This is a genomic window from Rhizobium sp. Root708 (assembly GCF_001429725.1).
Classification (GTDB): Bacteria; Pseudomonadota; Alphaproteobacteria; order Rhizobiales; family Rhizobiaceae; genus Rhizobium.
Genome location: NZ_LMHV01000042.1, coordinates 1 through 57671, shown reverse-complemented (window position 1 = coordinate 57671; position 57671 = coordinate 1). Strand labels below are relative to the sequence as shown.

53 protein-coding genes, 1 tRNA gene and 4 pseudogenes (1 of these 58 running past the window's edge) are annotated in these 57671 nt (G+C 59.9%); 34 read left to right on the top strand and 24 right to left on the bottom strand.

Annotation, left to right across the window (positions count from 1 at the left end; genetic code table 11):
• The 3 genes from ASE04_RS22960 to ASE04_RS22950 all read left to right on the top strand — a co-directional run.
• Nucleotides 1-390, top strand: the 3' end of a protein-coding gene (locus tag ASE04_RS22960; protein ID WP_056822916.1) for an alpha-E domain-containing protein. Its footprint begins 552 nt before the window's first position; only the last 390 of its 942 coding nucleotides appear in the window; its start codon lies off the left edge, out of view; it ends in the stop codon at nt 388-390.
• Between the two features lie 11 nt (nt 391-401).
• Nucleotides 402-1226, top strand: coding sequence for a transglutaminase family protein (locus ASE04_RS22955; protein WP_056822913.1), 825 nt, complete (start codon nt 402-404; stop codon nt 1224-1226).
• A gap of 259 nt (nt 1227-1485) precedes the next feature.
• A complete protein-coding gene (locus ASE04_RS22950; protein ID WP_056822910.1) occupies nt 1486-2553 on the top strand; it encodes an HD domain-containing phosphohydrolase in 1068 nt (355 codons plus the stop codon).
• Nucleotides 2554-2836: 283 nt separating this feature from the next.
• Here the strand turns inward: ASE04_RS22950 and ASE04_RS22945 are convergent, their stop codons facing one another.
• The 5 genes from ASE04_RS22945 to chvE all read right to left on the bottom strand — a co-directional run bounded on the left by ASE04_RS22945 (nt 2837) and on the right by chvE (nt 9348).
• The gene (locus ASE04_RS22945; RefSeq protein ID WP_056822908.1) at nt 2837-4270 is read right to left on the bottom strand and encodes an aldehyde dehydrogenase family protein; all 1434 of its coding nucleotides are present in this window, start codon (nt 4268-4270) and stop codon (nt 2837-2839) included.
• 67 nt (nt 4271-4337) lie between these two features.
• On the bottom strand, nt 4338-5333 hold the full coding sequence (gene araD1, locus ASE04_RS22940; RefSeq protein WP_056824031.1) for an AraD1 family protein: 996 nt from the start codon (nt 5331-5333) through the stop codon (nt 4338-4340).
• A gap of 111 nt (nt 5334-5444) precedes the next feature.
• Nucleotides 5445-6650 (bottom strand): multiple monosaccharide ABC transporter permease, encoded by a 1206-nt coding sequence (gene mmsB, locus ASE04_RS22935; RefSeq protein ID WP_056822905.1) that lies wholly within the window; start codon nt 6648-6650, stop codon nt 5445-5447.
• Nucleotides 6650-8185 (bottom strand): multiple monosaccharide ABC transporter ATP-binding protein, encoded by a 1536-nt coding sequence (gene mmsA, locus ASE04_RS22930; RefSeq protein ID WP_056822902.1) that lies wholly within the window; start codon nt 8183-8185, stop codon nt 6650-6652. Before mmsA ends, mmsB begins: the two co-directional genes overlap by 1 nt.
• 98 nt (nt 8186-8283) lie before the next feature.
• Nucleotides 8284-9348, bottom strand: a complete 1065-nt coding sequence (gene chvE, locus ASE04_RS22925; RefSeq protein WP_056822898.1) for a multiple monosaccharide ABC transporter substrate-binding protein — start codon at nt 9346-9348, stop codon at nt 8284-8286.
• 270 nt (nt 9349-9618) lie between these two features.
• Here chvE and ASE04_RS22920 point away from each other — a divergent pair, with 270 nt between their 5' ends.
• Nucleotides 9619-10626, top strand: a complete 1008-nt coding sequence (locus tag ASE04_RS22920; protein WP_056822896.1) for a LysR family transcriptional regulator — start codon at nt 9619-9621, stop codon at nt 10624-10626.
• Between the two features lie 56 nt (nt 10627-10682).
• Entirely contained in the window at nt 10683-11195 is a 513-nt protein-coding gene (locus ASE04_RS22915; protein WP_056822893.1) for a hypothetical protein, read from the top strand.
• On the opposite strand, the gene ASE04_RS22910 is transcribed toward ASE04_RS22915, so the two are convergent.
• A complete protein-coding gene (locus ASE04_RS22910; RefSeq protein ID WP_056822890.1) occupies nt 11192-11434 on the bottom strand; it encodes a hypothetical protein in 243 nt (80 codons plus the stop codon). The two genes, ASE04_RS22915 and ASE04_RS22910, sit on opposite strands and share 4 nt — an antisense overlap.
• 152 nt (nt 11435-11586) lie before the next feature.
• Between ASE04_RS22910 and iolG the strand changes: the two genes are divergently transcribed.
• Both iolG and ASE04_RS22900 read left to right on the top strand, forming a co-directional pair.
• Entirely contained in the window at nt 11587-12579 is a 993-nt protein-coding gene (iolG, locus tag ASE04_RS22905) for an inositol 2-dehydrogenase (protein WP_056822888.1), read from the top strand.
• Nucleotides 12580-12831: 252 nt separating this feature from the next.
• On the top strand, nt 12832-13977 hold the full coding sequence (locus ASE04_RS22900) for an acyltransferase family protein (RefSeq protein WP_056822885.1): 1146 nt from the start codon (nt 12832-12834) through the stop codon (nt 13975-13977).
• Here the strand turns inward: ASE04_RS22900 and ASE04_RS22895 are convergent.
• Complete coding sequence (locus tag ASE04_RS22895; protein WP_056822882.1) at nt 13974-15188, bottom strand: ROK family transcriptional regulator; 1215 nt, start codon at nt 15186-15188, stop codon at nt 13974-13976. The two genes, ASE04_RS22900 and ASE04_RS22895, sit on opposite strands and share 4 nt — an antisense overlap.
• Before the next feature lie 227 nt (nt 15189-15415).
• Between ASE04_RS22895 and xylF the strand changes: the two genes are divergently transcribed.
• From xylF to ASE04_RS22870, 5 genes and pseudogenes are all read left to right on the top strand, one after another.
• Nucleotides 15416-16456, top strand: coding sequence for a D-xylose ABC transporter substrate-binding protein (gene xylF, locus ASE04_RS22890; RefSeq protein WP_056822879.1), 1041 nt, complete (start codon nt 15416-15418; stop codon nt 16454-16456).
• A gap of 252 nt (nt 16457-16708) precedes the next feature.
• Nucleotides 16709-18018 (top strand): annotated as a pseudogene (locus ASE04_RS22885) (sugar ABC transporter permease).
• Between the two features lie 14 nt (nt 18019-18032).
• The gene (locus tag ASE04_RS22880) at nt 18033-18815 is read left to right on the top strand and encodes an ATP-binding cassette domain-containing protein (protein WP_056822876.1); all 783 of its coding nucleotides are present in this window, start codon (nt 18033-18035) and stop codon (nt 18813-18815) included.
• A 119-nt stretch (nt 18816-18934) separates the two neighbouring features.
• Nucleotides 18935-19011, top strand: a tRNA-Arg gene (locus tag ASE04_RS22875).
• 1586 nt (nt 19012-20597) lie between these two features.
• Nucleotides 20598-21188: a hypothetical protein gene (locus ASE04_RS22870; protein WP_156408872.1), complete on the top strand. Its 591-nt coding sequence runs from the start codon at nt 20598-20600 to the stop codon at nt 21186-21188.
• 202 nt (nt 21189-21390) lie between these two features.
• On the opposite strand, the gene ASE04_RS30825 is transcribed toward ASE04_RS22870, so the two are convergent.
• The 3 genes from ASE04_RS30825 to ASE04_RS22855 form a co-directional block, all read right to left on the bottom strand.
• Complete coding sequence (locus ASE04_RS30825; protein ID WP_156408871.1) at nt 21391-21693, bottom strand: hypothetical protein; 303 nt, start codon at nt 21691-21693, stop codon at nt 21391-21393.
• Nucleotides 21694-21977: 284 nt separating this feature from the next.
• Nucleotides 21978-22892, bottom strand: a complete 915-nt coding sequence (locus ASE04_RS22860; RefSeq protein ID WP_056822868.1) for a helix-turn-helix domain-containing protein — start codon at nt 22890-22892, stop codon at nt 21978-21980.
• 92 nt (nt 22893-22984) lie between these two features.
• The gene (locus ASE04_RS22855) at nt 22985-24205 is read right to left on the bottom strand and encodes an MFS transporter (RefSeq protein ID WP_082597452.1); all 1221 of its coding nucleotides are present in this window, start codon (nt 24203-24205) and stop codon (nt 22985-22987) included.
• A 538-nt stretch (nt 24206-24743) separates the two neighbouring features.
• On the opposite strand from ASE04_RS22855, the gene ASE04_RS22845 reads away from it, so the two are divergent.
• From ASE04_RS22845 to ASE04_RS22820, 6 genes are all read left to right on the top strand, one after another.
• Nucleotides 24744-25703, top strand: coding sequence for an NADP-dependent oxidoreductase (locus ASE04_RS22845; RefSeq protein ID WP_244490479.1), 960 nt, complete (start codon nt 24744-24746; stop codon nt 25701-25703).
• A 115-nt stretch (nt 25704-25818) separates the two neighbouring features.
• A complete protein-coding gene (locus tag ASE04_RS22840; RefSeq protein WP_056822859.1) occupies nt 25819-26235 on the top strand; it encodes a cupin domain-containing protein in 417 nt (138 codons plus the stop codon).
• A gap of 25 nt (nt 26236-26260) precedes the next feature.
• Complete coding sequence (locus tag ASE04_RS22835; RefSeq protein WP_156408870.1) at nt 26261-26731, top strand: nuclear transport factor 2 family protein; 471 nt, start codon at nt 26261-26263, stop codon at nt 26729-26731.
• 24 nt (nt 26732-26755) lie between these two features.
• Nucleotides 26756-27706, top strand: coding sequence for a helix-turn-helix domain-containing protein (locus tag ASE04_RS22830; protein ID WP_056822852.1), 951 nt, complete (start codon nt 26756-26758; stop codon nt 27704-27706).
• Nucleotides 27707-27907: 201 nt separating this feature from the next.
• Entirely contained in the window at nt 27908-29119 is a 1212-nt protein-coding gene (locus tag ASE04_RS22825; RefSeq protein ID WP_056822848.1) for an NAD(P)/FAD-dependent oxidoreductase, read from the top strand.
• A 335-nt stretch (nt 29120-29454) separates the two neighbouring features.
• Nucleotides 29455-30366 (top strand): helix-turn-helix domain-containing protein, encoded by a 912-nt coding sequence (locus ASE04_RS22820; protein WP_056822845.1) that lies wholly within the window; start codon nt 29455-29457, stop codon nt 30364-30366.
• Nucleotides 30367-30373: 7 nt separating this feature from the next.
• On the opposite strand, the gene ASE04_RS22815 is transcribed toward ASE04_RS22820, so the two are convergent.
• The 3 genes from ASE04_RS22815 to ASE04_RS22805 all read right to left on the bottom strand — a co-directional run bounded on the left by ASE04_RS22815 (nt 30374) and on the right by ASE04_RS22805 (nt 32493).
• Nucleotides 30374-30847 (bottom strand): hypothetical protein, encoded by a 474-nt coding sequence (locus tag ASE04_RS22815; protein ID WP_056822839.1) that lies wholly within the window; start codon nt 30845-30847, stop codon nt 30374-30376.
• Nucleotides 30848-30995: 148 nt separating this feature from the next.
• Nucleotides 30996-31670 carry a TetR/AcrR family transcriptional regulator gene (locus tag ASE04_RS22810; RefSeq protein WP_056822836.1) on the bottom strand — a complete coding sequence of 225 codons (675 nt, stop codon included), beginning with the start codon at nt 31668-31670 and terminating at the stop codon, nt 30996-30998.
• Nucleotides 31671-31728: 58 nt separating this feature from the next.
• Nucleotides 31729-32493, bottom strand: coding sequence for an SDR family oxidoreductase (locus tag ASE04_RS22805; RefSeq protein WP_056822831.1), 765 nt, complete (start codon nt 32491-32493; stop codon nt 31729-31731).
• 333 nt (nt 32494-32826) lie between these two features.
• Here ASE04_RS22805 and ASE04_RS22800 point away from each other — a divergent pair, with 333 nt between their 5' ends.
• From ASE04_RS22800 to ASE04_RS22785, 4 genes and pseudogenes are all read left to right on the top strand, one after another.
• Nucleotides 32827-33009, top strand: coding sequence for a hypothetical protein (locus ASE04_RS22800; RefSeq protein WP_056822826.1), 183 nt, complete (start codon nt 32827-32829; stop codon nt 33007-33009).
• Nucleotides 33010-33139: 130 nt separating this feature from the next.
• Nucleotides 33140-34352: pseudogene (hmpA, locus tag ASE04_RS22795) on the top strand (NO-inducible flavohemoprotein).
• A 97-nt stretch (nt 34353-34449) separates the two neighbouring features.
• Nucleotides 34450-34908 (top strand): RrF2 family transcriptional regulator, encoded by a 459-nt coding sequence (locus ASE04_RS22790; RefSeq protein WP_056822823.1) that lies wholly within the window; start codon nt 34450-34452, stop codon nt 34906-34908.
• Between the two features lie 30 nt (nt 34909-34938).
• Nucleotides 34939-36084: an HPP family protein gene (locus ASE04_RS22785; RefSeq protein WP_056822821.1), complete on the top strand. Its 1146-nt coding sequence runs from the start codon at nt 34939-34941 to the stop codon at nt 36082-36084.
• Nucleotides 36085-36367: 283 nt separating this feature from the next.
• Here the strand turns inward: ASE04_RS22785 and ASE04_RS22775 are convergent, their stop codons facing one another.
• From ASE04_RS22775 to ASE04_RS22750, 6 genes are read right to left on the bottom strand one after another with little or no spacing between them, the layout of a single operon-like run.
• Nucleotides 36368-37159 (bottom strand): c-type cytochrome, encoded by a 792-nt coding sequence (locus ASE04_RS22775; RefSeq protein WP_056822815.1) that lies wholly within the window; start codon nt 37157-37159, stop codon nt 36368-36370.
• Nucleotides 37156-38781, bottom strand: a complete 1626-nt coding sequence (locus ASE04_RS22770) for a b(o/a)3-type cytochrome-c oxidase subunit 1 (RefSeq protein WP_056822811.1) — start codon at nt 38779-38781, stop codon at nt 37156-37158. Before ASE04_RS22770 ends, ASE04_RS22775 begins: the two co-directional genes overlap by 4 nt.
• Nucleotides 38771-39334: a cytochrome c oxidase subunit II gene (locus ASE04_RS22765; RefSeq protein WP_056824024.1), complete on the bottom strand. Its 564-nt coding sequence runs from the start codon at nt 39332-39334 to the stop codon at nt 38771-38773. Before ASE04_RS22765 ends, ASE04_RS22770 begins: the two co-directional genes overlap by 11 nt.
• On the bottom strand, nt 39331-39510 hold the full coding sequence (locus ASE04_RS22760) for a hypothetical protein (protein WP_056822808.1): 180 nt from the start codon (nt 39508-39510) through the stop codon (nt 39331-39333). Before ASE04_RS22760 ends, ASE04_RS22765 begins: the two co-directional genes overlap by 4 nt.
• Nucleotides 39511-39517: 7 nt before the next feature.
• A complete protein-coding gene (locus tag ASE04_RS22755; RefSeq protein ID WP_056824021.1) occupies nt 39518-40732 on the bottom strand; it encodes a c-type cytochrome in 1215 nt (404 codons plus the stop codon).
• Nucleotides 40733-40785: 53 nt separating this feature from the next.
• Complete coding sequence (locus ASE04_RS22750) at nt 40786-41421, bottom strand: c-type cytochrome (RefSeq protein WP_443216908.1); 636 nt, start codon at nt 41419-41421, stop codon at nt 40786-40788.
• A 313-nt stretch (nt 41422-41734) separates the two neighbouring features.
• Here ASE04_RS22750 and ASE04_RS22745 point away from each other — a divergent pair, with 313 nt between their 5' ends.
• Nucleotides 41735-42193 (top strand): hypothetical protein, encoded by a 459-nt coding sequence (locus ASE04_RS22745; RefSeq protein WP_244490478.1) that lies wholly within the window; start codon nt 41735-41737, stop codon nt 42191-42193.
• 80 nt (nt 42194-42273) lie between these two features.
• Here ASE04_RS22745 and ASE04_RS22740 read toward each other — a convergent pair whose 3' ends face one another.
• From ASE04_RS22740 to ASE04_RS22725, 4 genes are all read right to left on the bottom strand, one after another.
• Entirely contained in the window at nt 42274-42735 is a 462-nt protein-coding gene (locus ASE04_RS22740) for a carboxymuconolactone decarboxylase family protein (RefSeq protein WP_056822799.1), read from the bottom strand.
• Nucleotides 42736-42808: 73 nt separating this feature from the next.
• Nucleotides 42809-44026, bottom strand: coding sequence for an adenylate/guanylate cyclase domain-containing protein (locus ASE04_RS22735; RefSeq protein WP_056822796.1), 1218 nt, complete (start codon nt 44024-44026; stop codon nt 42809-42811).
• Between the two features lie 22 nt (nt 44027-44048).
• On the bottom strand, nt 44049-45665 hold the full coding sequence (locus ASE04_RS22730) for an MDR family MFS transporter (RefSeq protein WP_056822793.1): 1617 nt from the start codon (nt 45663-45665) through the stop codon (nt 44049-44051).
• 99 nt (nt 45666-45764) lie between these two features.
• Nucleotides 45765-46943 carry an HlyD family secretion protein gene (locus tag ASE04_RS22725; RefSeq protein WP_056822791.1) on the bottom strand — a complete coding sequence of 393 codons (1179 nt, stop codon included), beginning with the start codon at nt 46941-46943 and terminating at the stop codon, nt 45765-45767.
• Nucleotides 46944-47081: 138 nt separating this feature from the next.
• On the opposite strand from ASE04_RS22725, the gene ASE04_RS22720 reads away from it, so the two are divergent.
• The 10 genes and pseudogenes from ASE04_RS22720 (at nt 47082) to ASE04_RS22680 (ending at nt 54847) form a co-directional block, all read left to right on the top strand.
• Nucleotides 47082-47984 carry a LysR family transcriptional regulator gene (locus ASE04_RS22720; protein WP_056822788.1) on the top strand — a complete coding sequence of 301 codons (903 nt, stop codon included), beginning with the start codon at nt 47082-47084 and terminating at the stop codon, nt 47982-47984.
• 141 nt (nt 47985-48125) lie between these two features.
• On the top strand, nt 48126-48251 hold the full coding sequence (locus ASE04_RS31955) for a hypothetical protein (protein WP_274533892.1): 126 nt from the start codon (nt 48126-48128) through the stop codon (nt 48249-48251).
• A pseudogene (locus ASE04_RS30820) lies at nt 48245-48358 on the top strand (short-chain dehydrogenase); the annotation flags it as partial. The gene ASE04_RS31955 and the pseudogene ASE04_RS30820, both read left to right, overlap by 7 nt.
• A gap of 58 nt (nt 48359-48416) precedes the next feature.
• Nucleotides 48417-48875, top strand: coding sequence for a hypothetical protein (locus ASE04_RS22715; protein WP_056822785.1), 459 nt, complete (start codon nt 48417-48419; stop codon nt 48873-48875).
• 716 nt (nt 48876-49591) lie between these two features.
• Complete coding sequence (locus tag ASE04_RS22705; protein ID WP_082597467.1) at nt 49592-50536, top strand: alpha/beta fold hydrolase; 945 nt, start codon at nt 49592-49594, stop codon at nt 50534-50536.
• Between the two features lie 57 nt (nt 50537-50593).
• Nucleotides 50594-51067 (top strand): hypothetical protein, encoded by a 474-nt coding sequence (locus ASE04_RS22700; protein ID WP_056822779.1) that lies wholly within the window; start codon nt 50594-50596, stop codon nt 51065-51067.
• 242 nt (nt 51068-51309) lie between these two features.
• Complete coding sequence (locus ASE04_RS22695; RefSeq protein ID WP_156408869.1) at nt 51310-52701, top strand: mechanosensitive ion channel family protein; 1392 nt, start codon at nt 51310-51312, stop codon at nt 52699-52701.
• Nucleotides 52702-52800: 99 nt separating this feature from the next.
• Nucleotides 52801-53052 (top strand): hypothetical protein, encoded by a 252-nt coding sequence (locus ASE04_RS22690; protein ID WP_056822777.1) that lies wholly within the window; start codon nt 52801-52803, stop codon nt 53050-53052.
• Nucleotides 53053-53081: 29 nt separating this feature from the next.
• The gene (locus ASE04_RS31950) at nt 53082-53993 is read left to right on the top strand and encodes a helix-turn-helix domain-containing protein (protein ID WP_056822774.1); all 912 of its coding nucleotides are present in this window, start codon (nt 53082-53084) and stop codon (nt 53991-53993) included.
• Nucleotides 53990-54847 (top strand): helix-turn-helix domain-containing protein, encoded by an 858-nt coding sequence (locus ASE04_RS22680; protein WP_056822772.1) that lies wholly within the window; start codon nt 53990-53992, stop codon nt 54845-54847. The genes ASE04_RS31950 and ASE04_RS22680 overlap by 4 nt, the downstream gene beginning before the upstream one ends.
• 1358 nt (nt 54848-56205) lie before the next feature.
• Here ASE04_RS22680 and ASE04_RS22675 read toward each other — a convergent pair.
• A complete protein-coding gene (locus ASE04_RS22675) occupies nt 56206-57105 on the bottom strand; it encodes an alpha/beta hydrolase (RefSeq protein ID WP_056822769.1) in 900 nt (299 codons plus the stop codon).
• A gap of 264 nt (nt 57106-57369) precedes the next feature.
• On the opposite strand from ASE04_RS22675, the pseudogene ASE04_RS22670 reads away from it, so the two are divergent.
• Nucleotides 57370-57671, top strand: a pseudogene (locus ASE04_RS22670) (transposase); the annotation flags it as partial.

The following is a 57671-nucleotide window of genomic DNA, read 5'->3' as shown; positions in this document are numbered from 1 at the left end:
CCCTCGGTTTCGGCCGTGGGCACGTCGATCGACAACATCCAGTGGGAATCGATCCTGCGCTCCGTCTCCGCCCACCGCTCCTACAGCTGGGCCTATGACGGTGAATATCGGGCGATGAACATCGCAGACTTCCTGATCCTCAACGGCCAGATGCCGCGCTCGCTTGCCTACTGCTACGAAAAAATCGTCAGCGAACTCGGCTATCTTGCCAAGGACTATGGCGAACGGTTGCCGGCGCACGACACGGCCGATGCGATCCGCAGGACGCTCCAGACGCGCGCCATCAAGGAGATCATGGACCAGGGTCTCCACGAGTTTCTCGAGGACTTCGTCACGCGCAACAACCAGCTCGGCATGGAAATTTCCGACGGTTACCGGTTCTATGCATAGGCGGGCACGACATGAAACTTAAGATCAGCCACGTCACCGAATATCATTACGAGGAACCCTCCGTTTTCTCGTTGCAGCGGTTGCGCCTGACACCGCCGACCGTCGGCGGGCAGACGATCCTGAATTGGTCGCTGCATGTGGAGGGCGCCAAGCCCGAGGTCGAGTATGACGACCAGTTCGGCAACCACATCAATCTCGTCTCGCTGGAAGGCGAGCAACGCACCACCCGTATCGTCGCCGAGGGCGAAGTCGAGACCGAAGATCGCAACGGCGTCCTCGGCGCCCACAGCGGGTTTTGCCCGCTATGGCTTTTCCTGCGCGAGACGCCACGGACGAAGGCCGGAAAACTCGTCAGGGAACTAATCCGGGATGTCAGCGGCGAAAACGAACTCTCACGCATGCATGCGCTGATGGCCGCCATTCACGCGACGGTGGCCTACCAGCCTGGAACCAGCGATACAGAGACGACGGCTGAGCAAGCGCTAGAGAAGAAGAGCGGCGTCTGCCAGGATCACGCCCATATCTTCGTCGCGGCCGCACGCACCCTTGGCATCCCGGCCCGCTATGTTTCCGGTTATCTGATGATGGACGAGAAGGTCGAGCAGGCAGCGACTCATGCGTGGGGCGAAGCCCACGTGCTCGGCTTGGGCTGGGTCGGTTTCGATCCGGCAAACAACCTCTGCCCCGATGCCCGCTATGTGCGCGTTGCTTCCGGTCTCTGCTACCGCGATGCCGCGCCCGTTTCAGGCATGCGTATCGGCACACCCGGAGAAAAACTCTCGGTCGTGGTCAAGGTCGAGGATCAGGGGCAGATGCAGGGCCAAAGCCAGAGCTGAGAGCTGAGAGCTGCGGTTACCGCTCCTTAATCCTGATTGCAGCGGGCGCTCGATGCGCCCGTTTCTTTTGCGCGCTAGAGAAAATCCTGTCCTTTGAAATAACCCGATGTTAAGCGCCCTGCCCTGATCCTAGGGACGGTGAACGCGGCATCCTCAGTCGCGACGGTTTCGATCGAAATGAATTCAACCCTGACGCAGCAGGGTTTCGAGACTTGGCGCCACGCCAGCCGCCTGCAGCAGAATTTCATCGGGTCTTTTCATGCATCTTCTTATCGTCGACGACAGCAAATCGAGCCTGCTGGCGCTGGAGACGGCCGTCCGCAGCTTCAGCAACCACGACATTGAAAGCTTTTCCGATCCGCGTGCCGCTCTGGAACGCAGCCGTACCGCCGAGTTCGACCTCGTGATGGTCGACTACATGATGCCCGGATTGAACGGCGTGGAACTCATCCGCCATCTCCGCGCGCAGCACGGCTACAAGAACGTCCCTGTTGTCATGGTCACCTCGCAGACCGAGCGAGCCATTCGCCTGGAAGCGCTCGACGCCGGCGCGACCGACTTCCTGAACAAGCCTTTCGACCCGCTGGAACTGCAGGCACGCATCGGCAATCTTCTGGCTTTGCGCACGGCACAGGTCGCACTTGCCGATCGCGCCAAGGCGTTGCATCTCGCCTTCCGCCATGCGAGCCGGCAGGCCGACATGCGCGAGCAGGAAATTATATGGTGCTTGGCGCAGGCGATGGCGTCGCGGGACGGCAATACCGGCGATCATATCGAGCGCGTTGCCACCATCGCTGAACTCGTCGCGGAAGGCGTCGGTCTCGACCGGATCCAGCGCCGCAACATCTTCCTGGCCGCGCCGCTACACGACATCGGCAAGATCGGCATTCCCGACGCTATCCTGCAGAAGCCCGGCAAGCTCGATCCGCATGAAATCGAACTGATGCGCCAGCACGTGCCGATCGGCGTCGGCATCCTGCAGAACAGCACCGCCGAACTCTCGCGCGTCGCCGTCGCCATCATCGGCGGACATCACGAGAAGTGGGACGGCACGGGCTACCCGAACGGCCTCGCCGGCGAAGACATTCCGATTGAGGCCCGCATCGTTGCCGTTGCAGATGTCTTCGACGCACTCTGCTCCGACAGACCCTACAAGTCTGCCTGGGAGCCGGAGCGAGCCTACGAAGAGATCATCGACTGCAGCGGAACGCATTTCGATCCCGCCTGCGTCGCGGCCTTCCGACGCAAGTGGCCGGAAATCCGCAGCCTCTTCGACGGTAATGGCATGGAGCGCCGAGCGACCGCTCTGGTCGCCGAAGCCATCTAGCGACAAAAGGCGGGACTTGGGCCCGCCTTAGCTTGTTGACAACGTCTTTGGCATATTACGGATCGATGCCATCTCCTTCGTCACCCCGGCCAAAAGCCGGGGTCCAGCGCGCGCAAGTCCTTGCGCGCAAAAGTCCTTCGCACCGCGGACGCGGTGCCGCTGGATGCCGGCTCAAGGCCGGCATGACGGAGAAACCGATCATTTGTACAGAGAAGCACTTCGTCGGCAGTCCGAGCCGGAACTTGGTCTTACCCTTTTTTGCTCCAGTGCGCCCGAGAGGCCGTTACGCCAGCGTATAGGCCGTCTTGACGCTCGTGTAGAACTCCGCCGCATACTTGCCCTGCTCGCGCGGCCCATAAGACGATCCCTTTCGACCGCCGAACGGCACGTGGAAGTCGACGCCCGCCGTCGGGAGATTGACCATCACCATGCCGGCTTCCGAGTTGCGCTTGAAATGCGTCGCGTGCTTGAGGCTCGTCGTCGCGATCCCGGCAGACAGACCGAAAGGCGTGTCGTTGGCGGTTGCCAGCGCTTCCTCGTAATCCCTGACGCGGATGACCGAAACGACGGGACCGAAGATTTCCTCGCGGCTGATGCGCATCTGGTTGGTGGCTTCGGTAAACAGCGTCGGCTGCAGGTAGAAGCCGGGCGTTTCACGCTTGATGAGCTCGCCGCCGAAGGCGAGCTTTGCGCCTTCCTTGCGACCGATCTCGATATAGTCGGTATCGGTCTTCAGCTGCTTTTCATCGACAACCGGGCCGATATGCGTGCCTGATTTCATGGCGTTGTCGACCACAAGCGTCTCGAGCTTGGCCGTCAGCGCCGCGACGAATTTGTCGTGGATGCCTTCGGTGACAATCAGGCGTGAGGACGCGGTGCAGCGCTGGCCCGTGGAGAAGAAGCCTGAATTGGCGGCCGCTTCGACGGCAACGTCCAGATCCGCATCGTCGAGGACGACCATCGGGTTCTTGCCGCCCATTTCCAGCTGGAACCTGCGGTTATGCTCGATCGAGGCAGCTGCGACGCGACGGCCCGTGCCGGTGGAACCGGTGAAGGTGATGCCGCTGACGTCGGGGCTGTCGAGCATGGTTTGACCGACCACCGAGCCCCTGCCCATGACGAGGTTCAGCACGCCTTTCGGCAAACCCGCACGATTGAGAATATCGACGATTGCCCAGGAGCAGGCCGGAACGAGTTCCGCCGGCTTGAACACGACGGTGTTGCCGTAGCAGAGCGCCGGCGCGAGTTTCCAGGCCGGGATGGCAATCGGAAAGTTCCACGGCGTGATGATGCCGATGACGCCGAGCGGATCGCGGGTGATCTCGACGCCGATATCAGGGCGAACGGACGGAACGATCTCGCCCGCGAGGCGCAGCGCTTCACCGGCAAAGAATTCGAAAATCTGGCTGGCACGAATGGTCTCGCCGATCGCCTCGGGAAGCGTCTTGCCCTCTTCGCGGGCGAGCAGCGCGCCGAGTTCGTCCTTGCGGGCCATGATCTCGTCGCCGGCCTTCTTCAGGATTACGTGGCGTTCCCAGATACCGGAGCGGGACCATGCGGGGAAAGCAGCCTTGGCGGCGGCAATCGCATTCTTGGTGTCTTCGACCGTACCATCCGCATAAAGACCGACCACCTCGTTGGTGTCGGACGGATTGATATTCTTGGTCGCATCGGAACCGACCCATTCGCCGGCGATGAGGTTCTGATAGATAGTCACGGGCTGGTTGGCCTCCGATACCGTTCATGAAACGGTCCGGCCGCCGAAGCGGCCGGGCCATGCCAACTCAGAGCTGCTTGACGACGATCTCTTCTTCGGCGTCGATCTTCAGCGGATTGCGCAACGGCAGGCCGAAATCGGCGACTTCGATTTCGAAAACGTCGCCCTCTTCCGTCTTGATGCCTTCGGCAAACGACAGCGTCGCCGTGCCGAACATGTGGACGTGAACGTCGCCGGGCACGCGGAACAGGCCGTACTTGAAGTGGTGGTATTCGAGGTTTGCGAAGGTATGCGACATGTTCGCTTCACCCGACAGGAACGGCTTCTCGAAAATCACCTCGGTCCCGCGCTTGATGCGCGACGTGCCGCGGATGTCGTCAGGCGCAGCACCGATGCGGATCTCAGGACCGAAGCTTGCCGGACGCAGCTTGGAGTGCGCGAGGTAGAGATAGTTCTGGCGCTCGGTAACGTGGTCGGAGAACTCGTTCGACAGCGCAAAGCCGATGCGGAACGGCGTGCCGTCCTGAGCGATAATGTAGATGCCGGCCATCTCGGGCTCTTCGCCGCCATCGAGCGCGAAGGACGGAGAAACGAGCGGCGCACCCGGAGCAGCCGAACCGTAGCCGTTGCCCTTGTAGAACCACTCGGGCTGAACGCCTTTTTCGCCAGCCTTCGGCTTGCCGTTCTCGAGACCCATCTTGAACATCTTCATCGAGTCCGTGAGGGTTTCCTCGGCGGCCTCGGAGGTCTTCTTGTGCATGGAATCGCGCGTTGCCGCCGACCCCAGATGCGTCAGACCAGTGCCCGTCAGATGCAGATGCGCAGCGTCCGGATGCGTCATCGGCGGCAGGAACTTGCCTTCGGCATAAGCCTTCTCGAGATCGACGGCATCACCGAGACCATGCGCCTCGATCACCGCTGCGAGCGACTTGCCACCGTTTGCGGCTTCCATGGCGAGCGCATAGACGCTGCCGGCGTTGTTGACGGCTTTCGCGGTACCGCCCGGCTCGCGCACGGCGACGACGATCTCTCCGTTCGAACCCTTGATCTGCGAAATGAGCACGGTCTTCATCCTTTTTTCGATAACGCGGAAAATGCTCCGCCAATCCGGCTCTCAGACGAGCCGGATTGGTAAGTTCACATGACTGCGAATGCGTGGGCAGCGCCGAAGCGCTTAGCCCTTGTTCTTGTTGTAGACGTCGAAGAAGACGGCTGCGAGAAGCACGAGGCCCTTGACCATCTGCTGGAAGTCGATGCCGAGACCGACGATCGACATGCCGTTGTTCATGACGCCCATGATGAACGCGCCGATGACAGCACCGGTGATCTTGCCAACGCCGCCGGATGCCGAAGCACCGCCGATGAAGCAGGCCGCGATGACGTCGAGCTCGAAGCCGACGCCGGCCTTCGGGGTTGCCGAGTTAAGCCGCAGCGCGATGATCATGCCGGCGAGACCGGCGAGCACGCCCATGTTGACGAATGTCAGGAAGCTCAGGCGCTCGGTGTTGATACCGGAGAGCTTGGTGGCCTTTTCATTGCCGCCTAGGGCGTAAATGCGACGACCGATCGTCGTCTTGCGGGTAACGAAGGCGTAGATCGCAATCAGCACCAGCATGACGACGAGCACGTTCGGCAGGCCGCGATAGCTCGACAGCAGGTAGCCGATCCACAGGATAGCCGCGGAAACGATCAGGTTCTGGACGATGAAGAAGCTTGTCGGTTCGACATCGATGCCGTGGCTCTCGTTCACCTTGCGGCGGCGCCAGGCGAGGTAGAACAGGATAACCGGCAGGATGACGGTGAGGATGATCGAGGTCGACTGTACCGGGGTTCCGAACAGGTCGATCATGTCGCCGGGCAGGAAGCCGGTGCTGATAACCTGGAATTCCTTCGGGAACGGTCCGATGTTCTTGCCGTTCAGCACTGTCAGCGTCAGACCGCGGAAGACCAGCATGCCGGCGAGCGTAACGATGAACGACGGAATGCGGTGATAGGCGATGAAATAGCCCTGCGCCGCGCCGATCATGCCGCCGACCGCGAGGCAGATCAGTGCCGCGAGCCAGAAGTTCATGCCCCAGGTCACGGTGAAGATGGCCGCAAGCGCGCCGACGAAGGCAACGATCGAGCCGACCGAAAGGTCGATATGCCCTGCGACGATAACCAGCAGCATGCCCAGCGCCATAATGACGATGAAGGAGTTCTGCAGGACAAGGTTCGTCAGATTGACCGGCTTGAACAGGATGCCGCCGGTATAGAACTGGAAGAACACCATGATCGCGACCAGCGCGATCAACATGCCGTATTCGCGAATGTTACCGCGGATGTAGTCGGTAACGGAAACGACGTTGCTTTCCTCGGTTGTTTGGTTGACCGGCGTCATTACTTCTTCTCCCCTGAGCGCATGATAGCGCGCATGATAGTTTCCTGGCTTGCTTCTCCCTTCGGCAGTTCGGCGACAATACGTCCTTCATTCATGACGTAAATGCGGTCGCACGTGCCGAGCAGTTCGGGCATTTCCGATGAGATCATCAGAACGCCCTTTCCATCGGCGGCAAGCTGGTTGATGATAGTGTAGATTTCATATTTCGCACCAACGTCGATGCCGCGCGTTGGTTCGTCGAGGATCAGCACCTCAGGATCGGAGAACAGCCACTTCGACAGCACGACCTTTTGCTGGTTGCCGCCGGAGAGATTGACCGTTTCCTGGAACACGCCGGAAGAGCGGATGCGAAGCTTCGTCCGGTAGTCGGTCGCGACCCGCAGCTCCTTGATATCGTCGATGATATCGTTTTTGGAAACGCCAGGCAGATTGGCGAGCGACGTGTTGTGCATGATGTTGTCGTTAAGCACCAGACCGAGATGCTTGCGGTCTTCCGTGACATAGGCGAGACCTGAATCGATCGCCTTGCGGACGGTGCTCGTATCGACGGCCTTGCCGTTGACGAGGACTTCACCTGATATCTTGTGACCATAGGCCTTGCCGAACACGCTCATCGCGAACTCGGTGCGGCCGGCACCCATCAGGCCGGCGATGCCGACCACTTCGCCCTTGCGGACGGTGACATTGATGTCGTGCAGCACCTGTCGGTCGCGATGCTGCTGGTGGAAGGCATTCCAGTTCTTGACCTCAAGGATCGTCTCGCCGATCGGCACGGAGCGCGGCGGATAACGGTCAGCCAGATCGCGGCCCACCATGTTCTTGATGATCACGTCTTCGCTGATCTCGTCAGTACGACAGTCGAGCGTCTTCACGGTCATGCCATCTCGCAGAACGGTGATCTGGTCGGCGACCTTGCGGATTTCGTTCAGCTTGTGGGAGATGATGATCGAAGTGATGCCCTGGTTGCGGAACTCTATAAGGAGGTTCAGCAATGCATCGGAATCTTTTTCGTTAAGCGAAGCGGTCGGCTCATCAAGGATCAGTAGCTTGACGCTCTTCGACAATGCCTTCGCGATCTCGACGAGCTGCTGCTTGCCGACACCGATATCCGTCACCAGCGTATTGGGCGATTCACGCAGACCGACCTTGGCGAGAAGCTGCTTCGTCTTGTTGAACGTCGCTTCCCAGCTGATGACACCGTTGCTGGAATTCTCGTTCCCGAGGAAGATGTTTTCGCCGATCGATAGCTGCGGCACGAGTGCCAGCTCCTGATGGATGATGACGATGCCGATTTCTTCGCTGTCCTTCAGGACCTTGAAGTTGCGCACGTCACCTTCGTAAACAATCTCGCCTTCGTAGGATCCGGCCGGGTAAACACCGGAAAGAACTTTCATCAGGGTCGATTTGCCGGCCCCATTTTCACCAACCAACGCATGGATTTCACCCTGCCGAACCTTGAGGTTCACATTCTCAAGCGCTTTCACGCCCGGGAACGTCTTGGTGATGTTCCGCATTTCGAGGATTGTATTGTCCATAGTCAAAATCCAGCGCCAGCAGCCGGTAATACGGCGCGGCGATCATAAAAGTGAAGACCGGAACCCGCAAGCGGCGGGTTCCGGCCAACTTGGTACGATTACTTCAGCTGGTCAGCCTTGTAGTAGCCGCCTTCTACGAGGATCTTCTCGTAGTTGGTCTTGTCTACAGCGACCGGGGTCAGCAGGTAGGACGGGATAACCTTGACGCCGTTGTCGTAGGTCTTGGTGTCGTTGACTTCAGGCTCCTTGCCTTCCATCAGAGCGTTGACCATGCCGACGGTAACCTTTGCGAGGTCACGGGTGTCCTTGAAGATCGTGGAGTGCTGCTCGCCAGCGATGATCGACTTGACGGAAGGAACTTCAGCGTCCTGGCCGGAAACGACCGGAAGCGGCTGATCGCCAGAACCGTAGCCGACGCCCTTCAGCGACGAGATGATGCCGATGGACAGACCGTCGTAAGGCGACAGAACTGCATTGACCTTCGCGTCGGTGTAGTTAGCCGAGAGCAGGTTGTCCATACGAGCCTGGGCCGTTGCCGGATCCCAACGCAGCGTACCGACCTTGTCCATGCCGGTCTGGCCAGACTTTACGACGAGCTTGCCGCTGTCGATGTAAGGCTGCAGAACCGACATTGCGCCGTCATAGAAGAAGAAGGCGTTGTTGTCGTCAGGCGAACCGCCGAAGAGTTCGATGTTGAACGGACCCTTGCCATCCTTGAGGCCAAGGGCGTCAACGATGGAAGTTGCCTGCAGAACGCCAACCTTGAAGTTGTCGAACGTCGCGTAATAGTCGACGTTGCCGGAGTCGCGGATCAGACGATCGTAAGCGATGACCTTGATGCCTGCGTCGTGGGCCTTCTGGAGAACGTCGGAAAGCGTCGTGCCGTCGATTGCGGCAATGACGAGAACCTTCGCGCCCTTCGTGACCATGTTCTCGATCTGAGACAGCTGGTTCGGAATGTCGTCGTCAGCGTACTGCAGGTCGGTCGTGTAACCGGCTTCCTGAAGCTGCTTGACGATGTTGTTGCCGTCGTCGATCCAGCGAGCGGACGACTTCGTAGGCATAGCGATACCGACAGTCCCCTTGTCGGCAGCCATAGCCGGCATAACGAACGAAGCGACGCCAAAGGCGGCCGCTGCCATCAATGAGATAATGGTTTTCATATCTCTCTCTCCCTTAGTTAATAAACGCACGGACGAAAAATCGCCCGCCCCGAAACTGTGGCAGGTTTCGTCTTGGATGATACTTCATATGGTGAGAAACGAAGTAGGTCTCCTCCACGCTCTCACGTGTTGAGTGCCACCAGCACACGGCGGCAAACTGGTATGGATTCCTATATCTGTCAAATAGAATAACTGGCAAAATGCATAACAATTTTGGTATATCGTTAAAAAGTATTACTTTTGATGGAGAGCAGTGGGGAGGCTGCAACCATGACGATTATTTCAGGGCCGCCAGCGATCGATTACGTGGACATTCAGACAGAAATTTTTGGGGACGACGGCCTGCTTCGGTCGGGGCTTAAGCTGAATCACCTGCGCATGATCGTCGCAATCGAAGATAGCGGGCAGATATCTGCAGCAGCGGAGGCTTTGAACGTCTCCCAGCCCGCCGCTTCGCGCATGTTGTCGGAAATGGAATCGATTCTCAAAACACCACTTTACGAGCGCGTTTCCCGCGGCGTTGTGCTGACAACCTTCGGCGCGGCGCTTGCCAGACGCGCCCGCAAGATCATGCTGGAGCTCAGGGAAGCCAGCCGTGAAATCGGCGAACTGAAGACCGGAAAAGGCGGCGCCGTCTTCATTGGCGCGGTGACCGCTCCGGCCATGAGCCTGGTCGTGCCTGCCATCAAGCATGTGCGAAAAGCTCTTCCCGGGATCGAGGTCAGTATTCAGGTCGAGACGAGCAATGTGCTTGCCCGCGAACTCCTCGCAGCCCGCCACGACTTCATCATCAGCCGCATCCCCGATGATCTCAACCCGCGCCTTTTCCAGGTTCAGGAGATCGGCGTCGAAAGGGCCTGCCTGATCGTGCGAGGCGGCCACCCGCTATTGAAGAAGAAGGTCGCGTCCCTCGCCGACCTGCCGCAATACGATTGGGTCTTCCAGCCGCCGGGCACGCTGCTGCGCCGGACGATCGAGGAAGTCTTCCTGACGAACGAGGTCCCGCTGCCGGAAAACATCGTCAACACCTCGTCGCTGCTGCTGACCTGCGCCACGGTTTGCCAGACGGACGCAATTGCCCCGATCGCAATCGACGTCGCGCAATTCCTGGCGAGCCACAAGTCCAAGGCCTCGGACGTGCGCGTCCTGCCGATCGACTTCGAGATCAACGTCCGGCCCTACAGTCTTATCACAGTGAAAGAACGTGAACTGCCGCCGAGCGCGCGGCTGCTTTACAATCTCGTGTTGCGGGAAAGTCAGAAGGCCGCGGCGGGCTGACAAGCCTTGCTCCATCTTCCTCGGCTTTAGTACGCGTTCCCCGAAGGAGATGCGCAATGCTGTTCGGTCAATCGGTCTTCCAGTCCGTCCTCGATCGCCTGAAAAGCGAAGACGAGGAAGCTGAAGAGTATCCGGCCCATTCCACGGCGCGCGTTCACGGCTTCAACACCGGACTTGCCTTCGATGTCATGGAAGGCGTCTCGGCCAGCGCTGCACGACCGGGCCAAGCCTATTTCGACAATCTCGAGACCGAGGAACCGCGCGCGGCACCGCCGCCGGAGGCCGCCGCCGAGCCCGAACCTGCACCCCCGCCCCCGCCTGAACCGGAGCCGGAACCCGTCATCCCCGAACGCCTGACGCGGATATTACCCCAGGAGATCGCGACCGAGATCGCCATTTCGTCCCGCGACACGCTGAAGAGCCTTGGTGAAAAGCGGCGCGCCTTCGCAAAGGCCAATCATCCGGATGGCGTCGCACCCGCCTTTCGCGCCAATGCGACCAAGCGAATGATGATCGCAAATCTCCTGATCGACGAGGCGATCCGGCGACTGTCGCGGCTCAGATCCTAGTCTTCGTCCTTCTCAGCGGCAGGGCTTTCCTGCGGCGGAGCATCCGGTGTTTCCGCCGGCGGCTTGTAGCTCCAGAGCAGCATGTAGGCCGCATAGACGCCGGCCCCTCCGGCGAGCACGGCCCAGAAGGGGTCGCCCGTGACGATTTCCACCACCGCCCATCCGAGGCAGACGGCGACGATGAGGATACGCGCCCAGAGCGGGCGGTAGGCCGGATGTTGTGGATCGATCAGCTGCATTGCGTTCCCATGTCTGAATTGTCACACGTCTTTAAGGTGAATTTCAAAAATGTGAAAGAGCGCCGGGCTTGACGCGGCGAGGATAAAATGGAATGAAAATTCCACAACGAGTACAATTCGGTTCATTTGTTCCGAATCCAAGGGAGGTTCTCATGACAGTCAGATTTGGTCTTCTCGGCGCCGGCCGTATTGGCAAGGTTCATGCGAAAGCCGTCAGCGGCGATGCCAATGCCAAGCTCGTCGCCGTTGCCGACGCGTTTCCCCAGGCCGCCGACGCGATCGCATCCGCCTATGGCTGCGAGGTCCGCACGATCGAGGCGATCGAGGCTGCCAAGGATATCGACGCCGTCGTCATCTGCACTCCGACCGACACCCATGCCGATCTGATCGAGCGTTTCGCCCGCGCCGGCAAGGCGATCTTCTGCGAAAAGCCGGTTGATCTCGACGTCGATCGCGTCCGGGCCTGCATCAAGGTCGTCGACGAGACCAAGGCAAAGCTGATGGTCGGCTTCAACCGCCGCTTCGACCCGCATTTCATGGCTGTGCGCAAGGCGATCGACGACGGCCGGATCGGCGACGTTGAAATGGTCACCATCACCTCTCGCGATCCGGGCGCTCCCCCCGTCGACTACATCAAGCGCTCCGGCGGCATCTTCCGCGACATGACGATCCACGATTTCGACATGGCCCGCTTCCTGCTCGGCGAAGAGCCGGTTGCCGTCAGCGCCACCGCCGCCGTTCTCGTGGACAAGGCGATCGGCGAGGCCGGCGACTACGACAGCGTTTCGGTGATCCTGCAGACCAAATCCGGCAAGCAGGCGATCATCTCCAACTCCCGCCGCGCCACCTACGGCTACGACCAGCGCATCGAAGTGCACGGCTCGAAGGGCATGGTATCGGCCGAGAACCAGCGCCCCGTTTCCATCGAGGTCGCCAACGGCGAAGGCTACACCCGCCCGCCGCTGCACGACTTCTTCATGACCCGCTACACCGAAGCCTATGCCAACGAGATCGCAAGCTTCATCGCCGCCATCGAGAAGGGCGCCAAGATCTCGCCCTCCGGCGCCGATGGTCTGGCGGCACTCGCCCTTGCCGACGCTGCGGTGCAGTCCGTCAAGGAAGGCAAGCTCATCAAGATCGGCTGACGGCCCTCTCCCGACCGAAAGCCAACTGTGAAATGGCCGGGTCCCTGCCCGGCCATTTCTCGTTCAAGAGTGTTGGCAAACAAAATAATGCGCCCTCGTCCGACAGAGCCAGCCGCCTGATGCGCCTTGTACATTAGCGGATTTTACGCACGTCTTCCGTGCATCCGACAGCGCGCTATTCATATTATTGACTTGGTTTCCCTCGAAAGATCGCCAACTTATCGCAACCTCCGATAAATGGGAAACCAGACGATGGCGGATGTATCGGGCTCTTCGGGGCGAATCGGCAGTCTCGATGGCTTGCGCGGCATCGCCGCTTTATGGGTGCTGATCGGGCACGCGATGCTGCTCACCGGCTGGCATTTGCCGCTGATCGGCGATCCCGATCTCGGCGTCGACCTCTTCATCATGCTGTCCGGCTTTCTGATGGTGTTTCACTATCAGCTCCGCCAGCAAAAGGAGCCGTGGTCGGAGATCTCGACATGGTCGAATTTCTGGACCCGCCGGTTCTTCCGCATCGCCCCGCTCTACTACGTGATGCTGGCCATCGCCATCGCGCTCGGCCCCTTCATTTTCGAAAGCCGCATGGTGATCGACCATTTCCTCGAGGTCACGCCGCAGCAGCCCGAACGCTATCTCGACGGCAGCCTCGAGAACGTGCTGCTGCATGTGAGCTTCCTCTTCGGCCTCTCCCCGGCGCACGCCTTCCGCACACCACTGCCGGATTGGAGCATCAGCCTGGAAATGCAGTTCTACGCCGTCCTGCCGTTCCTCATGCTCTTCATCCACCGGTTCGGATGGCTGCGCGGCAGCATCGGCATCGTTGTAACAGGCGTCGCGATCGCCGTGGCGCTGCGCCTAGTCGGCATCAATTTCCCGATGCCGGCCTTTCTGCCGCTGAAGATGCACGTCTTTGCATCAGGCATGCTGCTGGCCGGCGCGCTCAACGCCTCTACCCCACGCGCCCTAGTGCACTTCCTCCTGGCACTGGTCTTCGTGGCCCTTCCAATCGGCGGCGGCATGACTGTCATGCGCGAATTTGTGCGGCTCGGGCTTGTCGTGGCCTTCTTCGCGCTGATCTTCCACGCGCATCTGCCGCGCCCGCTGGCAAACCCGTTGAACCGGATTTCCGACTTCATGGGCAACCGCTTCTGCCACGAGCTCGGCGAGCTGTCCTTCGGCGCCTACCTGATCCACCTGCTGGTCATGCAGCCGGTCATCGCCTACCTGATCAAGGCGCATGGGCACGACATCAGCAACTTCCAGCGCTTTCTGCTGTCGATCGTGATCACCATCCCAATCGTCTATGCGTTGTCGGCGGCAGGGCACAAATTCATCGAGATGCAGGGACAGAAGATCGGCAGGACGCTCACCCGACGCAAGACATCCGCGGCTTAGCCGAGCCCGCCCTGGACAATATCGCCGTCGATGACGGACAGCGCCCGGTTGAGATGGCCCTCGAACACCAGCAGCGGTTCGTCGAACACGACGCGCAGCTCGGGCATGCCCTGCATCCGCACCATGTGCGACTGGGCAAGCCCCTCCTCGATCCCCGGCCTCAGGAGATCGTAATAGCGCGTGCCGGGCCCGGTGATGGCGACCGGCATTCGTTCGGTGAGGCTGAGCAGCCGCGATAGCCCGTTTCCGAGCGCTACGCCCGCCTGCCTGAAGGCGAAGGACGACATGCGATGTCCGTGGCGGGCTTGCGCGGCAATCTTGTCGAGCTCGGCAACCGGCACGAACTTCGCCGGGATCGTGTCGAGCGGCACCTCGAAGGCCATGCGTAGAATGGCATAGAAGCCGGCATAGGCCTCGATGCAGCCCTTGCTGCCGCAGCGACAAAGGCCGCCATTCGCCATGTGCAGCATATGTCCGAAATTTGGAGCCGAGATCTCCTGCTCCCCCGGTCCGCTACGCCTGACAATGCCGAGCCCGATGCTGTGGCCGAGCGACAGCGCGGCGAGTGACCGGAACTCGGCCGGCCGCGCATTCTCCTCGTGCGCGCCGAGCGCTGCGGCGACAAGCTGCGTCTCGTTGCCCAGGATGATCCTAGCTTGCCAGGCGGGCCGAAAAGCCGATTCGAAATCGATCTGATCGCCGCCGAAAATCGGCGACCAGACGAGCACGGGATCGGTGGAATGCACCAGTCCCTTGCTGCTGATCGAGATCAACAGCACCTTCTCCTGCGCAAGCTTCGAGCGCGAAAGAATGCGGGCGAGCCCCTCCTTGACGGAGGCGACAAACCGCTCGGCACCCGCGGGATCATGCGACCGGTCCTCGCTGAACCGGTCGATCAGTTTCCCGGCGTAATCGACCAGCGAATATTGCACGCCGTCCGATGAAATGATCACGACGATCAAGTAGCCGCAATCACGCCGTTGCCGAAACAGCACCCGCGGACGCCCTCGCCCGCTGGCCGATTGCTGCTCGGATTTCTCAATGATCTCAGCCTTTTCCAGGTCGGCGGTAATGGCCGAGATCGTCGCGGAGGACAGCTTCGTGAGATCAGCAATTTCGGTATGCGCCAGCGCGCCCTGTCTGCGAAGCGCCGACAGCACGAGCACGCTGTTTCTCTGCCGGACCAACTCCGTGCTCGACTTGGTCAGCATATATGCCGGCCCTCTCCCCCTCGCATTCCGCCCTCGCTCACACCGTATCTCCAGCAACCTTTCCGCGCAGAAAATTAAGCTGGTAGTGCGGTGTTGACAGTTGAAAAAATCTCTGACACTAAATTTCTCGACTGTCGAGAAAATAATTCGAACCTTCTCGTCAGCGAACCGCGGCGGCCGGAGGAACCACTGGCTGGGGCTGGCCGCATTCTATTCGGGAGGATATTATGAAGCATGTTTTGAAGCTGATGGCAGGTGCTGCCATCCTCGTATCGGTGCATACCGCCGCAATGGCTGCTGACCTCGTCGTCGGCGTTTCCTGGTCGAACTTCCAGGAAGAGCGTTGGAAGACCGACGAAGCCGCCATCAAGAAGGCGCTTGAAGCCAAGGGCGCAAAGTACATTTCCGCTGATGCACAGTCGTCTGCCGCAAAGCAGCTCACCGACGTTGAATCGCTGATCTCGCAGGGCGCGAACGCACTCATCGTTCTTGCTCAGGACTCGGATGCGATCGGTCCTGCGATCGAAAAGGCTGCCGCTGAAGGCATTCCTGTTGTCGGCTATGACCGCCTGATCGAAAACCCGGCTGCCTTCTACATCACCTTCGACAACAAGGAAGTCGGCCGTCTGCAGGCTGAAGGCGTGTTCAAGGTCAAGCCTGAAGGCAACTACGTCTTCATCAAGGGCTCCTCTTCCGACCCGAACGCGGACTTCCTGTTCGCCGGCCAGATGGAAGTCCTGAAGGCCGCTGTTGACGCGGGCAAGATCAAGAACGTCGGCGAAGCCTACACCGACGGCTGGCTGCCACAGAACGCTCAGCGCAACATGGAACAGTTCCTGACCGCCAACAACAACAAGGTCGACGCCGTTGTTGCTTCCAACGACGGCACCGCCGGTGGCGCGGTTGCTGCTCTCGACGCACAGGGCATGGCAGGCACCGTTCCGGTTTCCGGCCAGGACGCCGACAAGGCTGCTCTGAACCGCATCGCGCTCGGCCAGCAGACGGTCTCCGTCTGGAAGGACTCACGCGAACTCGGCAAGCGCGCTGCTGAAATCGCGCTCGACCTCGCTGGCGGCAAGACCATGGACAAGATCGACGGCGTAACCGCCTTCGACGGCGGCCCGAAGAAGGTGAAGATGGAATCGATCTTCCTGAAGCCGCAGGCCATCACCAAGGACAACCTGAACGTCGTCATCGACGCAGGCTGGATCTCCAAGGCTGAAGCCTGCCAGGGCGTCAAGGCCGGCAGCGTCAAGGCTTGCGATTAATCCTCGCCAGCTAAACCAACACACCGGCGCCGCAGCGGTCACGCTGCGGCGCCGGACGCGGATGGAGCCGTCCACGAACGCTCCCCGCCTCGCAACGCACCGCGAACGCTTTGATTCCCTGCCGCAACGATGCCGCCCTCAAGCGGCCGCTTCGGAAGTCTCTCGGTGGTCGATTTGAAGAACAGGGCACCTCGGCAAGGGCTTTCGGGCACCCGCGCCAGAAGCCCAAACAATGGGGGAAACGGCAAACCCATGGCAAATATCACGCAATCCTCATCGGGCCATCCGCGCTCGGCGGAGGGCAACGCTTTCACGCGCTTCCTGCGCGCAACCGAGATCGACACGCGCCTGCTCGGCATGTCGCAGCACTTCTGGTCATCTGGATCGGCTTTCATCTCTACACCGGCGGGCTTTTCCTGACGCCGCGCAACCTCTGGAACCTCTCGGTCCAGACCACCGAGATCGCGGTTCTCGCGACCGGCATGGTGCTCGTCATCGTCACCCGCAACATCGACCTGTCGATCGGCTCGATGCTTGGCCTCGTCGCCATGATCATGGGCGTCGTGCAGGCGAAGTTCCTGCCGCAATATCTCGGCTTCGACAATTCCTGGACCTGGCTGATCACGCTGGTCTGCGGCCTGATCGCCGGAACGCTGATCGGCCTCTTCCAGGGCGTCATCATCGCCTTTCTGGGCGTCCCCTCCTTCATCGTCACGCTCGGCGGCTTTCTCGCCTGGCGCGGTCTTGCCTGGTACGTCACATCGGGCCAGACGGTTGCCCCTCTCGACACCACCTTCCGCATCATGGGCGGCGGTGCCGAAGGCTCCGTCGGCGCCACGTGGAGCTGGATCATAGGGCTTGTCGCCTGCGTGCTGATCATCGTCGGCATCATCGGCTCGCGCCACCAGCGCAAGCGCTTCAACTTCCCGCGCCGGCCGCTCTGGGCCGAGTATTTCCTGGCCGTTCTCGGCTGCACGCTGGTGCTCGGCGCCATCTGGGTCTCGACGATCTATTACTGGCCGGTGGCGATCGCCAAGAAATACGCCGAGGCCAACGGCATCGCCTGGCCGGAAACGGGGCTCTTCATCTCCTACGGCATCGCCGTGCCTGTGCTGATCGCCGTCCTCGTCGGCATCGTCATGACCTTCATCGCCACCCGCCTGCGCTTCGGCCGTTATGTCTTCGCGATCGGCGGCAATCCTGAAGCAGCCGAACTCGCCGGCATCAAGACCCGCTGGGTCGCGGTTCGTATCTTCGCGCTGATGGGCTTCCTGGCGGCCGTCGCCGCGGCGATCTCGACCGCCCGCCTCAACGCCGCCGCCAACTCGCAAGGCACGACCTACGAGCTCTATACGATCGCGGCGGCCGTCATCGGCGGCACCTCGCTTGCCGGCGGCACCGGCACCATCGCCGGCGCCATGCTTGGCGCGCTGGTCATGCAGTCGCTGCAGTCGGGCATGGGTCTCGCGAACGTCGATACCCCCATACAAAATGTCGTCGTGGGCACCGTGCTGGTCGTAGCCGTCTGGCTCGACACCGTCTATCGCTCGCGGTCGAAGTAAGAGGAGTCCTAGATATGACTGATCAACGCGCTCCCCTTGTGGAACTGAAGAACATCTCGATCTCCTTCGGCGGCATCCATGCCGTGGACAATGCCTCGGTCGATCTCTACCCCGGCGAAGTCGTCGCCCTTCTCGGCCATAACGGCGCCGGCAAGTCGACGCTCATCAAGATCCTCTCCGGCGCCTACAAGCGCGACAGCGGCGAGATCCTGATCAACGGCGAGCCGGTCGACATCCGCAATCCGCGCGATGCCAAGAAATACGGCATCGAGACGATCTACCAGACGCTCGCCGTCGCCGATAACGTCGACGCCGCCGCCAACCTCTATCTCGGCCGCGAGATCCGCACCAAGTGGGGCACGCTCGACGACGTCGCCATGGAGGCTTCGACACGCGAGGTGATGGGCCGTCTCAACCCCAACTTCCGCCGCTTCAAGGAGCCGGTGAAGGCACTCTCGGGCGGCCAGCGGCAATCGGTGGCGATCGCCCGTGCGATCCTCTTCAACGCCCGCATCCTGATCATGGACGAGCCGACGGCAGCCCTTGGCCCGCAGGAGACGGCGCAGGTCGGTGAGCTGATCAAGCAATTGAAGAAGGAAGGCATCGGCATCTTCCTCATCAGCCACGACATCCACGACGTCTTCGACCTCGCCGACCGCGTCTCCGTCATGAAGAACGGCCAGGTCGTCGGCCACGCCCGCACCGAGGACGTGACCAAGGACGAAGTCCTCGGCATGATCATCCTCGGCAAGGTGCCGCCAAAGGCCATCCCCGGCCCCGGCGCCATGCAGGTCTGACAACAAACAGTGCGCCGTTTGCAAGAACGGCGCACTTTTCAATTTTGGAGATTGATGCTGGCGAGAAGCTAGGCTAAGAACCACCCATCGGACAGGCGATTCAAACCCGCCTCAGGCATGCACCCGTAGCTCAGCTGGATAGAGTGTTGGATTCCGATTCCAAAGGTCACAGGTTCGAATCCTGTCGGGTGCGCCAATTGCGTTTATTCTGCCTCGCCACATAAGCCCGGACTCGACCCCGCTAAGTCCGGACTGTGGAACCCATAAGCGTGGACTCGGACGGCACTGCAATTTGACCAACTAATTGAAGTGCAACAATTTTTTGAACTACGGCGCCGTTTTCACCTCTGCGGCGTCGTCAACCCAGTCTTGTGATTTCGCTCCGCGTGGCGCTCGGTTCCGACCATACCAAGCCATAATGCGAATACAACCTTTGGCGTGCCATGATGTTGTTATGCCCCCGAGAATGCCTCGTTGACCGGGTAAGCTTCCCATTGAACAATTGTTGACAACGGCCCTCGCTCGCCATCCCAGAGGCCACGAACCCGCGCCGTACAAGCGTTAACCAAACGTTAACCATCTTTCGCTGTCGCGCGAAGACGGGTCAGGATTCACTTTTTGCCGAAGGAAGCCAAAAATGGTGCCGAAGTGCCTCCGTGCAAAAGTACGAATCCGAAAACGCACTCGATCATCCTCGAAATCGGAAGAAACGCTTAAGTACGATGCCGCTTCGTCCGTAGAACAGCGAACGTATCCGCGAACCATGCAAAGCATAACGGTCAGATCTACTTAGATCGCGGCTACGCGATGAGCCCCGCCGCTGGATTCGATGATGAATGCTTCGAACGCTGCCCGAATATTAATCCTTAAATCGCCTGCACGCGTCCCGCCAGAGGCGGCGTGCCCGAAGAGCCTTAGCTAGTCCTCAAGGATTCGAAATCGCTGCAACACGGTCCCGCGGACGCTCCGAAAATCGCACGCTTCCGACCACCGTAGCGAAATTGAGAGCGCTCGCCGCTCGATGACGCACGTATCCAAATCTGATCGAGCTGTCCGTCGTCAAGGTTCGTCCTCAGCCTCTCCTCCGGGAGAGAGGTGGCGGGCACACACACTATGCCCGCCACGGCGATCTTGGCATAATAGGGACGCACTCCTCGGTCGCCGCAGCAAGGCGGCAACCACATATGCCCAGTCGCGCCCGACCAACCGTGAGAAGTCGGGCATCCGGCTTGCAGAAAGTCACCGGATGTCATTGTTATCCCGGGAAAAAGTTAACAGGACACCGGCGAGGCACGGGTTAGGGAGACCACAGAGCGAACCCGAGCCCGTGGTCGCGCGCACCAACAGCCGCCGTCATTTCGACGATATCACACAGAATATCGAGAAAATTGGATGAGACGATCCCGAGGACTCTGCTGGCGCCGGCCGATCAGACCTCAGGGCGTGAGCTTGGAAGTGGGTTCTTCGCTTGACCCAAGAACCGTTCGAACGCTTCTTGGTAGGGTATCTCGTACACAGCGGTGAGGTGAATAGCCGAACCCGTTGACTGATCACAGACGTCTCACCTAGACATTGTGTCCTTCCGAAGTTTCATGGGGGAGTGCTTGGCTGGCGTAGTAGGGATTGATGAGGCCAGAGTGGTGGCAGAGGGCCTGGCCCGGCAACGCGGATCCGCTCTTGCCGAGACCACCCCGGTGGCGATTACTGATCCTCCTCGCTTTCTGCCGCGACGAGCTTTACGGCGATCCCATATTCGTTCCGGTTGTTGAGGATCCCAGTGGAGTGCACGGGTTTTGCAATCTCACCGTGGCGGCGAAGGTTCAGCAGGACGGCGGCGGCCCTCTCCACGGATGGTCCATATGGGAACTGCCAGATGCGCTCTGGACTGCCGAGTTTCACGTCGTCTGGAAGGCGCCCGACGGCACCCTTATCGACGTGACCCCTAAGCCGGACGGCGAGACCTCGATATTGTTCGTTCCCGACGACACGTATCCAGCCGATTTCGATTTCGCCGCGCGTCCTCCTAATCGGAGACGGCGAGCACTGCCGGATCTCGACCTTGCGGCAATTGCCGCTTCTATGATTTCGGGTCTCGCAGAGAGCCAGAAGGCCCACGAGGAAAAACGAGCCTCCAAGCTGGGACTGTCACTCTCGGAGTGGATGGAACGCAAGGTCCCGAGCGATAGATTGAACGATCAGATCGACACCGTCATTCGCGCGACTGGTGAACTCGAAGAGCACCGCGACAGCCTAACCAAGGGATCGAACTATTTCACTCCCGATCGGAAGTTCATCGCACTGAACAATGAAGCCGCCAAAGCAATGGAGAAACTGAAGGGGATGCTGGCGCAACGCGAGGGCAATGGCCGATGACGAAGAAGAAGCCGCTCAATCTTTCCTCGATCTCCGTCGGGTGCGCGATCCAGTAATCGAAGTCGAGTGCCGCACCTGTGGCCGGGCTGGCAGCTATGGCCCCGCCGAACTCGTCAAGAAGAATGGCGCCAGTCTGACGTTCAGCAGGCTCCAGCATCCGCCGTACCCATGGTTCCCGCTTGAAGACAGCCTCGCTCAGCCATCATGCTGCAAACCGTCGAGAAAGCGCGTCCCCACGAACCGCCACAAGATGTGCGACCAGCGCCACGGCAACGTGATCGAGATACAGGTGGCGATCTCTGCTGCAGCTGTGGATCGCCTGGCTCACCGACAGAAGCAGATTGCGTATAGTGGCATCCTCGAAACCCTGACCCGGACTGTAGGAAAGCGCCGACGTTCTCCCCCAAAACTCCGCGCCGACCACGTCGATGATCGCATTGAAGGGGATGTGGCAATACAGGGCGTGGAGCGGCTGATCTATAATGGCGCGACCTTCAAACCTCATGTCGTTGATTGTCAGATCGCCCGGCTGAAAATCGCAAGTCGGGGCTTTCCGCCCCTGCTCCCAGAATTGGAATCCTCGATATGCCCTCAATTGCATAACGATTACAATGGCGTCTTCGACGACACGAGGGCCAGTTTCATATGGCTCGCAACGGTCCGTCTTCAGCTCCGTGAACGTCAATCGGCCGCGTCTCAAAGTCTGCGCCGTAACGAATGGTCCATTCGCTGCTTTGAATCGGCATGCCAGCCCGGACGCGATCAAGCTGGTCCTCATCACATCCTCCTTCAATGCCGTAGCAGGTGCCGCCACTCTTCGGGGCTGACACCGACAATCTTCCAGAATACCCGAGATAGATGCCTGCCGTCGTAAAAGCCGCTCTCCGCAGCAATCTCCGTCAACGAAGATCCGGTCGACCGCAGCAGAAACATCGCTCGCTCTATTCTGCGCTCCGCCAGCCAGATGTCCGGGCGAACGCCGACCGAGCGTTCGAAGGCAATATTGAATTCGGAAATGGTGAGCGAGCACTCGGCTGCCAGCGATGCAGTAGATATCGCGCCGTCGAGGTTGGCAGCGATCATTTCCTTCACCTTTTTTTGCTGACCGAGCGATAGCTTCGCTCCAATCAGGCGAGGCACTGAAGAAACGATCCCATATTTCCGCAGGACATATGCCGCGGTAGCCGCGGTAACATGATCCACGAATAGCTGGTTGGCCTCGTTGGGACGGTCGAAGGCCTGAAGCAGCGACTTTCCGAGGTTCCAGATGACATGATCGCTCGCACCGACGAGGGGATCATTGTTGAAGTGCTGGACATGGGCGAGACCCTCTGTGTCCGCAATCTCGTCCAGGGAGTGGCGAGGGAGATAGAAATTTAACTGGTGGATTGGGCAGACCCGATGCCCAACCCAGCGGGTTCTGAGGTCGAAGATGGAAACGGCTCCTGCCGCCAATGGCCGAGCCTCAACAGGGCGTCCGTCTCTCCAAAGGATTCTCTTCGGCCAGTCCCTTAGCTGCAGCATGACTAGGATGGCGTCCTCGTTCTCGACAGGTGCCGTAAGAACGTTGTCCGCGATATCGCATCTGATTTGCGTGACGGCGATGCTACTTCTTTTCAGACTTGTTCTCGTCAGGAAAGACCGAGCAGCCTGTGCGTTGAGCGCGCTTGCAAGGTTGGCCCCATAGGCGCCACGAGCGTTCATTCCGTTCTTCTACCTCTCGAGTTGGGCGTTGGTTCGGACAACCAAAAAATAGCAAGGCACTCCGAGCGAGGATTGATGGTTCGGGACATGAATCACGCAGGCCTCAGCTTCCGAACCTCCGATTGAATCGGCTCTTCAAAGGGCGGAAGTCCTTTGAACAGATTGGCGCCGATCCCGAGGAAGAAGGCGGCCCAGAGCAGGCATGGAGAGTAGCTGCCGCCCGTATCTCTCAGGATCGCGAAGAACAGCGGAGAAAGAGCGACTCCGACCAGGAAGCCGGAATAGAGGACCCCCACGATCCTGCCGTACGCTGCCGGCCCGAAGTAGCGCGACACCAGGTAGGCGATGAGGTCGAGCTCGGCGCCTAGTGTCAGACCGACGAGCACGGCAGTCAACGGAATCCAGTCGCCGCCCAGACTGAACAGCACGACAAACCCGAGCGAACTGCCGAGCATGATGACAGCGGCGACCGTAGGCGCGAACACCCGATCGATAATGAGGCCAGTCAGCAGCCGTCCGAGGACCAACGAAATCCCAAGGAAGCTCGATGCAGCCGAAGCGTGGGCGACGGCGTACCCGTTGTCGACAAGCATCGGGACAAAGTGAACCACAACGCCTCCGCTCGCTAGCGCAACACAGAAGAATGCGGCGAGCATCCGACGGAAGGTCGAATCGTTCCAAGGGATACTTTCCCGAGGCAGATGGCGCCGCGTCGCTGCCTCGGGAAACCGCGTCTTCGTGATGACGAGGAAGCAGAGCATGACAGGTATCGCCCCAATCATCATGACGGCGAGCGTGACATAGCCCATTCGCCAGCCGCTCCCGTTGACGACATGCCCGAGAAGAAATGGAGCGATAGTACCTGAAAGGCCAATACCCATCATCGCAACTCCGAGTGCGGTGCCGCGCCTTCTCTCGAACGATGTCACAAGCAGATGGGAAAGAGTGACCGGTCCGCATCCGGAACCAAGGAGCGCCATCGCCCCCATGATCGCCAAGAATATTGCGATCGACGGCCCCATCGAACTCAGCGCGAAGTACCCCAGCGCCCCAAAGCCGAGACCGCCGACGATGAGTGGACTAGCCCCAAACCGTGTCAGGGCTGAGCCTACGAACGGAGCGCTGATGGCGCTGCATATTGTGAGGACAGTTATTCCCGCTGATATGGACGTTCTCTCCCAGCCGAATTCCGCCTGAAGCGGCCCCATGAAGAGGCCGATGGTGTATGGCGGCAGGGAGTGAACACCGATTGCATTGCCGAGCAACGCTGCCGTCAGCGGTGGCCATCCACGTCGAAATTCGCTCCCACCCATCGCGTATGCTCCATCGCCCGCATGTTCGACTTCAGCGTGTCGCAAACGAGTACCGCGTTATTGAAGGAATGGGGCACGGCTGGAAGTATGCGGACAAGTTGCGCGGGTCTTTAACCCCTCGAGATCGGGAGACGCATCGTTCGGGATCGTGTCCCTAACACACAAAGGAAGTCGCTTGTTCAAAATACAATCTGGATTTCATTTCCCAGAATGATGCCAGCTATCACAGGCAATCCGTCGCATGGTCCGTCATTTCTGGAGACGATATCCTCTCTCGCTTCCCTGCGTGCTCTCCGCGGCTGCCGCAATATGGGTCCTCAGCGCGTCCGACCCAGCGCGGGTCCAGCCGTACCAACGCAGACCGAAGCGTCGTCTTCGGAATAAGCTCTCCGGCCATCCGAAAGGACGGGTCGGAGAGCTTGAGTATTCTCGATACCGCGCAGCCTCTGCAAGCGAGCTGCACCGACTATGATCAATGCCCGGTCAGCCTAACGGGCCGCCTGCTCGATCTCTGGCGGCATTTCACATGGAGAAACCAATGAGTTCTGCAAGCGCAGGCACAACCACCATGACCTCGTATCGCGTGAACGAGTTCGGAGGTCCCGATGTAATCAGAGCTGAGGTTCTCCCTCTCGATGAACCCGGCGCGGGCGAAATGCGCGTCCGTATCAAGGCGATCGGTGTCGGCCCTTGGGATAGCTGGATCAGATCCGGCAAAAGCGCGCTGCCGCAACCCCTGCCCCTTACACTTGGATCCGACTATTCCGGTGTCGTGGATGCTCTCGGGCTGGACGTGAAAGGATTCAAACCGGGAGATGCCGTTTACGGCGTGACCAACGAAAGATTTACTGGAGCCTATTCGGACTACGCGATCGTCAAGGCCGCCATGGGCGGGCACAAGCCCGTCACCATCGGCGACGTCGAGGCCGCATCGGTGCCAGTCATCGCCGTCACGGCGAAGCAGGCGCTATTTCAGCATGCTCGTCTGACGGCGAGCCAGACCGTACTGATCCATGGAGCAGCGGGCAGCGTCGGCGCCTTCGCGGTCCAGCTCGCACGCAGGGCCAAGCTTAAGATCATCGCGACCTGTGCGACCGAGGATGTGGACTACGTGAAGGGCCTCGGTGCGAACCTTGTGATCGACTACAAGAAACAGAAGTTCGACGAAGCGACTGATGGTGTCGATGCGGTGATCGATCTCGTCGGAGGCGAGACACAGCTCCGTTCCTTCGGTGTTGTTCGACACGGCGGCTACCTGATCTCCGCAGTCTCCAAGCCCGACGAGGAGCTGGCCGCCAAGCTGGGCATCCATGCCTCGTTCTTCCTCGTCGCCGTCACCACTGGAGAGCTGGTGGACATCTCAGCCGCCATCGACAGCGGCGAACTTGAGACCCGCTTAGGCAAGGTTCTTCCACTCTCGAAGGCGACTGAAGCCCACGAGATGCTCGAAGGGACACGCCCGCGAGGCAAGGGCAAGATAGTCATGACGGTCGAATAGATCGGTCACCTCGACTCACGTCAATGTGGCTCGATCCCAACAAGATTGTGCAGACGGTTCAATAGGTACGAGACATTCGAATTTAAGACAGTCGGACCCGATGAAGGAGGATCACATGTACTTCTATAAATCCGTCATAGCATGTGCCGTTACCCTGGCATTTTCAGGCCCGGTTCACGCCCACGACGCTAAGGGAGAGACCGTTTCCCAGGCGTTTCTTGAGAAGATCCCAAACATACCTGGAAAGAGCCTGCGCGCCTTCGTCGTGGAATACGCACCCGGCGGCACGTCGCCGTCGCACACGCATGACAAGTCCGCATTTATCTTCGCGTACGTCCTGGAAGGAGCGATCCGCAGCCAAGTCGACGACGGTCCCGTCCATGTGTTCAAGGTTGGCGAGAACTGGTTCGAGGTTCCGGGAGCGCACCACCGGGTGAGCGAAAATGCCAGCAAGACGAAGCCTGCGAAACTGCTGGCGGTTTTCGTTCTCGACAGCGATGCAACTCATCCGACCACGCCTGACGCTGAATGAGGCCGAGAGAATGGAGATCGAGCAGATGAGATCGCGAAAAGACCCAGTCGACATCCTCCGGCGTTTTTTGGAGAATCCGGCACATCCCGAAGCAGTGCACGAGCTGGTGGCCGACGATGCCGTGCATCTTTCGATAAACGATAAGAACCCGGATCTGGAAAAGGTTCTGCCGTGGGCCGGCAGAAATCATGGACCGCAAGGGTTCCTCGACGCCCATTCCCGGATGTTCCGCTACATCCGGAACGAAGAGTTCGTCGTCGAGACCATCTTTGGGTCGGGCGGAAACGTCGCCGCGTTCGGCACGGTGAAGCAGTGCTCGAACACGCTCTCGAAGTCGACATCCTCGCCGTTCTCCGTGTGGGCGAAAGTCGCGGCTGGCAAAATCGTCTTCCTCCAGTATCTTGAGGACAGCTACGCCACCGCGCTGTCGTTCAAGTCGGAGGGGTTCTGGACGGTCCATGCCGATCCGGAGGGAAAACCCTATGATGTCCGTTGAGCTTCGGGCGGGAGGGCCACATCGGTGAGCGCTGCGAGCGAAGTCGGCGGCGCGAAAACGATCAATGGGGCCTTCGGCAAGGATCTGGGAAGGCCGATCGGCGTGACAGAGGCGCCTGTGCTTGTGAGCTCCCTGCTCGGGAACTCGGAGATCGCAGTCACGAAGTTGATCTGCTCGGGCAATCCGGAGATGAGCGACGTCTTTCCCTATGAAGACGCATGGCTCGTATCAACGCAGGCCGAGGACTGCCCAGACCACGAACTCTGGGTCGATGGCAGGTCGTGCGGCAGGGAACCTCTGCCGACCGGAACGTCAAGCATATACGATCTGCGCCGAGAGCTTCGGGTCAGGCCGCGAAGCTCGTCCCACAGCTACATCTATCACCTTCCGCGATCGATGCTGGACTTCATCACCGACGACATGGGCGCGCCACGCATTGCGGAGCTTGCGCACCCAGCAGGATCTTCCGCCGATGACGCGACACTTAACAATCTCATGACGGCACTGCGACCATGCTTCGAGGAACCCGCCAGCTTCCCGCGGCTTTTCGTCGAGCAGATCACGCTCGCCGCCGCCGTCCACATCTGCGTGCGGTACGGGCGGCTGGAGGAACGAAGCATCGCTGGCAGCCGGGGCCTTGCGCCATTGCAGATGAGACGGGCGCTGGAACTGATGGATTCGCGCATCGAGAGCGACGTTTCAGTCTTGGAAGTGGCAAGGGAGTGCTCCGCCTCTGTATCCCATTTCGGCCGCGCGTTCAGCCGCACAATGGGCGAGACACCGCAGCAGTGGCTGCTGCGACGAAGGATCAGGCACGCATGCGACCTCATGCGGGACCGTTCCCTCTCGCTGGCCGATATCGGGGCGCGCTGCGGGTTTGCGGATCACGCCCACTTCGCCCGCACCTTTCTGCGGATCACTGGCGACAGGCCCCGCGACTGGCGATCGTCTATCAGACCGCTTTCGGCGGACTGAGCAACCGGAAATCCTCCAGTCCTCGCAGTCCGCCCCCAGCTTGCGATAAAGATCGGCATCAAGCCGAAGCTTCGTCGTGTCCAATGCGATGCGAATAGCGTGTCGTGAAACCGCCCTTCCAGGGCGATCATCAGTATGGCCATCGACGACCGCATCCCTTGGTCATGCGGCGGGCGGTGCCATGTCCAAAGGAAACGGAAAATGAGCGAACGTATTCTGATCATCGGCGCTGGCTTCGCGGGAATGTGGGCGGCTTTAAGTGCAGTCAGGCTTCTTGACGAGCAAGGCAAGGCCGACGGTGCCGTAGAGGTGGCGTTGATCGCCCCGCAGCCCGATCTCCATGTCCGGCCGCGGCTCTACGAAGAGCATGCGGCGAAGATGAGCGCTCCCCTGAGCGAGATATTCAAGAACGTGGGTGTTCGCTTCATTCAGGGCCATGTTGCTTCCATATCGACCGACCGAAACCGCGTGACCTTTCTCGACGACGAAGGCCGCGAGATGGAGATCGCCTTCAGCAAGCTCGTGCTCGCGACTGGCAGTAAGCTGTTCCGGCCTGACATTCCCGGTCTGGAACAGCATGCCTTCAATGTCGATCAGCTTGCCGATGCCGCCATCCTCGAAGAACACCTCTCCGAACTGCACGAGCTTCCCGAAAGCCCCGCAAGGAATACCGTCATCGTCGCGGGAGGCGGCTTCACCGGTATCGAGACTGCGGCCGAAATGCCGCATAGGCTGCGCACTGCGCTGGGCGAGGATGCCGCCGTCAGAGTAGTTATCGTTGAGCGCAACGAGGCGATCGGGCCCGACCTCGGACCTGGCCCGCGTCCGGTCATCGAGCAGGCGCTTTCCGAACTCGGCGTTGAGACGCGGCTTGGTGCGGGGATCATCGCGGTCGACGCCCGAGGCGTGACGCTATCGTCCGGCGAGCGTATCGACGCGGCGACGGTCGTGTGGACTGCAGGAGTCCGCGCCAACCCGCTGACGAAACAGATCGAAGCTGAACGCGACGCTGTCGGACGGCTGCACGTCGACCGCAATTTGAAGGTCGTCGGCCACGCCGACGTCTACGCGACCGGGGATGTCGCCTATGCCGCGACCGACGACCTCGGAAATTATGCAATGATGTCCTGCCAGCATGCGATGAACCTCGGACGTTCGGCGGGCAACAACGTCGCCGCTGGCCTTCTCGGTGTCGAGCCGATCCCTTACAGCCAACCGAAGTACGTGACCTGCCTCGACCTTGGCCCATGGGGTGCGGTCTACACCGAGGGCTGGGATCGACAGGTCATGCTGAAGGGTGCCGAAGCGAAAGAGCTGAAGACGAAGATAAACACGATGTGGATCTACCCGCCGAGTGCCGACCGCAAGGCCGCTCTCGAAGCGGCCGATCCCCGACGCATAGTGGTAGCTTGAGCACGCTCCTCCCTATGCGGCCCGGTTCTCCAACCCGTGCCCGATCATTCAAGAATGGACATGCCTGCTCGTGCATAGTGTGAATGTCGCGACACCGTGCCTCTCCCGCACGAGATGGCAGCCGCCGCTAACCCCTCGGCAACGACTGCCAAACGACGAGCCCGCTCCGCGCTTCCTCCCCCCAGGAACGGGCTCGTCTTTCTCTGTTCTCAGCGCCTCCTTGAAAAATTTCGCTCGGTATTGAACGATGTGGACGCAAAATCCAGACCTCGTCCGAAACGAAGTTGCAAGCGCAGATCGGCGTCGTAAGATCAGATCCGTTAGGGAGCCGCTCCATGACTGACGCAGGTGCATATGGTGAAAACCTCGGTTCGCGTTTCGAACTTCAGAACGTCCCGACAGTGCTGTCCCGGAACCTGAAGCGGGAAAATCTTGCCCTTACCGAAATCAAGGGCAGCGCGCCGTCCCCGTTCCCAAGCAAGTCCATTCCGCGAGAGACGGCCTACCTCGTGGCGCTTCAATTGCGCGACTACCCCACGCATCGCTACTGGGAGGATGGCAGGCAGTATCCGGTGCAAGATCTTCGTCAGGGCCAGAGCCTCGTGTACGATCTGCAGCGAGATCCCGTTGTGCTGTTGGACAAGCCCTTCCACTCCGTGCACTTCTACCTGCCGTCGGACGTGCTCGACAAGGTCGCCGAGGAGGCCTGCGCCCCCAAGATCAGCGAACTGGTCTACAAGCCGGGCTTTGGCTACGACGACCCGACGATGGCGAGCCTGATGACGGCTGCGGCGACCGCCTTCGCCAACCCGGACGAGGTTCCTCAGCTCTTCGTTGATCACATCTCCCTTGCGATGGCCTCCCACGTCGCATCGACCTACGGAGGGCTATCGCCCGGAGGCAAGGTCTCCAAAGGCGGTCTCGCGCCATGGCAGCGCAAGCGGGCCACGGAACTGATCGAGTCGCGGCTCGATGGTGCTCTGGAGCTCGAGGCGCTCGCGAGGGAATGCGGACTGTCGAAGAGGCACTTCTGCCGGGCCTTTCGACAGACTACAGGCCAGTCTCCACACGAATGGTTCCAACTACGGCGACTGGACCACGCCAAGGAACTGTTGCTTGACAAGGGCAAATCCCTCGCCGAAGTTGGCATCCTCAGCGGCTTCTCCGATCAAAGCCACTTCACTCGAGTCTTCATGCAGTATGTCGGAACAACTCCGGGTGTCTGGCGCAGAAACCGTTGTGAATGATTCTGGTTCAGTGCATGTGTAGCGGCTCGGTTGAGCCGAGCAGCGAAATCGTTCGGGCGAGCTGCGTTGCCGCGATATTGTTGTTCTCGTCCCTCGCCGCCTCGTAGGCAGCCAGGCATAAGTCCTGCAGCTTTCCAAACCTGAGACCGCAATCCACCTGGGCGACGATGCAGGTGAAAAGAACGTCACCGACCGAGCGCCCCTTCATGACGACGGTGTTTCCGGTGCCCCCAAGGTTGAGGTTGAACTCCTCGAAATATGGGCTGTTAGTGGCTATGCTTTCGTAGAGCTGGCGCGCGACCCTGCCCCTGTCAGGTTCGGCGACCTGCGCCAGAAAGACGCCGATCTCCACTCCGCTCGCGCATTCCTCCTCGTCCAATCCGAACATGCGCGCCGCCACATCGTCTGCGAGCACGATGTCCTGCCCTATGATCCATGTGATGAGTCCGCTGTTGATTTCCGTCTTCCCAGTATCCGTCATCGGATATTCCCGCCCAAGAGCATAACAGAATGCGAATCGCGTTCGCATTTACGTTTTACCACTTTTTATGACCGCCGCGAATGGGCATGCCGAAAATTGTGGGGCGGCGGCGTAGCGCAGCCAGATGAAACTGGAACCACGCGACCCGCTACTTGGGAGACATTTTGTATGACGGTGTGTCTGTCACGGCCTTTTCGAGATAGGCGAACGCCGCCATGCCGTACTCGCTCTTCACTGCCGCCCACGAAAAACCGCTCATTATCGGATCGCTTCCTCTAACCTTGAAGATTGCCGCGTTCGTGATGATCGAGAAGGCGACTTTGGCGGCAGAAGCTAGGCGTTCGTCTCGCATCGTTGGAAAGTGCTCTCGTAGACCACCGAGAAAGAAGCCGAAGATTGTCTGCCGGACGCCTTGCCCCGTCTCCAGCATCGGCCTGTTGGCGACACGGGGATCGAAGAGTGCCCTGTGCAGTGCCTCATCGTTGGAGAACACGTCGCCAACCGCAAGTGCGAAGGCAGTGACATAGCTTTCAAGGCTGCAATGATCCCCCCCTTGAACGGCTTTGACCACAGCCTCCCGAATCCGAAGCGCCACCACGTCCTTCAACGCCTGCAGAAGGTCGTCTTTTCCTTCGAAGCGGCGGTAGATGTTGCCGACGGGCATGTCCGCCACCTTCCCGACGGCCGCCATCGAGAACCCGTCGATCCCATCTTCCCGCAACAGCGTCTCGGCGGCGGCCAGGATGCGTGCGCGCGCCTCCCTGCTTCTCCTCTGCTGAGGCTCTAGCCTGGGCACGGTCTGGCCGCGGTCGATGTCCGTCATGCTTCACCTCGTCTATACGACAACGATCTATCATGCCGGGCACGCCGCTGTCATGCGGTCAGGTCCGGGTGATCGTCGCCCCACCGTCAACGAGCATTGTATTTCCCGTCACGAAGGTCGAGTCGTCGGAAGCGAGAAACAGTGCCGCGCCCGCAAGTTCCTCAGGACGCCCGAGACGCTTGAGCGCGCTCATGTTGACCATGAAACTCTGCTTGTCGGGCGTGTCGTTCATCTCGTGATACATCGACGTCTCGATCGCTCCCGGAAGGATTGCGTTCACCCGGATGTTCTTCGGGCCGTATTCCGTCGCGAGCGTCTGGGTCAGTCCGACGAGTCCCGACTTGCTGGCGGCGTAAGCGACGGTGCCGGGAATTCCGAAACTCGAGCCGACGATCGTACAGGTGAAGATCACCGAGCCGCCACCCGACGCCGCCATGCGAGGGATCTGCGTTCTTGCGGCGATAAAGGACGCCGTGAGATTGACGGAGAGCGCTTTCTCGAAACCTTGCTTCGAAACGATCTCTGAAGGCCCAGCTTCGCCGATCGTCCCGGCGTTGTTGAACGCCACGTCCAGTCCGCCGAACCGCGCGAAGGCCGTCTCTACCAACGTTCGCGCGTAGTCTTCCTCCGCCACATCGCCAGCGACCATCGCGGCGACACCGCCAAGGGATTCGATCTCGGAGACCAGCGATTGCAGCTCCGAATGTCGTCTGGCGCCGACGACGACCATCGCCCCCTCAGCGGCAAACTTCAGGGCAGTCGCGCGGCCAATCCCTGCGCTCGCACCCGTGACGATGGCAACTTTTCCCGCAAGCCGTCTCATTTTCTTTCCTCCAGATCAGGATGAAGTCGAAACGATAGAAGCGCCTGCGGGCACATCCGTTCTATCACCATCGGCACATCCGTTGAACGGTCGGGCCGTCGTTGAAGCTTTCTGCGACGCTTGACGGTCGAAGCGTTCCAAACGCGTCTCTCCGATACAATTCGATCGGCGATCCTCGTGACATCCTCCTTCTTGTTCCCCCCGCCGTGCTGCCCAAGGCACGGTAGCAGACGAGCCTGCCGCGGGCGCGATCTGCGAACTGGCCTGCCGAGATCTCAGCCGCCTCGGCAGGCCCCTTTCGGGACCTGCGGCACCGACACCGAGGAGAAGCAAATGCCGAAATCCCGCTCGAACGAGCCGCGGCAGCCGTCCTCCGGCAGCTTCGTGGGACTGGCCATCATCGCTGGCATGCTGATGCTATTGGCGGGTCTTTTCGTCCACGGCAATCTGACCGGAGGTCGTGATCTCCAGGCCAGAGCCTACGATCCGCCCGCAAAGTCGCCTGCGGCAAAGTAGGTCGTGCCGACATCGGCAACGGCTGCGACAGAACGGCACATTCCAGGCTTAGCCATAAAACATATATTGCAGATGTATCTTTAAGGGCATAAACCGCTCTTCGACAAAGACACCCAGAACGGAGATCATCATGTCGAACCAGTTGAGTGAACAAACCAAAGCAATTGTCAGAGCTACCGTGCCCGCGCTGGCGGCACATGGCCCGACGATCACCGGAGCAATGTACAGGCGCTTGTTCGAGGACCCGGCCGTCCGCGACATGTTCAATCAGGCAAACCAGGGTGACGACGGACGGCAGACCAAGGCACTTGCTCACGCGATCCTCGCCTACGCCCAAAACATCGACAACCTCTCGGTCCTTGGGCCAGCAGTCGAACGCATTGCCCAGAAACATGTCGGTCTGCACATTCTTCCGGAGCACTACCCTCATGTCGCAGTCGCCTTGCTTGGCGCGATCAAGGACGTGCTTGGCGATGCGGCGACCGAAGAGATCCTTGGCGCGTGGGGGGGAAGCCTTCTGGTTCCTCGCCAGCATCCTGATCGGCCGGGAAAAGCAGATCTACGACCACCTGAAGGGATCGGTCGGCGGCTGGAACGGTTGGCGCAAATTCAAGGTCGCTGCGAAGCGTCGGGAGAGCGACATCATCACCTCGTTCGTTCTGCAGCCGTTCGATGGCGGTCCGGTCGTCGGCCATCGTCCCGGCCAGTACCTGACCTTCAAGTTCGACGTTCCCGGCCTTCCCCCGCAGCGCCGCAACTACAGCATCTCGTCGTCGCCAAATGGCATGACCTATCGCATTTCGGTCAAGCGCGAGGCGTTGGGAACAGTATCCAGGCATCTGCATGACCGGATCCAGGAAGGCGACGTGATCGATGTGGCACCGCCAACAGGCGATTTCCATCTGCCCGAGCGCCCGGAGCGGCCAGTTGTTCTTCTCAGCGGCGGCGTTGGCCTCACTCCGATGGTCAGCATGCTGGAGACGATCGTCGACAGCGGCGTCGAGCATCAGGTCCACTACGTCCATGGTGCGCAGGACGGTCGCGTTCATGCGATGGGCGACCATGTGCGCCAACTCGTCGAGGGCCGCGCGCATCTGAAGGCTGCGATCTTCTATGGAACACCCCACGAGGACGATGAACGAGGCGTACACTTCGATCACGACGGCCATATCACGATCGACTGGCTCGCCGCGAACACGCCACTTCGGGATGCCGACTTTTATCTCTGCGGCCCGAAGCCGTTCCTGGCGGCATTTGTAAACGGCCTCCTGCAGGCGGGCGTCGCGCAGGAACGCATCCATTTCGAGTTCTTCGGCCCCGCCGACGACTTGGCTGCTGCGTGAACTCGTGCGCGGGGCGGACAGACATCCGCCCCGCATTTGATTCATACCCAAGATATCTTATAGAGGTGGGAGACCTGCCACCCCAACGAGACCAGAAATGCGGCTCACTGTCTATTCCGACTATGCACTGCGGTTGATGATGTACCTCGCGCTCAACGGCGAGCGTCTTTCGACGATCTCCGAGATCGCTGACGCCTACGACATCTCCAGGGCGCATCTGATGAAGATCACTCATGAACTCGGGCTCAAAGGATTCATCGAGACGGTGCGCGGGCGCCAAGGTGGAATGCGGCTCGCGCGCGACGCAGCAAAGATCGGCGTCGGCGAGATCGTGCGGGCGTCGGAGCCGGATTTCGCAATCGTGCCATGCATGGAGGAAGGCGCCGAAAGGATTTGTGTGATCCAGCCGGCGTGCGTCCTGAAACGCGCCCTCGCCTCGGCCGCCGCGGCATTCCTCGACGTCCTTGACGGATACACGCTCGCCGACCTGACGAGACCCTCGGTACCACTTCGAAATCTTCTGGCGCTTCCGGATCTTCCAGCCGTTGTTGCCTGATCCCAGCACGTGTCTCCCCAAGGCCTTCGCATGCAATCGATCCTGAAACGTCTGCTACCTGTTGCCTCCACGATCAGTTTGACCGAGCGGTTTCGGTCTGGCTTCGGGGCGACCTTCGGAATATTTGCGACTGGCGCGGTCGCAGTCGCAACTGTGGGAAGCGGGTCTGGTGTACCGACGCTGATCGCACCAATGGGCGCCTCCGCCGTGCTTCTCTTCGCGGTACCATCAAGCCCTTTGGCGCAGCCTTGGTCGATCATCGGCGGGAACTCTATCGCCGCACTGACGGGCGTTACCGTCGGCCTGCTGTTCTCAAACCTGGCCGTGGCTGCAGCGATCGCCGTCGGCATCGCCATCGCCCTTATGATGGCGTTTCGTTGCCTCCATCCGCCGAGCGGCGCAATTGCTCTCACTGCCGTCATGGGCGGCCCGGCCATACACGAGCTTGGGTACGGCTTCGTACTCTGGCCTGTTGCAGGCAACTCCATTCTGCTTCTGCTGCTCGCCCTAACGTTCAACAACCTGACAGGCAGGCCCTATCCGCATTCATTGAAACGAAACCCGGCTGACCACAAGACAGGCGACAGACCGCCCATCGACCGCATCGGCTTCAGAACCGAGGATCTCGACGAAGTGCTAAAGGAATACGACCAGATCATCGACGTGGATCGGGAGGATCTCGCCGACATCCTTCACCGGACGGAGCTTAGGTCCTATGCCCGACGTGGTGGAACGACGACCTGTGGAGACATCATGTCCCGTGGTGTGATCGCTGTGTCCGCGGACGACAGCCTCAGGCACGCGCTTGACCTTCTTCGGCTCCACCATATCAAGGCGCTTCCAGTTACGGATGACATGGCACGGGTTGTCGGTATTGTTACGCAGACCGACATCCTCGACAAGGCAAGCTGGAGAAATGGCAAGCCTACGATCGGCTTCAGGCAGAGGTTGCGAGTATCCTTGACGAGTGGCCGGGCACCGTCAGGGATCGTGCGCGACATCATGACGACGCCTGTGCGGACCGTCTCTCCAGATGCGACTATTTCAGAGGCGATCATTCATCTGGCGGAGGAAGGTTTGCATTATCTTCCCGTCACCGCGGTCAACGACAAGCTTGTCGGAATAATCTCTCAGTCCGACGTCCTGATGGCGATGCTGGCGGACAAGGCAGCGTAGGGTCGTTGACGCGATCAGGCAGTCCTCCTTCCGGATTGAAGCATGTAGACGCGCATTTCCTTTTCGATCGACTGCCGCAGATCCTCATACTCTTCAATGGTGGCGTGCGGAGCGTTCTCGCGTCGAAGCCTGTCGATTTGGAGACTGACGAGGCTATAGGACTCGCAAACTTCGGCAAGGTGTGGGCGGCTCAAGTATGGTCGAATACGAGGGAGCCGCATCGCCAGAAGGGCCTGCCCATGCCTGACATGATCGATCCGCAACCGTTCCATCCTCATGCTCCTCACTGCAACGACGAATAATATTTCGCGGCGGCGTCGATTTCGTCTTCCGTCATCGCTCTTGCGATGTTCCGCATCTGCTGGCTGGTGTCGTTGCGTCTGGCGCTTGCCGCAAACGCATGCAGCTGCGACTTGACGTAGACAGCTGACTGACCGTTCAGCCAGGGGCTCCCTTCTTTTGTCTCAATGCCGCCATGACATGATCCGCATGGTGCGATCCCTCGCATTGGCGCTCCACTGGCAACGATCGTTGGAACTGGTTCGACGGTTTTCGCACCGCTTTCCGGCAAGCTCGGCAGGTACGAATAATAGGCCGCGAGGTCGAGCATGTCCTGCTCGCTCATATGGATGGCGAACGGGCTCATGACGGTGTTCACTCGAGCGCCCGTCTTGAAGTCGTGAAGTTGCTTGTAGATCACGGCAGCGTACTGACCTGCGAGGTTCGGCGAGTCCGCGCGGCTGATCCCGGTTGGTCCATGACAGATCGCGCATTGCTGAGCGAGAGTCGCGCCGCGCCCGATGGATTCGGCAGGCGGGTTGCGCAGGATCGTCTCGTTTAATTTCGCTGACGAGACAGCAAAGTCCAGAGCGATGACATCGCCCGCCGACCGCCGAACGGGAAACCCGGCCGCGCTGCAGATCGAATCCCATAGTCCGGTCAGACGGCTGTCCGGAGAAGCATAGGGAAGCAGAACGAACCCCGTCAGGACTGACAGCAGGAGAATCGCCACCGTGAGTCCGACGCTGGTCGTAAACCACCTGTTGGCAAAGCTGAGGAGCCTTTCGCCACTCATCTCTGAACCCCGACATAGACCGCAGGTACCGAAGTGTCCTGTCGGAGCGCGAGCTGGAGTATCGGGAAACCGTAGTTCGTCACCGTCAGTCCGATCATCAGCGCGACCCACATGCCGTGGCTGTTCAAGGCCGCGGGAACGCGGACCGGTGGGTGGACAGCGACACTGAAGGTGTAGACGCCGGGTTCGACCGATGTCGAGCGATGTCCCCTGATCAGGACAACAAAGAAGAGAACTGCCGACAGCACGAGAATGAACCCTCCGAAGGCCGACAGAACGACTGGCATGGCCTCATCAGCCAGCGCCGCGTTCGAATAGTCGTAGTAGGCCATCCGCCTGGGCATTCCGAGGATGCCGACATAGTGCCAGGGGAAGGTTGTGACGATCATGCCAATAAACCATAGCCAGAGCTGCGCACGCATCAGCGACAGGTCGCGCAGCGATCGCCCGGTCAGGTGGGGCCAGAGATCGTAAGCGATGACAAAGTACATAATGACGATCGCACCACCGAAAATCAGGTGGAAGTGTCCGGTGATCCACTGGGTGTTGTGGATCGAGCTATCGAGCTGGTAGCTCATGTTGATCAGGCCACCCGCGCCGCCGAAGCCAAGCATGATGAAGGAGAAGGCGACCGCGAGCATTGTCGGGTTCTTCCACGGGAGCGCCACGAGCCAGCCGAACGGCCCCTTTCCTCCGCGTAGCCTGCCCGTGATCTCGACGGACGCGCAGATCGTGAAGACGGTCAGCAGCGTCGGTAACGCGACAATCGCGGTGAAGGCGGAATGGACGAACTTGAAGCCAGAGCCGACCTGCGGGTCTGCGAAGGTGTGATGGATTCCGATCGGCATCGCGACGACGAGGAAGAGCACGAACGAGATGCGTGCCATGCTGTCGCTATACAGCTTGCCGCCGATCGCCCTGGGCACGATCGTGTAGTAGGCGATGTAGGTCGGCATGAGCCAGAAATAGACGATCGCATGGAGCGTCCAGGAAAAGAAGACGCGCGCCAGCCCGGCATCGATAGTCGAACGAAGTCCTAGCGCTACGGGAATAATCTGAATCAAAAGCTCAAGAGCCGCCCCGACCGCTGTCCACCCCCAGAGGTAGGAACTGGCTACATTGGCATACATGGCTAGAGGCACTGGAGCGTCCGGATGAGCGCGCTTCCAGTGGTAGAGGTTGACGGACATCAGGGCGACCCAGATCCACGAGCCGACCACGACCAAAACTACGCCGATGTAGTAGAACGGGTTGCCGATCATCGGCGGATAGAAAGTGTAGAGAACGGACGCCAGTCCCAACGAGACCGGGATCATTGCTGTGACAGCGCCGACGACGATAAGCCAGAACCCGGCCCAGGCCCAGCGTCCTCCGATCAGTGCGGTCTTCAGCGAGCTTTCCGTAATCGCGTAACCGAAACCCATGGCGACCAAAGTCGGAAAGACATAGCCCATGACTGTCCCGTGGGCGGTCACCGACCGATAGTACCACTCCGGATTAGCTATCCATGATGCCAGCGGGCTGCGGATGAACATCTGCCAGGCGCCGAGGATCAGGGCTAATCCGAAGACGCCGAAGGCAAGCCAGAAGTGCGCGAGTATCAGGCGTCGGCTACTTAACACAGCTCAGTCTCCGCTTGGCGGCGGCGAGCGCCATGAACTCGTTGCGATCGATCACCTTGACCTTCGCCCACATGCCTTCGTGTCCGACGCTGCAGAATTCCTGGCAGGGCATCAGATGCTCTCCGATGGTGGGAAACCGTGCGGTCTGTTCGGAGACGTAGCCGGGCACCAGCATAGTGTTCACATTGGTCTGCTGGATGAGAAGCCCGTGAACGACATCGGCGCTGGTCGCCCGGATGACCACTTTCGTCTCGGCGGGAACGAGAATGCAGGGCGGAGTGAAGGAGTATTGTTGGCCGACGGCACGGACAGTCACCGATCCATCTGGCTCCACCGCTGTGCCAAGATTCGATTCCACGAACTCTCCGGAGAGGTGCAGTGTGACGGGATCGATAGTCTCCACTTGGGCCTGAGGCATCGTCGCCTGATGGATCCCGGCATAGGCAGCCATCCCCGTCAGGAACGCGATGATCACGATCGAGATCGCGGCCCATCTGCGCTCGATGCGCGCGGCGACGAGCGCACTCGTGGAATGGTGACTATCGACAGTCATGGCATGGCTCCGCGCGGGAGGAAGACGAGAAAGTAGAAGAGCAGCCACATGGCTATGACCACGGCAGTGGCGATGCCCGCGACAACGATGGCGCCGCTCGGGCCGCTCGCCACGATGTCGTCGACCTTCTGGTCGCGTACGGCTGTATCTCCATCCGGTGTGTCGGTGTTGATCATGGTGTCCTCATTGGAGCGGGGCCGCGCGCAACTGATTGGCTTCGGCGGCACTGACCGGAGCGCCCGTGTTGCCCCACGATGTCCTGATGTAGCTGACGACCGCTGCGACCTCATTGTCGGAAAGGCTCACCGAGAACGGAGGCATTCCATGTGGCATCGGATTCCCCAACGTTCCCGGAGGATAGCCGCCGTTGAGCACCATGCGGATCGCGTTCACTGCGGAGTCCATCTGAATGGATTGGTTGCCCGCGAGCGGCGGATAGTGAGGCGGCCTACCCTCGCCTTTCGCCCCGTGACAGCTTGCGCACTGGCCGTCGTAGACGGCCTTCCCTAGGCTGACGAGCAGGCTGCTTTCGGCGTGCGGCAGGCGCGATACGGCAGGCTCGGGCGAGTCTTGTGCTATGCTTTTCAGATAGACCGCCATCGCCCGCGTGTCTGCGTCGTTCAAATACTGCAGGCTGTTATAGACCACGTCTGCCATCGGGCCGTAGACGACTCCGCGATTTGAGATGCCTTTCTGCAGCAGGTCGCTGATGTCCTCGATGCTCCACTCGCCGAGCCCCGCTTCCTTGTTGGAGGTCAGCGACGGCGCGTACCAGTTCTGCATCGGGATCAAACCACCCTTGAAGGCGTCGGATTCGGAATTGCCGCCCAGCGAATTGATCGGTGTGTGACACATGCCGCAGTGACCCAGCCCCTCGACGAGATAGGCGCCCCGGTTCCAATCGTCGGATTTCGCCGTGTCAGGCTTGAATTCACCTTCTTTGAAGAAGAGGGTCCGCCATCCGAGCACGAGCGAGCGGTTATTGTATGGGAAGTCGAGCTCGTGCTCTTTGTTCTCCCGGGAAACAGGCTCGATGGTCCTGAGATAGGCATAGATCGCGTCGCTGTCCTCGCGACTGACCTTCGTATATGAGCCGAATGGCATCGCCGGGTAAAGAAGTCCGCCGTCTGGGAAGCGGCCTTCATGCATCGTCCTGTAAAAGTCGTCGGCGCTCCATCGCCCGATACCTGTCTCGGGATCCGGTGTGATGTTCGAGGTGTAGATGGTTCCGAACGGCGTCGGCATGGCGTGCCCGCCTGCGAAAGCCTTTCCCTCGGGGGCGGTATGACAGGCAATGCAGTCGCCTACTCGCGCGAGATACTCGCCTTTCTCGACGATGGCCGAATCGGGTTTCGAGCTTGCTTCCTGGGCGAGGATCGGCGCGTTCGAGAACAACATCGATGCAACCGCCGGACCGATGGCCGCAACCATGACACTGGCGATGACCGACCTCATGGGCGTGCGCCCCTTTCGGGCTGGCTGCCACATTCGAAGGGAAGCGCGAAGCTTCCGCTCGGCGATGGGGAGGCATTTTCCGGGGCTGGTTGCAAAGCGAGCCACGCGGCGACTGCGCGCACGTCATCCTCATTGAGATGGCCCGCCACGATCTGCATGCAGTCCGGCGAGATTGCGGTACGCGTTCCGTAGCGCCAGCCCCCAAGCTGCGCGCTCAGATAGGTTGCGCGAAGACCAAGAAGCCCCGGTATGCCGGGTTCCTGTCCGGTCAAAAGGGAGCCGTGACAACTGACACAAGCGGGAACTCTCCGCTCAGCGTCCCCGCCCGTGACAAGCGACTTGCCGTGATCGAGAACCGCCGCGCTGACCTCGGTCGGACCATTTGCTGGCAGCGGAGGTGTCTGAGCGGCAAAGTAGTCAGCGATCTGCTTCAGATAGGCGTCCGGCAGGAACTGCAGAAGGTAGTTCATCGGCGGGTATTTCCGGCGCTCGCTCCGGAATGCAAGAAGCTGATTGTAGAGGTAGCCCGAGGGCTTGCCCGCGAGACGCGGAAAATAGGGATCGTTTGTACCCCTTCCTTCGACACCGTGGCACGGTGTGCAGGCTTGGACGCGCTCTGCCATGCCGTCCATGGAGGCGTCGGCCGCTACGGCGACCGAGGCGGTTAAGAGACAGAGTGCTTGAAGCGCGCCATGCAGATACCGCCTCACCGTCCCCGCTCCCGACCCTGGATAAATTGAAAGAGTGCGGACCATGCGTGCAGGATGACGATCTGAGTGTCTGGCAGCAAAAGGACGGGCTTGGCCAGATTGGGCCGCAATAACCACCCACGCACGTGTGCCGATGACATTTCCGCGGAACCGCGACCGACCCTCGCAACTTTGGCTTGAAAGCGACACTTCGCCAACCTACGTCAGGCCGCCCGCTGCAATTACAGGGATCGGAGTGGAGGACGACTTGGATAAAACGAAGAAGACAGTGGTTGTGGAGAGTCGGAAACGAGAAGTCTCCGACGTGACGGCCGAAGCCAAGGATGTGAAGGCCGAACCCTACAGAACCAAAGTTTCGCCTTGCGCGCTGCAGACCCAAGCCGACATAGAAACATATTACCGCAATGCCGAGACCGGAAGCATCGCAGTCGTTCGACAGACGCAGCACCATATGCTTGGTTACTCGGTCACCGAAATCGATGGCACCAACCCGAAAAAGGGGCGGACGTACATCAAGCAGTTCGGAGCCTTCTACATGAAGAGCGGAAAGAACTGCTTTCATCCAAAAGGACAGAGGACGCTGGTCGTTCCCACCCCGGAGGTTTTGGCTTGGGCCGACAAGCATCCTCGCGGCGAGTTCGGTTATCAGACGTTCACACAGGAACAATACCAGGCTCTCTTCAGGCCAAAATGACTTCGCAAGAAGCGTGACGGCCGCCATCGTGGCGGCCGTCTTAGGCTTTCTACAGTCCCGTCGCCGGAGCGATGGACTGCTTACGCAGCCTTCGCAGCGCCATCCAGCGCATGAGGAACTCGGAAGCTGACAGCGAGGCGGTTCCAGACATTGATCGTTCCGATCGCCACCGTGATCAGCGTCATCTCGGTTTCGGAGAAATGTGCCTTGAGTGCCTCGAAATCAGAGTCGGGCGCGCCAGTCTTGGAGATATTCGTCACGGCGTCGACCCATGCGAGGAGAGCACGTTCCTTCGCATCATAGACAAGCGCTTCATGCCAGACTGACATGAGATTGATCCACTGCTCGGAGAGGCCGTCGCGACGGGCTTCCTTGACGTGCATGTCCACGCAATAGGCGCAGCCGTTGATGATCGAAGCGCGAAGCTTGATGAGGTGGAGAACGTGCGCTTCGAGACCGCTGTCTTGCACGAACTGATCCAGAGCGGCTACGGCCTTGTAGGCTTCCGGAGAAGCTTTTCCGAAGTTGAAACGAGGTGCCATTTTTCTTTTCCTTGTTGGTTGATTGAGACGCACGGCCGTACGCCGCGATCCCTCGGCGCCAGACACCACTCGGTCAGTGAGTGCGTGTTTTCGGCGTCGTGATCGTGAAGAGTTCGATCGGGTCATCGAATCCCTTCAGATGGTGGAATTTCGTTGTGACGACGTTCTCCGTCCCTACCCTGCGCCGGAATGCGTCCGACATCAGGACGGAGTTCCCGAGCGCGCCGCAGGCGGTTTGGATGCGGCTGAGAAGGTTCACGTCGGAGCCGATCACGGTGAAGTCTAGGCGTCTCCCCGAACCGACGTTGCCGTAGCTCACCTTTCCGTAGTGCAGCGCGACGGCGGCATCGATGCTGACACCCTCCATGTCGAACCGCGAGAGTTCATCGAGTATCTGGTCCGTCGCCGCGAGAGCCTGCTCGCTCGCCATCACCGCATCCGAGGTCGGAAAGAACGCCATCACCGCATCGCCCATGAACTTCAGCACCTCACCTCCCTGGCTGGTGATAGCCGGAACGACGATGTCGAAGTACGCGTTGAGAAGATCGAGGACCTTGTCTTCGGGCAATTTGTTTGAAAGCTCCGTGAAGCCACGGAGATCGCACAGCAAAAGCGCGGCCTCCATGGTCTCGATCTCACCCTGCCGGATCCTCCCGGCGAGGATGCGCTGTGCGGTCATCGGTCCGATGTACACATCGAGCAGGGAGAGTTCCGCCTGACGCATGACGCGAAGCTCGCAGGTGTTGCGGAGAGCCGGGAGAATGCGTTCGATGGCCCGGATCTCCGACGTTGCGAATCCACCCGGACGTTTGGTCCCGAACACCGCCGCGCTGACGGGACCGTCGACATTGCAGAGTGGCGCGATGACGAGCTGAACCAGCCCGCGATCCCTGAACACGTCGATATGCTGCCAAGGCCACTGTTGATCGTTGGTGTCGACGATCATGGGTTCACGGCTATCCATCACCTTGCGAAGAGGGCTGGTCGCATAAGCAAGCTTCATCCCGTGCTCGCGATCGTGGATCTCGATCGGCTCGGAGGGCGCCCATGCCAGGGTGCGGCCGAGAATTTCCGGATGCAGGGTCATGAGATGGAGCGTGAGCCTGTCTACCGGAAGGCCGATCTGGCGTAGTCTGCGCCCTAGTCCGGAGATCAGTCCGGCCTCGTCGATCGCATGGCACTCGTCACCTGAAAGCCATTCCAGGACCGAGAGGATCGAGCCGGGATCCATGGGCCGCCCCTTCTCCGCGCGCTGCCGGCGTGACATCGGCTGTTGCATGATCGTGTTCATCGACGTGCCTTTCGATTGCGGATTAGTGGGCGCCAGCGCCGGAAACCTGGCCCGGCTTTTTCAGAAGAAGCGAAGCAACGAGGGCGACGACCAGAGCGACCCCTAGTAGGAAGAACGTGTCGCTGAAGGACATGATGTTTGCCTGCTTGCGGACACTCGATGCGATGGCGACGATTGCCTTGTGGGTCGCCGTGGCCTGGTCGCTGACACCGTGGTTCATGAAGTACGTCGTCAGTTTTGCGACACGGGTCCGGGTGGCCTCCTCGAAAACGCTGACGGAGTTCGTCAGGATGTTCGAGTGAAACTGCTCGCGCTTCGACAGGAAGGTCTGCAGCGAGGCGATGCCCACTGCGCCGCCAAGGTTGCGCATCATATTGAAGAGCGCGGACGCGGAGCCAGCGTTCTCCTGCTCTATGCCAGCCGTGGCGATAGCCGAGAGTGGCGTAAAGACGAGGGCTTGACCGACGGCGCGCACGACGTTCGGCCAGAATAGCTGGTCACTCGCATAGTCGCCCGTCATGAACACGTTCATGAAGTTTGATGCGGCAAACAGCGCAAACCCGACTATGATCAGCAGGCGGACGTCGAAGCGCTTCATCAGTCGCGGAACCAGCGGGATCAGCAGAAGCTGTGGGATGCCTGTCCAAGCGAGAACCATACCGATCTGTTCCGAGTTGTAGCCCTGGATGCGCGACAGGTAGATCGGCAGAACGAATGCGGACCCATAGAGCGCGATGCCCAGCAGGAAATTCGCGACGATCCCGAAGCCGAAGTTGCGGCGCATCAGCAGGCGGAGGTTGAGCAGCGGATGAGCAGTCTTCAATTCGATGATCAGGAACAAAGTCAGCGAGACAGCGGCGATGACCGACAGGCGGACGATGAAGTCGGAGCCGAACCAGTCTTCCTTGTTGCCTTCCTCAAGAACGGTCTGAAGGGCGGCGAGACCAATGGACATGGTGACGATGCCGGGCCAGTCGCCCTTCGCCAGCAGGCTGAGGTTCATCGGTGCACGGTCGAGCGACAGCCAGAGCATTGCGACCATGAGGGAACCGGGTACCAGGTTGACGTAGAAGATGAACTCCCAGCCGTAGTTCTCGGTGAGGTAGCCGCCGATGGTCGGGCCGATCGCCGGGGCGAACGTGGCCGAAAGCGCGAAGAGCGCGAGACCGATCGGCTGCTTGGGTTTTGGCAGAAGCGTGATGATGATGGTGAAGGCCATTGGGATCAGAACGCCGCCAGCGAAGCCTTGGATGGCCCTGAGCACGATCATCTGCTGCAGGTTGACGGCGAAGGCGCAGGCGATCGAAAAGACCAGAAAGAGGATCGCGTTGACCAGAAGGTAGTTGCGGACGGAGAAGACCCTTGCCAGCCAGCCGCTGAGCGGGATGACGACGATCTCGGCGATCAGGTACGAAGTCGAGATCCAGCCGCCGTCGTCCTTGCCTGCCCCGATCGCGCCTTGGATGTCTGCGAGAGAGGCATTGACGATCTGGATGTTGAGGACGGCCATGAAGGCGCCGAGGGTTGAGCCGACGACGGCGCACCACATCCGGAACGAACTCATTTCGGACTTGGCAGACTGCGCGGGGGCCACCTTGGGATGCTGGTTGCTGTTTGCTGCGATCTGAAGCGTAGCCATGACTTATCTCCTTCCGGCTGATGCGGAATCTCTCATGACGATGGGTTGCCGATAATCGGGAAAGGAACGGAAGGATTATCCGCCAGGAGCGGGCAATCCCTACTTGCCTTCCGAAAGCTGGGCTTCCTTGGTGTCGATTTCTGGTTCGACGGACATGCCGGACCGCAGGCGGCCCACGAGTTCCTCGTCATCGATCAGGATCTTCACCGGAATGCGCTGGACAATCTTCGTGAAGTTGCCCGTCGCGTTATCGGGAGGCAGAAGCGAGAACTCGAGACCGCTGGCGGGTGAGATGCTGTCGACATGACCCTTCACCTCGAGGTCGGGAAAGCTGTCGACTTTTACTTCGACTGTCTGGCCCGGCTTGACGTAGGTGAGCTGTGTTTCCTTGAAGTTCGCGACTACGTAGACTGAGTGGAGCGGCACGACGGCCATCAGTTGCGTGCCCGACGTGACGAACTGGCCGACACGAATGGAGCGGGCGCCGACGGTGCCGTCGACGGCGGAAAGTATGTTGGTGTAGGACAGGTTCAGTTCAGCCTGCTGGGCCGCTGCGGCCGCCCTGTCCCTCTGGGCGACCGACTGGTCGCGCTGCGTCTTCAGGACGGGCACCTTGCTCTGGGCCGCGACGAGGGCAGCCTGGTCGCGTTCGACGGCAGCCGACGCCTGATCCATCAGTGACTGGGTCTGCTCAGCCTTCGACTGGCTACCCGCCCCGCTGATGATGAGACGGGCGTTTCTGGCCGCCTCGGACTTTGCGAAGACGAGCGAGGCGTTCGAAGCATCGATCGAGGCTTTGGCCTGACCGATCACCGACTGCTGGAGATCGATCTGGGCGTCGACATTGGTGATGGCGGCGTCCGCGGCCTTCACGTCGGCCTTCGCCTGGTTGAGAGCGGCCTTGAAGTCCCTGTCGTCGATCCTGGCGATCACCTGCCCTGCCTTCACGACGTCGTTGTCGTTGACAAGGACCTCCCTGATGTAGCCAGCGACCTTCGGGGCGACGGTGGTGTAGTCGGCCTTCACGTAAGCGTCGTCGGTGGATTCGATGAAGCGGCCGACAGTCCAGTAGTCATGACCGAAATGGGCGCCGTATGCTGCACCTGCCAGGAGAACCGCGATCAGTACGCCCTTCTTGACGACACTCTTGCGTGGCTTGGCCGCTGGAGCAGGCTGTGCGGCAGCGGGCTGTTCGACAGGAGACGAAGGCACGTCCTTGATCTTCCGATCGGCTTCTGCGGAGGTTTCGAAAACCTCCTTGCGGGGCAGTTCGACCATTTCAATTCTCCTGTTATTCGGCGCGTCTGAGGCGCAGCCCTAGTTGGATGACGTAAAGATGCCCCGCTATTCACCGATTGATAATCCGCGTATATCGGTAAGGATCATACGCTGAGAGCGGATAATAGAGGTGCGGACATGGATCGGTTGACGAGTCTTTCGGTCTTTGGAAAAGTGGTGGAGTGCGGAGGGTTCACCGCAGCGGCACGACGGTTGAACATGTCGGTCACGATGGTAGCGACGCATGTCCAGTCGCTCGAGGAGAGGCTCGGCGTCCGCCTCCTGAACCGCACCACGCGCAAGGTCAGCCTCACGGAAACGGGGAAGTTCTACTATGACCGCTCGGCCCAGATCCTCGCCGACCTCGATGAGGCGGATCGCGCCGCAGGCGCGCTGACCACCACGCCGCGTGGCGTCCTCAAATTCAATTCCACGGCCGCCGTCGTGAGGTTTCTTCTTCCGGTCATGGATGAATTCCTCCAGCTCTATCCGTCCGTTTCCCTGGATCTGAGCATTACCGAGCGAATGGTTGACATGATTGAGGACGGGTACGACCTGTCCATTCGCACGACGCCAGCCCCGGATTCCAGCCTTGTCGCCCGCAAGCTCACCCCATGGCGGCATATCCTCGTGTGCTCGCCGTCCTATCTCGACACCCGTCAGCGTCTTTCGGCGCTGGCCGACCTCGCGGGTCACGACTGCACCCGCTACACCTACTATCCATACGGCGACGACTGGACCTTCGAGGTGGACGGCGGTGAAAGAAGCCAGGTGAAGGTCAGTGGCTCCGTTGTCACCAATAGCGCTGAGACACTCCGGTATATGGCTATCAACGGGCGGGCGATCAGCCTCGCCCCCAGCTTCCTCGTTTCCGAGGATCTGGCCGAAGGACGACTCGTCCGCCTGCTCCCGGAATATCGGGGCGTGGAATTCGCAATCAATGCGGTCTACCCGAATAGAAGCCATCTTCCGACCAAGGTCCGTCTGTTCATCGACCTGCTTGCCGAACGGTTCGTCAAGCATCGCGTCTGGATGAGCTAGTCCTTCAAGCCGGACGGCTACATAACGATCGGGACATCGTGGGTTGCGGCTACGCGTTCGTGTCCTGCTTCTTCAATAAAAGTCCCTCGTTTCGCGCCTAGCATTCGTCTTCAAGGGCACCCCGCCCCGAAGGAGAACAAGATGCCTCGGTTGGAAAACAAGACGGCACTCATTGCAGGCGGCACCAGCGGAATCGGGCTTGAGACCGCCCCGCACCTCATCGCCGAGGGGCGCGCGTCATCGTGGCGGGAAGCAGCACGGACATGAAGGCGATGGCCATCCAGATCCAGGGCCAGATTCCGGCCGGCCGTTTCGGGGAGCCTTCGGAGGTCGCAAAGACCATCGTTTTCATGGCGTCGGGCGAGGCTCCCTAGATCGTCGGCAGCGAACTCACCATCGACGGCGGCATGAGCACTCTATAGGAGGTCGGACATGATCGTACTGCTTGCACTGTTCGCGGGGATCGTTTCAGGACTGCGGGCCTTCACCGCTCCTGCGGCCGTCGCCTGGGGCGCGACGCTTCTTTATTTCGACGTCTCGAATTCCTGGCTTTGGTTCATGGGCTATCAATGGACGCCGTGGATCCTGACTGCCCTCGCCTGCGTCGAACTCGTGACCGACCAGTTGCCGTCAACGCCGTCGCGGAAGGTGCCCGTGCAGTTCGGTGCGCGTATCCTGATGGGCGCGCTTGCCGGGGGCACCCTCGGAGCCGCAGGCAATCTGATCGCCGCAGGTATCGGACTTGGCGCGTTCGGAGCCGTCGTCGGGACGCTGGGCGGAGCATGGGCGCGTCGGCAGATGGCGGCTTCGTTCGGCAACGACCGTCCAGCAGCGTTCGTGGAAGACGTTGTCGCCCTCGTTGGCGCAGCACTGATCATCTGCGCGGCGTAGCCACGCAACGCGGAAGACCATGGTTGTGAAGTTTTCCGTTCGATTCTCAAAGGAAACGACGATGACCTATGCCAGCTATCGCAGAATATTCCTGGAAACCCTCGCTGAGCTTTGCGACCTTACGCGAAACGGCGGCGTGGAATGCGACGTTCGCTGGAGTGCCGACTACATCGCGCGGCATTCGAAATGGTATCGATTCCGCGGTGAAGGTGGCTCCGGAGAAATGACTTCCGAAGGCCGGGAACTGGATGTCTGCAGCGGCAGGGTAAGGCGACTGCCACCTTCCCTGCTGACGTTTGTCATGCTCGAGTTCGAGAGCAACGGCCTTATCGCCGCGTATACGGGTGCGCCCCTACCGTCTGCGATCATCGCCGAGAGTTTACTCGGTCGGGACGACACGCCGGAGATCGTATCCGTTTCAATTCGGAAGCGGAGCGTCGAAGACGGGCTGCTTCGGAGTGTGGCGACCGTTTTTATTCGTCGGGTTCGAAAACACTGCAGATGCCGAACAACCAAAGCTGATGATCCCGCTGGCGAAAACGCCGGAGATTGTGTCACCAATCTGGTTCCGTGACAGGACAACACTCCTCGAGCTTGCGTCCGTATCCGCTTGATTAAATTGGTTGCGTCCCGTTTCGCCAATAGGCGACCGAAGGGCGCAAGAGGGAGCCCGAGACGTTCGGCTACAATTCCATAACGACATGAAGGAGCTCGAAATGAACATCCGTTTTGGAGTCCCGGCCCGCCTGATTATGTCGGTCGTGTTCGCGGCCGGACTGAACGCGCCGCAAGCGGCAGCCGACGTTAAGGCCTTTCCTCCGAGCTTCATCCGGCAAGACATCACCATGAACGGCGCCGGGCAGTTTTTTCGGATTGGAGGCAGCGGCCCGGCAGTTCTCCTTCTCCATGGATTCGGCGACAGTGGCGACATGTGGGAACCTGTCGCGGTGGAACTCGCCAAATCCCATACCGTCATCGTCCCCGATCTCCGCGGAATGGGTCTCTCCGACCATCCTGAAGGCGGTTATGAGAAAGTCAGCCAGGCGACGGCATTCGCCAAGGCGCTCTACGACATGGGGATCCAGAACTTCGATCTCGTCACCCATGACATCGGCAACATGGTCGGATACAGGCTGGCAGTCCAGTATCCGGACAGGGTGACGAAGTGGGTGATCATGGACGCCCCGCTGCCCGGTCTTGGAAACTGGGACAAGCAGCTCGTGAATCCCAAGGTCTGGCATTTCAACTTCAGAGGTCCCGACGTCGAGCGTCTCGTTGCCGGACGCGAGCGGATCCTTCTGGACCGTTTTTATAACGAACTGTCGGCGGATCCTTCAAGGATCGATGAGCAGACCCGCAATCACTATGCGGAGCTCTACGCCCGACCGGGCGCCATCCACGATGCCTTCGGCGGCCAGTTCGCGGCGTTTGCACAGGACGCCAAGGACAACCGGGCGATCTTTGCCGAGAAGGGAAAGCTGAAGATGCCGATCCTGGCGGTCGGCGGAGACCATTCCTATGGGGAACAAATGAAGGACGAACTGCTTTCCGTCGCTGAACGTGTCCGCGGCGCGGTCATCAAGGATTCCGGCCATTGGATCATGGAAGAACAGCCTGACCAGGCCGTCGCTCTCATCACCGAATTCATAGGCTCGGATTGAGCCTCTCCGATCCCAGTATCCGTTCCAGGGACATACCGTCGGCATAAGGAGACATTCATGCGAAACGACCCCGCCGAAATCCTCCGTGAATTCCTCGATGGCGCGTTCCACCCTGCACGGGCCGAGAGCCTGGTTTCTCCCGACGCAGTCTTGGTCGATCTGCCACCAACGAGGAACGCCGTGCGTCGTGCCGCAGGATCAGGCACGCTTGTCGGCAAGAATGCGTTGCTAAAGGCTACCATACAGCTTCTCCTTTGCCACAGCTCTGGCGAGCTGGCCTTCAACTCGCTCTTCGGCTCCGGAGGAAGTGTCGCCGGGTTCGGCACAAGGGTCAGATGCGCGGCGCCGGCCCTATCGACGGCCAGTGCGCCACTCTCCATATGGGCGACGGCGTCGACGGGTCGCGCCCGGCTCCTCCGATACATGGAGGTCTGCGTTCGGCTCGATGGTCAGGGATCACGACCCGCTAGAGGGGCACGCCCGGAGCCTGCCGCCGCCAGACCGGAAGGCTCCGTCATCTACCTGACCTAAGCGTTGAAGGCGGCGCCCCAGATGTCGAAACCTAATCGTCGCTCGGAAGAGAGCTATTCCGGGTTTCCGGCTGCAGCCGTGTTCTTTGCCATGATCTTCGTGACTGTCACGCTGGTTTTCCGCGGGCACCTATTCGAAGGAAGCCCGCGAGCACGGGTCTATGTGCCGAGTTCTCCCTCGGGATTGGCCCTCACGCAGCAGCCGGCCTGCCCGCCTTCCGTCTGCCCGGCTCAGTTACCCAGATGACGGACCTTCTGGTTCACGATTATCGGGTCCAGCTAACGATCATCGTACTCGCCAGGATCGTGACGAGGATTTTCGGGCGAGGATCAGCGCCGACGAAGGTCGCGCTCAACGCTGCATTCTTTGCCGCGTTGACGTTCGTTCTCTTCCTGCAAGGACTCGCACCATACGAAGCACTCCCTCCGGGAGAGGATGGCATCGGCCGCGCCGCCGCAGGGTTCGCGAAAGCCGTCTGGTGGATATCGGGATCGATGCTCCTAGTCAGCCTGATCCGGTTGTTTCTCATCTTCGAGCGAACGCCGCGCGAGGGGCGACTCCTACAGGATATCCTTGTCGGAATGGTCTTCGTCGGGACCGCGCTCTCGATCATCTCCTACGTGCTGCAGATCCCGGTTGGCACCTTGATTGCAACATCGGGCGTATTTGCCATCGTCCTCGGCCTTGCCTTGCAGAATACCCTCGCCGACGTCTTCTCAGGCGTCGCACTCAATCTCGGGAAACCTTACCGCATCGGGGACTGGATAGTCCTCGATGACGGCATCCAGGGGCGGGTCGTCGAAACCAACTGGCGAGCGACCCACCTGCTTAGCGGGACGAACGACCTCGTTATCGTTCCAAACAGCGCCCTTGCGAAGGCAAGACTGGTCAACCAGAGCAGTCCCGACGAAACGCACGGAATATCTCTGGTTCTCCGGGTCAGACCGACCCACTCTCCCTTGGTGATCGAGGACGTGATGCGGACTGTGCTTTCGAGCAGCAACCACATCCTCAAGCACCCGGAACCCTCGGTGAGGATCACAGCGCTGGACAGCATCGCTGTCGAAGTCGAACTGGTATGCAGGGTGAAGGATATCTCGCGAACCATGGCGGCGAAGAATGAACTGTTCGACCTCGTTTTTCGGCACCTGCGGGCTTCCGGCCTCAGGCTTGCGGCTCCTGCCGCGGCAGCAGGGTTCCATGCCCAAGACAGCGAAGAACGCGACCGAGGTACGCCATGGCGTCTGGTCTCATCCCTTCCGTTGTTCGGGAGCCTGACGGAGGAAGAGAAGGAGATACTGGCCGGATCGCTCGGAAAACGTATTTTCGAAAGGGGATCAGTCATCGTGTCTGAAGGCGAGACCCTGCGGGGACTAGCTATCATTCGAAGTGGCGTCGTGGTCGTAGAGCGAGAGGTTGCCGGGTCGACCGTCGAACTCACGAGACTTTCTCCACACGACTGCTTCGGTGAACGTGGGTGTCCTGACAGACACCCCCGAGACGGCGACCAAACGGGCACTGACCCCGGTCGTGATCTACGAAGCCCCGCAGGATATTTTGCGGCAGATCATGGAGACCCGAAAGGGAGTTCTCGATCATCTTGGACTGCTCTCCTTCAAGCATACGGAGCATGACAACCACGTCATGGCCGATAGGGTCAAGTCGAGGGAGCAGCCCACATATTCCTTTGCGGATCGCATCCGCCACTTGTTCGACATGTCGGAGGACGGCTGATGAAGCGCGATTGCGGGGGACGGAGCGAAATGACGATCGAGGAGATGATGGCGGATCCTCTCGTCGCCCTGATGTTGCAGGCCGACGGCATCTGCAGCGTCGCTTTCGCCAAATTTCTCCAAGCGACTGCTGAGGATTTCGCGGCATCGGGGCGACGAAGGTTGGACGCTTCATGCGCGATCGGCCATTTGCGTCCATTTCGTCCAAAGGACGGCCACATCATGCAGGGGATGCTTCCGAAGACCGTCTAGGATCGTCAGCGGTTGGCTGGAGGCCGAAAATGCGAAGCCAAGGGGTTTATGGGCAGAAGCTCGGGGATCATTTCCAACTCGAAAGCGCGCCTTCGATCGTCACGACCAGTTTGAAACGATCGGAAATAGGCATCACCCACATTCGCTGCCAACGGCCCAGCCTGACATCTCCCATTCCAACGGAAGACGCGTATCTCGTCGCGTTCCAGGTCGAGGATTGCCTGGAGCACGAGCTCTGGATCAATGGCCGCGGCAGCGGACGGTTGCCGTTGTTTGCAGGACAGACCTCGATCTACGACTTGCGGGTCGACCCGATCGCATTCGTTCGCGAGACCTCGAATTGCGTGATGTACTACCTTCCGAAGGCGGCGTTCGACACGCTTGCCGAGGAGAATGGTGCGATCTTCAGCGAGCTGAATGCTCACGAGGGCCGTCCGACCGACGACCCAGTAGTGGCGAGCCTCAGCGCCGCTATCCTTCCCGCCTTCCAGACCCCGGAGTACGCAAGCCAGCTCTTCCTTGATCACCTGGCGCTGGCGGTCGCAACGCATCTTGCCGGAGGCTATGGCGATCTTCGCATATTGGAAAAGGGAATGCCGACTGGGCTAACGCAGAAAATGGAACGGCGGGCCAAGGAATTGATCGACGCCAACATTGCCGGAGAGGTGCCTCTGGCGCAAATAGCGCGCGAGTGTGGCATGTCCGCACGGCACTTCGTTAGTGCGTTCAAGCAGACCGTCGGGGTCGCGCCACACCAATGGATGGTACTCCGACGATGCGAGCGTGCGAAAGACTTGCTGCGGTCGACGTCGCTCACGTTGGGCGAGATCGCGCATGCCTGCGGGTTCGCCGATCAGAGCCATTTCACACGGTCATTTGCCCGTCTCGTGTTCGCGACGCCGGGCGCATACCGCCGGTCACTCTGGGAGGTCTCGACATGAAGGAAAACGGAGCCTACGGCGAGACGCTGCGGCGTACGTTCAAGACCGACACGGCACCCTCGTTTGTCGCTCGGACCCTGAAGAACGCCAAAGTGGCGGTGACGGAAATCCGCTGCGACAAAGAGGACACCGGTCTCACTGAGCCGATCCCCGTCGAAGATGCGTTCCTGGTGACGATACAGCTCCGCGACGTACACTCCCATGGGCTGTTTATCGACGGCCGCCGGGTACAGACTGATTTCCTTCCTGCCGGAACAGCGAACATCTACGACCTGCGCTCCTCGCCTGTCGCCGACAGCATCAGCACGTTTCATCACCTGAGCTTCTACCTGCCGCGCGAGGCTCTTCTGGAAGTCGCAGAACGAGAAGGCCTGCCAGACGTAGACAGTTTCGATCATTATCCGGGACTGGGCGTGAAGGATGTCATCCTCCACAATCTGGCGCGGGCGATCCTTCCGTGTTTCCGGGCTCCGCGGGATTCGAACCGCCTACTGGTGGACCACGTCAGCATTGCTGCCACGGCTCATGCGATCAAGACTTATGCTGGATGCAGGATCGGGACAACAACGATACAACGTCTGTCACGTGGTCAGGAAGCTCGAACGAAGGATCGCATCGCGGAGCATCTCGACGGCGACCTGTCCCTTTCCGAACTATCGACGGAGGTCAGCATGTCGCCGCTTGATCTAGCTGCATCCTTCGAACTGAGTGCGGGAATGACCATTCACCAATGGCGGGCCAACCTTCGAGCAGAGCGTATACGACGTCTGATCGTGCGGGGATACGATCTGCAGACGATCGACCGAATGTTGGCAGGTTGGGAATCTCATCGCCTCAGCAACGATCACGAGTAGGCCACGCCAGCAGGCTCTCCGATGTCTCGATCTCTTAGAAAACGAAACTCTGGGAGGACGGATCTCTCGCCGCGTCTCGAAGGACGGCGAGCGCCTCTAAGAAGTGACTACCGCGATGTTTGCGATGACTTGAGGGAAGAGAGACGTCTCTCGAGTTCGCTCGTTAGAAATGGGGACGCGCGACGCGGAGGCGGCCATGCAGGCCGCGCAAGAGCTGCGTAATTCCACACCAGGTGCCTTTTGGAGAAGATGCCATAAGTCGGCCAAACGGCGCGGCGTCGAATGATTAAACCTTCGAACAGTGTCGGGCTCAATGACGGACCACTCAAGAGCGTTTGACCTAGTCTACAGGGCGGCACCAATGAACTTCGGCGATTTCAGCGGCTCAAAATGCTTTGGAGCTAATTTGGCGCAATTCTGCTGGTGATGGCACTTCGGCGGAGGAACTATCAGCCCATGCGCTCTCTCGACTAACGGCGTCCGCTATCGCTGTTTTGCGCGACTACGGTATGTGCCAAGCAAAAGCGCCGAACAAATTATTTTCCCGCGGTGGCAGAGTTGTCGACCGCCAAGGCGGGCTGAGCGTGGAACAGTGGATTGCTCAAACAGTCGACGCCGCCGCGAGAGCAAAATAACCGATCCGAATACCTTCTCTTGAAAAAAGCCAATTTTAGTTCAATCACCCAAGTCATTAGAAAGGGTATCTCGATGTCGACAGTGGCATCCAACGCCGGGCTCGGCACTTCTATTAGACAAGTTGAAGGGAATTGGGGATGGTTCGTTGCCTTGGGCGTGTGCCTTTTTAACGGTAGATCTAATCTTCCAAGGTTGGAGCTACATTGTTTTCGGACTGGCACTTCGCGCTCGAAAAGGGCCGCCGCTCCTGCATGGCTAGTTCGGCAAAACTCTCAAAGCCGACAAGCAAAATCCATCATTGGAACCGTCCCTGATCTTGGGGCGGCTCCAACGGTTTGGGTGACTTGCTGCTCCACAAGTTCTCACGGGGTGCAGAGGGTCAGTCCCATGAAAAGGTTGAGCGAGTGCGGCAATTTGCTTTGCAGGCCACAAAGTTGTCCTTGCCAGCCCGGATTTCTGGTCGGGGGCAGAGAGCCGAGGCAATGGGTGATTTATGATCCCTAGCAAACAGCGGCGCAAGCCATTACGCGCGAACCAACAGAAACTGGGACGACGCCGCTAACTGAACGGCGAACGGCGCGGCGAGGCCCTATGAAAACTACTGTCCGGTAGCCCTGACGATTCGAGGTGATGCCAAGCACGGAGGAGCGAGCGGTTACCCATGAGCGCAATGAAGGATACCTGATCGACCTTTGCTCGCCGACCCAGATCCCGTAGAAGAGCTAAAGAGCTTTAGAAAAGAAGGCAACTAGCTGCGCCACGGCGTCATCAACAGCGTCAACTCTATCGTAAAGATCGACGTGGGTAGCGTCTTTGACCGTATACAGTGATTTGGGTTCTCGTGCTTTTGCAACAGCGTCACGAGTCATCCATGCGGTCACAGCTCTTTCGGCTGTAATCATCAACAGCGGTCTAGGTGCGATCATTTCGATGAAGCGGAATGCATCAAATGTGGCCATTCTGTCCACGCTATCCCAGGTGAGCGACTTTGCTGAGCGCGGATGACTGCATCGATCTGAGCAGTAATACTCCCAGCCCTCAAAGACATGGAGCCCTCCAGCGCGTGCCTCTTCTTCAGATGCAGGAAAAATCGGGAAGCTCCCCATATCTTCGCCCCCTGCTGACCGGGTTCTAGCTTGCGCGGCCGCATCCAGCAGACTGCTGATGACCGCTGCGTCCTGTTTTCCGTCCGCACCGACACGGATTTGCAGGCCGACGTCAACCGCTGCGACGGTCGCGACTGCCTTTATCCTGCGGTCGCCCGCGGAAGCGGAGATGACATAACCGCCCGACGCGCATATGCCCAGGACACCAACTCTGTTGGCATTGATATCTGGTTGGACGCTTAGAAAGGAAACAGCAGCCTTAAAATCCTCGACTCGCTGCGCGGGATTTTCCAGACCACGAGGCAAACCTCCACTCTCACCTTGATATGCAGCATCAAAGGTCAATACGATAAATCCTTGATCGGCGAGTTTCTGTGCATATAGCGCCGGCGATTGCTCCTTTGTCGATGTACCCGGATGACCAATCACAATTGAACACCCGTTTGATTTCCGCGGCTTGTAAATATGGCCGGCAATCTTCAACCCGGAACTTAAGTAGGTTACTGATGTGCGCATGGGGAACTCCCGATAGAGTGTGTGTCTCCGACCTTTTCGGCGCGAAAGCAATGCAACAATTTAGTGCTCCGCATGTGTTCCGTGTGTGTCCAGCTTTGGTTTTTTTGTACCAAACTGTACCTTCTTATGCTCTCCGCGGACTGATGCGGCAGTTCTCGGCAACGGGTGTTGGCAAGTCCCACGCGCTGATCGCCATTCTCGCCGACTGAATAGCCCCTAGATTTGTAGACGCCTTCTCCCCTAAACTTGAGGCAGGAGGCCTATATGGGCAAAGGCAATTTCACAGAAGAGTTCAAACGTGATGCGGTGCGTCAGATCACTGAGCGGGGCTATCCGGTAGCGGAGGTCTCGCAGCGGCTGGGGGTCAGCCCGCATTCGCTCTACGAGTGGAAGAAGAAGTTCGGCACATCGAACGTCAAAGACAGCGATGAGGCCGAGGAGATCAGACGGCTGAAGAAGGAACTGGCTCGCGTCACCGAGGAGCGCGACATCCTRAAAAAAGCGGCCGCGTACTTCGCCAGGGATGCAAAGTGAAGTACGCATTCATTGCCCTGCATCGCCTGCGG

Coding starts and splice junctions, on each gene's coding strand:
- ASE04_RS22915 (WP_056822893.1), top strand. CDS start 10,683: ATGCTGTTCGGTCAATCGGTCTTCCAGTCCGTCCTCGATCGCCTGAAA.
- ASE04_RS22815 (WP_056822839.1), bottom strand. CDS start 30,847: ATGACGGATACTGGGAAGACGGAAATCAACAGCGGACTCATCACATGG.
- ASE04_RS22800 (WP_056822826.1), top strand. CDS start 32,827: ATGCCGAAATCCCGCTCGAACGAGCCGCGGCAGCCGTCCTCCGGCAGC.
- ASE04_RS31955 (WP_274533892.1), top strand. CDS start 48,126: ATGCCTCGGTTGGAAAACAAGACGGCACTCATTGCAGGCGGCACCAGC.
- ASE04_RS22735 (WP_056822796.1), bottom strand. CDS start 44,026: ATGAACACGATCATGCAACAGCCGATGTCACGCCGGCAGCGCGCGGAG.
- ASE04_RS22820 (WP_056822845.1), top strand. CDS start 29,455: ATGACTGACGCAGGTGCATATGGTGAAAACCTCGGTTCGCGTTTCGAA.
- ASE04_RS22900 (WP_056822885.1), top strand. CDS start 12,832: ATGGCGGATGTATCGGGCTCTTCGGGGCGAATCGGCAGTCTCGATGGC.
- ASE04_RS22880 (WP_056822876.1), top strand. CDS start 18,033: ATGACTGATCAACGCGCTCCCCTTGTGGAACTGAAGAACATCTCGATC.
- ASE04_RS22700 (WP_056822779.1), top strand. CDS start 50,594: ATGCGAAACGACCCCGCCGAAATCCTCCGTGAATTCCTCGATGGCGCG.
- ASE04_RS22825 (WP_056822848.1), top strand. CDS start 27,908: ATGAGCGAACGTATTCTGATCATCGGCGCTGGCTTCGCGGGAATGTGG.
- ASE04_RS22675 (WP_056822769.1), bottom strand. CDS start 57,105: ATGCGCACATCAGTAACCTACTTAAGTTCCGGGTTGAAGATTGCCGGC.
- ASE04_RS22680 (WP_056822772.1), top strand. CDS start 53,990: ATGAAGGAAAACGGAGCCTACGGCGAGACGCTGCGGCGTACGTTCAAG.
- ASE04_RS22740 (WP_056822799.1), bottom strand. CDS start 42,735: ATGGCACCTCGTTTCAACTTCGGAAAAGCTTCTCCGGAAGCCTACAAG.
- ASE04_RS22840 (WP_056822859.1), top strand. CDS start 25,819: ATGTACTTCTATAAATCCGTCATAGCATGTGCCGTTACCCTGGCATTT.
- ASE04_RS22705 (WP_082597467.1), top strand. CDS start 49,592: ATGAACATCCGTTTTGGAGTCCCGGCCCGCCTGATTATGTCGGTCGTG.
- ASE04_RS22695 (WP_156408869.1), top strand. CDS start 51,310: ATGACGGACCTTCTGGTTCACGATTATCGGGTCCAGCTAACGATCATC.
- ASE04_RS22730 (WP_056822793.1), bottom strand. CDS start 45,665: ATGGCTACGCTTCAGATCGCAGCAAACAGCAACCAGCATCCCAAGGTG.
- ASE04_RS22895 (WP_056822882.1), bottom strand. CDS start 15,188: ATGCTGACCAAGTCGAGCACGGAGTTGGTCCGGCAGAGAAACAGCGTG.
- ASE04_RS22950 (WP_056822910.1), top strand. CDS start 1,486: ATGCATCTTCTTATCGTCGACGACAGCAAATCGAGCCTGCTGGCGCTG.
- ASE04_RS22775 (WP_056822815.1), bottom strand. CDS start 37,159: ATGAGTGGCGAAAGGCTCCTCAGCTTTGCCAACAGGTGGTTTACGACC.
- ASE04_RS22790 (WP_056822823.1), top strand. CDS start 34,450: ATGCGGCTCACTGTCTATTCCGACTATGCACTGCGGTTGATGATGTAC.
- ASE04_RS22690 (WP_056822777.1), top strand. CDS start 52,801: ATGAAGCGCGATTGCGGGGGACGGAGCGAAATGACGATCGAGGAGATG.
- ASE04_RS22760 (WP_056822808.1), bottom strand. CDS start 39,510: ATGATCAACACCGACACACCGGATGGAGATACAGCCGTACGCGACCAG.
- ASE04_RS22750 (WP_443216908.1), bottom strand. CDS start 41,421: ATGGACGGCATGGCAGAGCGCGTCCAAGCCTGCACACCGTGCCACGGT.
- ASE04_RS22715 (WP_056822785.1), top strand. CDS start 48,417: ATGATCGTACTGCTTGCACTGTTCGCGGGGATCGTTTCAGGACTGCGG.
- ASE04_RS22910 (WP_056822890.1), bottom strand. CDS start 11,434: ATGCAGCTGATCGATCCACAACATCCGGCCTACCGCCCGCTCTGGGCG.
- iolG (WP_056822888.1), top strand. CDS start 11,587: ATGACAGTCAGATTTGGTCTTCTCGGCGCCGGCCGTATTGGCAAGGTT.
- ASE04_RS22805 (WP_056822831.1), bottom strand. CDS start 32,493: ATGAGACGGCTTGCGGGAAAAGTTGCCATCGTCACGGGTGCGAGCGCA.
- ASE04_RS22835 (WP_156408870.1), top strand. CDS start 26,261: ATGAGATCGCGAAAAGACCCAGTCGACATCCTCCGGCGTTTTTTGGAG.
- ASE04_RS22720 (WP_056822788.1), top strand. CDS start 47,082: ATGGATCGGTTGACGAGTCTTTCGGTCTTTGGAAAAGTGGTGGAGTGC.
- ASE04_RS22920 (WP_056822896.1), top strand. CDS start 9,619: ATGACGATTATTTCAGGGCCGCCAGCGATCGATTACGTGGACATTCAG.
- ASE04_RS31950 (WP_056822774.1), top strand. CDS start 53,082: ATGCGAAGCCAAGGGGTTTATGGGCAGAAGCTCGGGGATCATTTCCAA.
- ASE04_RS22765 (WP_056824024.1), bottom strand. CDS start 39,334: ATGACTGTCGATAGTCACCATTCCACGAGTGCGCTCGTCGCCGCGCGC.
- ASE04_RS30825 (WP_156408871.1), bottom strand. CDS start 21,693: ATGAGGTTTGAAGGTCGCGCCATTATAGATCAGCCGCTCCACGCCCTG.
- mmsB (WP_056822905.1), bottom strand. CDS start 6,650: ATGACGCCGGTCAACCAAACAACCGAGGAAAGCAACGTCGTTTCCGTT.
- ASE04_RS22810 (WP_056822836.1), bottom strand. CDS start 31,670: ATGACGGACATCGACCGCGGCCAGACCGTGCCCAGGCTAGAGCCTCAG.
- ASE04_RS22845 (WP_244490479.1), top strand. CDS start 24,744: ATGAGTTCTGCAAGCGCAGGCACAACCACCATGACCTCGTATCGCGTG.
- ASE04_RS22725 (WP_056822791.1), bottom strand. CDS start 46,943: ATGGTCGAACTGCCCCGCAAGGAGGTTTTCGAAACCTCCGCAGAAGCC.
- ASE04_RS22855 (WP_082597452.1), bottom strand. CDS start 24,205: ATGGGTGGGAGCGAATTTCGACGTGGATGGCCACCGCTGACGGCAGCG.
- mmsA (WP_056822902.1), bottom strand. CDS start 8,185: ATGGACAATACAATCCTCGAAATGCGGAACATCACCAAGACGTTCCCG.
- chvE (WP_056822898.1), bottom strand. CDS start 9,348: ATGAAAACCATTATCTCATTGATGGCAGCGGCCGCCTTTGGCGTCGCT.
- ASE04_RS22955 (WP_056822913.1), top strand. CDS start 402: ATGAAACTTAAGATCAGCCACGTCACCGAATATCATTACGAGGAACCC.
- ASE04_RS22860 (WP_056822868.1), bottom strand. CDS start 22,892: ATGAACGCTCGTGGCGCCTATGGGGCCAACCTTGCAAGCGCGCTCAAC.
- ASE04_RS22755 (WP_056824021.1), bottom strand. CDS start 40,732: ATGTTGTTCTCGAACGCGCCGATCCTCGCCCAGGAAGCAAGCTCGAAA.
- xylF (WP_056822879.1), top strand. CDS start 15,416: ATGAAGCATGTTTTGAAGCTGATGGCAGGTGCTGCCATCCTCGTATCG.
- ASE04_RS22785 (WP_056822821.1), top strand. CDS start 34,939: ATGCAATCGATCCTGAAACGTCTGCTACCTGTTGCCTCCACGATCAGT.